Genomic DNA, 57,671 nt, shown 5'->3' on the forward strand with positions numbered 1-57,671 from the left:
AAAATATAGTTATTACAGGTGCATCTTCAGGAATCGGATTATCCCTCCTGAAGATGTTCCTTGATTATAAGGATGTGAAAATTATTGCGGTCGCACGTCATATTGAAACTATTCCTCTTGTTGAGGGGGTAGTTTATCCATTTTCGGCAGACCTAAGTAATGAAAAAGGTGTTGACAGTTTATTTGATTATGCCCGGTCTGTTTTCGGGAAAATCGATATATTTATTGCAAATGCAGGATATGCTTATTTAGAAAAGTTATCTACTCCCGATTGGAAACATATCGAAGATATCTTTGCTTTAAATGTATTCTCTCCGATCTATTCATTGGAGAAGTTTGTGAGAGAAAATACCTCAAACCCCAAAAGTTTTGTTTGTACAATTTCGGCTGTAGCTCAAGTATCTTTACCATATTATTCGTTATATTGTTCAACCAAAGCGGCTTTGCATCAGTTTATAGAAGGCTACAGGTATGAGTCTCCGGCTAATCTGCATATAACGGCAGTGTATCCTGTCGCTACACGGACTTCTTTCTTTGAGAAAGCAGCAAAAGAAAAACAACCTCCTGTTCCCTTTTTTAGTCAAAGTTCCGAAACAGTAGCAAAAGCCATTGTTAGAGGACTCGAAAAAGACAAAAAGCGGGTATACCCATCTTTTTTATTCCGTATATTTAATCTTTTAGGACAAAACTTCCCTTTTATCTTTTCTTTATATTCGGCTTCAGAAAAAAGAAAAGTTGATAACAATCTCCACTTCTGATATATTGACTAAATTTGTAGTCTGTTCATCATAAACTTATTAGAAATAAATAATTTGACAAAAGATAAGTCATATACACAGATTCTAAAATCGACAAGTATTTTTGGCGGATCACAGATTCTTACTATACTGATTGGAGTTATTCGTAATAAGATTCTTGCTATTTTATTAGGAACCGTTGGTGTTGGACTGATTAGTATATATCAATCGACATTGGATCTGATAAAATCAATATCCAGTTTGGGTATCGAAACTACAGGGGTGCGTGAGATAGCTGCTGCCAATGATGATTCAGGTGAAAAGGATCAACTACATTATGTTATTTCAATCATAGATCGATGGGCGTTGATCTTTGCTCTATTAGGTGCAGCAATCTGTTTACTCTTTTGCTACCCGATAAGTATGTGGGTGTTTGGAAATTCTTCGCATGCGCTTCAGTTTGCATTGCTTTCAATCTGTATGTTTTTTACCATACTGGCTGCAGGACAGGCTGTCGTTCTGCAGGGACTTAGGCGAATCTCTTATATAGTGAAATCCTCTATCATCTGGAATGTTTGTGGATTGATTATTTCATTGCCTTTATATTACTTCTATCGTTTGGACGGGATAGTTCCTGTCTTTATCGTTGTAAGCATAGCCATGTATCTTAGTGCATACTTTTATAGACGCAAAATTGAAATTCAACCGATGCCCGTATCATTCGAGCATCTTAAAAGAAGAGGTATTTCAGTTTTACGGGTAGGTGTATTTATTGTTTTGGCTTCTATTTTAACGACTCTAAGTTTCTTCTTTGTGAGAGCATTTCTTACTAAAAACACAGGATTAGAGTCTGTCGGACTATTTCAGGCTGCCTGGACTATAACGAATGTATATTTGATGTTGATATTAAAATCGATGGGGTCCGATTTCTATCCTCGTTTATGTACTATTATTCATGACAATAAGAAAGCCGGACTTCTAATAAATGAGCAGACCTATATTGTATTGGTGATTGCTGTTCCTATAATTATATTGTTGTTATTGTGTTCTAAAATAGCACTGTCATTGTTGTATTCATCAGATTTTGAAGGGGCGACAATTATACTCAATTGGCAAATTCTGGGAACATTCTTTAAGGTTTTATCGTGGCCACTTGGTTTTATTCTTCTTGCAAAAGGTAAAGGTCTGATTTATTTTTTTTCGGAATCAGCATTTCTCATAATCTATTTGGGTGCCATACATTGTTTATATCCGTTTTATGACTTTGAATCAGTCGGTATATCGTATCTTATTGCTTACTCGTTATATTTACCTATTGTATTTATTTTGGGGCGGAAATTAAGTAAGTTCGGATGGACAAATGAAAATCTTAGAATAGGATTTATTAGTTTAATTCTAGTATTATTAGCTTTTTGTATTGTTAAATATTTTTCAAATTATACTATCATTGCAGGAATACCGATTTTGGTAATGTCTTTATCATACTCATTATACAAGTTAAATAAAGTATTTCCTTTGAAATCATTGTTGGATTTTTTTAAGCGACAGTAGGTATTTTAGTAAAAGATCGTAAATGCTTATATCGATTTGATATGTAATCGATTATATTTCTCTTGCTGGCTGTTGTAATAAAAAGGTCTGAGACCTTCAATATTTTAGGATGGTTCCTGATAGTGATAACTTAAAACATTGTATTTTTGTCGAAAATAGATACACATAATATGCTAAAACATTCAATCGGGAGTGTGACAAAAAATATGATCCGTAATTTTATATTATTAGGATCAGGAATAATAGTCCTTTCATGTGCCAGTATGGGGTCGCCCTCCGGTGGTGATTATGACTTTGACCCTCCTAAAGTTCTTTCTTCAAGACCTACTCCTAATGAGACATTTGTAAAAAGTGGCAAAGTACAAATTGTATTTGATGAGCTTGTGCAGATTGAAAAACCTATGGAGAAAGTTATTGTAACACCTCCACAACGGAATTTCCCCATTATAAGAGCACAAAATAATAAGGTTATAGTAGAGTTGAAAGATACTCTGATTGCCAATACAACTTATACTATCGACTTTACAGATGCTATTGTTGACAATAATGAGAAAAATGCTTTGGAGGATTTTGCATTGTCTTTTTCTACAGGTGCAGTAGTTGATACTCTTTCTATTTCGGGGAAAGTATTAGCTGCAGATAATCTGGAGCCCGTATCAGGTATTTATGTTGGTATACATTCTAATTTATCAGATACAGCGTTTACAACACTACCGTTTAAACGTATATCGAGAACCAATGAATTGGGAAGATATTCGATAAAGGGGATTGCTCCGGGAGAATATAAAATCTATGCACTGGATGATGTCAATAGAGATTATAAATATGATAATCCGGGAGAGGCTATTGCTTTTCTAGATAAAATTATTGTTCCTTCGGTCGAAGCGGCAGTTCGTCAGGATAGTGTGTTTAATCTAAAAGATTTAAGTTTTGATACTATTAAGACCGTTCATTATACAAAATTTTTACCCGATGATATAGTACTGAGATCTTTTACCTCTGACTTTAAAAGGCAATATTTACAGAAGCATGAACGCTTGACGGAGGATGTTATATCTATTTATTTTGGAGCACCTACAGCAATGCCTAAGATTGAGGCTTTAGATATACCAAAGCCTATAACCGACTGGTCAGTCCTTGAGCGGACGGCAGGTAATGATACTCTAAAGTTCTGGATAACAGAGAAAGCTATTGCCGCTATGGATACGCTAAGTTTGAGGGTATCATACAATATGACTGACTCATTAAATAAGCTTCAACCTGTAACTGATACATTAAACTTTATAAGCCGTACCAAGAAAAAGGTGAAAGATGATAAGAAAAAAGATAAAGATGAGGAAGTAACCTTCTTAACCCTTACGACCGATATTGCTCAGCTTTTTGATGTTTATAAAGATATTAATATTGAATTTGACTATCCGGTTAAGGACTTTGAGAAGAATAAAATCTTTGTGCAGTATCAAGCTGATTCAACCTATTCGAATGTTGATTATGTTCTCGAAAAAGATTCCCTGAATCCCCGTAAATATCGAATACAGAATAAATGGATTCCGGGAGGTCAGTACCGGTTTGTTGTAGATTCTGCAACTCTCCATAGTTACACCGGTCTGTGGAACGATAAACAAGAGGTTCTGTTTAAGGTTAAAACCTTGGATCAGTACGGTTCGTTGGATATTAATATCTATAATTTACCGGATAGTATGCCGGCCTTTGTTGAACTTCTCGATAAATCGGATAAGCCCGTTTACCGTGCAACGGTGAAAGATGATATTGCATCTTTTGTATATCTGAATCCTGGTATATATTATGCACGAATCATATTGGATGCCAACGGGAATGGAAGATGGGATCCCGGAGATTACTCGGAAATGAGGGAGCCGGAGATGGTAAATTATTATCCAAAAACTTTCGAAATCAGGGCATTCTGGGATATTACCGAAGATTGGGATCTTGGAACACTTCCATTGGATAAACAAAAACCGTTGGATATAACCAAGAATAAGCCGAAAGATGATGAGAAACGTAAAAAAATGATGGAGCGTAGAGATGCTCAAAATGCAAAGAAGGATTCTCAACGTAACTCAAATACTACAAACGGTATGAACAATAATAATAACAATAACCAGTATCCTAATAATCAGAATACAGGAAATAGATATTGAGAATAGAAACCGAAATTTACAATAGGCATATGAATAAATTATTAAATAACCTGATAGCTTTTCTATCTATGTCCTTATTGACGATAGGAAGTGTATCCTCGCAATGCAGTGTTGATAATAAATATTTTCAGGCAGGCGAACAATTAAGTTACGATCTTTATATAAAATTTGCAGCTACGATTAAAGGTGGGTATGCAACCATGTCTACGAAAAGTGTAAAATATGAAGGAAAAGATGCATATAAAATGACTCTGATTTCCGAGTCGCAAGGATTTGCCCGTAAAGTATTTGAGTTAAGTGATACTTTGGCTTGTTATACAACAAAGGGAGTACTGCCATTGGCGTATTTCAAAGATGCCCATGAGGGTGGGGATTATACCAAAGAGCGATTGACTTACTCGTATCCCGGAGGCAATGATGTGAGAATCCGTGCAATCAGACATAAAAATGGAGATTTTAAATTTGATGAGACTTTAAACTTTTCAGGTTGTACATATGATTTAATGAGTGTACTCTTTTATGCCCGTACATTAAATTATCCTCAAATGGCGATTGGGAAAGAAACAAAAGTGAATTTTGTAACAGGAAGGTCAAAAGTCAGTATGCGAATTGTATATAATGGAAAAGAGTCGGTAAAGGCTAACGATAATAAAAAGTATAACTGTATGAAGTTGACTTTGTACATTCAAGATGATGCTTTTGACGGAGGTAAAGAGGCCATGAAAGTATATATTACAGATGATGATAATCGCATGCCCGTTAAGCTGGAAACTAAGCTAAAGGTCGGTTCGACTCGTGCAGTATTGAAAAGCTACAAAGGTGTTAAGCACCCTGTAAATATTGTAAAATAAGCTAATCTTGATTTTTAGAGCTTTATCCCTTTTCTATTTATAGAAAAAAGTCGTAAAAAAGTTCTATCTTTGCAAAGAATACATTAATAATAAGAACAATAACAATTTATGTCAAAAGAATTATTGCCCAATTTACCATATTTAGTAGCCGACATTAGTCTGGCTGATTTCGGTAGAAAAGAAATAGAGATAGGTGAACATGAGATGCCCGGTTTAATGGCTCTTCGTAAAAAATATGGAGATTCTAAACCTTTGAAAGGTGCTCGTATTATGGGATCTCTTCACATGACTATCCAAACGGCTGTTTTGATAGAAACATTGACAACATTGGGTGCCGATGTGCGCTGGTGTAGTTGTAATATATTTTCGACACAAGATCATGCTGCTGCTGCAATAGCTGCTGCCGGTGTTCCTGTTTTTGCTTGGAAAGGCGAAACATTAGAAGAATATTGGTGGTGTACCGAGCAGGCTCTTAACTTCCCCGGAGGTAAAGGACCAAACTTGATCGTTGATGATGGAGGTGATGCAACACTATTGATCCATTGGGGATACAAAGCCGAAAATGATGCTAAAACAATAGATCGTAAAGGAGGAAATCACGAAGAACAAGTTATTCTTGATACTCTTCACCGATTGCTGAAAGAAGACAATCAAAGATGGCATCGTACGGTTGCCGACTGGAAAGGTGTTTCGGAAGAAACGACTACAGGAGTACACCGTCTTTATCAAATGATGGAGCGTGGCGAATTGTTGATTCCGGCTATCAATGTAAATGACTCGGTTACAAAATCGAAATTCGATAACCTATACGGATGTCGTGAATCATTGGCTGATGGTATCAAACGTGCTACAGATGTAATGATTGCAGGAAAAGTTGCTGTTGTGGCCGGTTATGGTGATGTTGGTAAGGGTTGTGCACATTCATTGCGTTCATACGGAGCTCGTGTAATTGTTACAGAAATAGATCCGATTTGTGCTCTACAAGCAGCAATGGAAGGTTTTGAAGTGACAACTATGGAAGAAGCCGTAAAAGAAGGTAATATCTATGTAACTACTACAGGTAACAAAGATATTATAACAATAGATCACATGAAAGCTATGAAAGATCAGGCTATCGTTTGTAATATTGGTCACTTCGACAATGAGATACAAGTGGATAAACTGGTTACTTTCGCAGGTATCAAACATACAAATATCAAACCTCAGGTTGATAAATATACATTCCCTGCAGGTAATTCTATCTTCTTATTGGCCGAAGGTCGTTTGGTGAATTTAGGTTGTGCTACTGGTCATCCTTCATTTGTAATGAGTAATTCATTTACCAACCAAACATTGGCTCAAATAGAATTGTGGCAAAAAGATTATGAAGTAGGTGTATACCGCTTGCCTAAACATTTGGATGAAGAAGTTGCACGTTTACACTTGGATCAAATCGGAGTGAAACTTACTAAACTTACTCCTGATCAAGCTGCTTATCTGGATGTGCCTGTAGATGGTCCATTCAAAGCAGACCACTATAGATATTAATAATCTATTCTTTAAATATAGAAAGCCTTCGGATCCAATATAATCCGGAGGCTTTTATTTTGTAAATTAGTACATTTGTTGGAAGTCAATTAATTTATTTCGATTATGACATCAATTAAAATTAAACGGGTTTATGAAGATTTTGAGGAAAGCGATGGCTATAGAGTTTTAGTTGACCGTTTATGGCCAAGAGGCATGAAAAAAGAAAATCTTCACTACGATCTTTGGGCGAAAGATATAACCCCCTCTTCGACATTGCGTAAATGGTATCATCAGAATATGGATGAAAATTGGGAGGCTTTTGTTTCCGCTTATCAAAAGGAGTTAGATAATGTACCTGATATGGGTAGTTACATTGATGAGCTAAAAAAGCATCCCGTTGTTACCCTACTGTATGCATCTAAAGATTCAACACACAATCATGCTATAATCTTACAGAGTTATCTGGAGGCTCTTTTGGAGCATGCGAGGTAAGAAAAATAATAAAGGGTATATATTATAATGAGGAGGTTTCATAACTTCCTTTTTTTTGTTTTTAATGCATAAAATTCTCTTAGCTTCTTATTGTTTAATTTAACATAATTGAACGACGCTATGTATTGCTGTTCTAGTCCTTTATTTTCAAGTATTCTTACTGTATACTGTATGATATGTGTTACGTTCTTATTGTTTATTGTATGATATACAATAAATTGTCTTTCAAATATTTAACTTGATATTTTTTGATTAATGTATTTTGCGAATAAACTTCTTTTGTATATTTGTTCAATCCTAGTCGTATTGATCCAACTTAAGTTTAAGATATACCATGAAGCCAAATTTTATACATACCTATGTCTCTGTTGATTGCGTTGTTTTCGGTTTTGATGATGAGCAACTGAATATACTTTTGGTTCAGCGTAACAACATAGATGAGAACGATCCCAAAAGGTTAAAACTTCCCGGTAGTCTTATTTTTGATAACGAAGATGTGGATGACGCAGCTTCACGTGTTTTGTATGAACTTACAGGAATAAAGCGTATGACCTTAAAACAGTTCAGATGTTTTGCTGCACCTGATAGGGCGAGTAATCCCAAAGATATAAAATGGCTCGATCAAGCATATAAGCCCGATATCGACAGGCTTATAACAGTAGCTTATTTTTCGCTCTGCAGAATTGGGAGAAAGCTTAATGTTAGCAATATAACCAAATATAAAGCTGTAGAATGGTGCCCTTTGAGTGAACTTCCTAATATGCCATTCGATCACAATAAAATTGTCGAAGCATCTTTGGTTGATATTCGCCGTTGGATTGAGACTGATCCTGTTATCGTATTCGATTTACTGCCACAAAAATTTACAATCAGCCAATTGCATCGCCTTTACGAATCTATTTATAATAAGAAAATTGATATTCGTAATTTTCATAAAAAAGTGGCTACTATGACCTATGTATTGCCTTTGGCTGAAAAGCAATCAGGCGTATCACATCGTGCAGCACGCTACTATAAATTTGATAAAAAAGCATATAATAGATTGAAAACGAGTATTTAAAATCATTGATGAATTTTCCTTACTTAATACTGAATAAATAGGTCTTTGACCTTAATAACCATAAAACACATAAATCGTATGTATCTATTAGGATATGACATCGGTAGTTCTTCTGTAAAAGCCTGTTTGGTCGAAGCTGCATCCGGTAAGATAATAGCATCGGACTTTTACCCGAAAGAAGAGATGAAAATCACAGCAGTAAAACCGGGTTGGGCAGAGCAAGAGCCCGAAGAATGGTGGAGTAATTTGAAAAATGCCCATCAATCGATAATGACAAAATCGGGTGTCAAAAGTGAAGATATCAAGGCTATAGGTATTACATGGCAGATGCATGGACTGGTACTTGTGGATAAAGATCAAAAAGTACTTCGGCCTTCTATTATATGGTGTGATAGCCGTGCGGTTTCTTATGGAGAAAAAGCTTTTGATGCTATCGGACACGAAAAATGCCTTTCTCATTTACTTAATTCTCCCGGAAATTTTACTGCATCGAAATTGGCTTGGGTGAAAGAGCATGAACCCGAAATATTCCAAAAGATAGATAAATTGATGCTTCCGGGTGATTATATCTCCATGAAGCTATCGGGTGATGCTGTTATGACAATTGAGGGATTGTCAGAAGGTATGTTCTGGGATTTCAAGAGTAAATGTCTGTCCGAAGATGTCTTAAACTATTATGGAATACCTAAGAGTTTCTTTCCGGAGATTAAACCTATATTCGGATTACAAGGGGAAGTTTCAGCCGCAGCAGCAAAAGAACTGGGTTTGAAAGAAGGCACCCCTATTACATATCGTGCGGGCGATCAGCCGAATAATGCTCTGTCTCTGAATGTGTTTAATCCCGGAGAAATAGCCTCTACCGCCGGAACTTCAGGCGTAGTTTATGGCGTATTGGATCAATTGGATTACGATAAAAAATCGCGTGTAAATACATTTGCACACGTTAATTATACCGAAGAGTTAACTCGTTTGGGAGTGCTGCTTTGTATCAATGGTACAGGTATTCTAAATTCATGGTTGAAACGGAATCTGGCATTAGGTGGAATGTCTTACAATGATATGAATAATCTGGCAGGACAATCTACCATCGGTGCTAATGGAGTATCTATTATTCCATTTGGTAATGGTGCGGAGCGTGTTTTAGAAAATAAAGAAGTGAATTGTTCAATTCATGGAGTCAATTTCAATATACATAACAAAGCCGATCTGCTTCGTGCTGCTCAGGAAGGAATTGTATTTTCATATGAATATGGTATGGAGATCATGAAAGAAATGGGCATGAATATCCACCTGATAAGAGCCGGATATGCCAATATGTTTTTGAGCCCTCTTTTTGCACAGACTCTGGCTAGTGTAAGCGGTGCGACTATTGAGCTGTTCAATACCGATGGCGCAGCAGGTGCGGCAAAAGGTGCAGGTATGGGAGCCGGAATTTATGCTTCTAACGATGAAGCTTTTGGATCTCTTGAAAAGTTATCGGTTGTAGAACCCGAATCTGATAAAACGACTCAATATAGAGAAGCTTACGAACGTTGGAAAGAACTAATAAATAAAAACTAATGCTGCATTGCATTGTAGGGACTTGGCTCTGCCATGCCCGTTAAAATAATAAAACTTGATATGAGGGTAGGATAGAACCCTACCACTACAATATGATAACAATTTAAATTAATATACTTAAATATCTAAATCATGGAAATTTTAAAAGGAACTAAAGAGTTTTTCCCAAATATCGGAAAAATCAAATTTGAAGGAAAAGAAAGTAAAAATCCATTGGCATTTCGTTATTATGACGAAAAACAAGTAGTGATGGGCAAGTCTATGAAAGACTGGATGCGTTTCGCTATGGCTTGGTGGCATACATTGTGTGCTGATGGTGGTGATCCTTTTGGAGGAGCAACTATTCATCATCCTTGGAACAATGCTAATGATGCACTTAGCCGTGCTAAATATAAAATGGATGCAGGTTTTGAGTTCATGACTAAAATGGGATTTGGTTTTTATTGTTTCCATGATGTGGATTTAATTGAACCGGGTAACAATTGGGTGGAGTACGAAAAAAATCTACAATCTATTGTTGAGTACGCTAAAGAGAAACAAGCGGCTTCGGGCATCAAATTGTTATGGGGTACAGCCAACGTGTTCAGTAACGAGCGTTATATGAATGGTGCGGCTACAAATCCTAATTTTGATGTGGTTGCATGTGCAGGTACTCAAATCAAAAATGCAATTGATGCTACTATTGCTCTTGGTGGTGCAAATTATGTATTCTGGGGAGGTAGAGAAGGATATATGAGTCTTTTGAATACGGATATGAGACGCGAAAAAGATCACTTGGCACGTATGCTTATCATGGCTCGTGACTATGCCCGCAAACAAGGTTTCAAAGGTACATTCCTTATCGAACCTAAACCAATGGAGCCTACTAAACATCAATATGATTTTGATACCGAAACTGTAATCGGCTTTATCCGTTATTATGGCTTAGAAAATGATTTCAAAGTAAATATCGAAGTAAACCATGCTACACTGGCAGGTCATACATTCGAACACGAATTGCAAGCTGCTGTAGATGCAGGTCTATTAGGCAGTATTGATGCTAACCGTGGAGATAATCAAAATGGATGGGATACAGACCAGTTCCCTATCGACTTATATGAATTAGCTCAAGCTTGGTTAGTAATGCTTCCTGCAGGTGGTGTTGGTAACGGTGGTGTGAACTTTGATGCTAAAATCCGCCGTAACTCTACGGATGCAGAAGATTTGTTCATCGCCCATATTTCGGGTATGGATACATTTGCACGTGGATTATTGATTGCTGCCGATGTACTTCAAAACTCAGACTATACTAAAATGCGTGAAGCTCGTTATGCTTCATTTAACAGTGGTAATGGAAAGGCATTTGAAGATGGAAAGCTAACTCTGGAAGATTTACGTACTATAGCTCATAAATCGGGCGAGCCTGCACAAATCAGTGGTAAGCAAGAGCTTTACGAAGCTATTGTAAACATGCATATCTAATAATAGTTGACGAGTAGACAAGTTTATAAACTTTGTTTACTCGTTTACTTGTCAACCTGTTTACTATCAAACCTTAATATTCATTTTAATGAGAAACGAAGCTAGTAAATCATATACTATCGGGTTAACTGTTATAGCCACTCTCGGAGGATTGCTTTTCGGATACGATACGGCAGTAATTTCGGGTACGGTAGAATCGCTCCGACATTTTTTTATTGATCCTATGGGTTTGCCTACCAATGAGGCAAATGCGATGGAGGGATTTGTTATCAGTAGCGCTTTGATCGGATGTATATTCGGGGCAGCTATTGCAGGATGGGTGAGTCAGCAATTTGGTCGTAAGACGGCTCTGTTTGCGGCGGCTATCCTTTTTCTATTTGCAGCCATAGGTTCGGCATGGCCTGAGATCGGCTATCATATGCCCGATGTACAAGATCATACATTTGTGTACCATTTTGTTTTTTACCGTATTATCGGTGGAGTAGGGGTTGGTATCGCTTCTATGGTATCACCTATGTATATTGCCGAAATAGCTCCGCCTGAGAAACGTGGTAGTCTCGTTGCACTCAATCAATTTGCCATCATATTTGGTATGTTGGTTGTGTACTTTGTTAACTACTTTATCGCAAAACAAGGAGATACTGAGTGGTTACATTCTATGGGTTGGAGATGGATGTTTGCTTCATTGGCTATCCCCTCGGGCTTGTTCTTTGTGTTACTGTTCTTTGCTCCCGAAACTCCAAGATGGTTGATTATGAAAGGCCATAAAGAAAAAGGTCTGGATATACTGACTAAACTTGTTGGAGCTACTGCCGCTAAGAAAGAGATGGATGAGATTCAATATAGTTTTGATAAAGATGAAACGACCTCATTGAAACCCTATTACAAATTTATGATGACATGGTTAGTTTTGTTTGTTGTAGGTCTTTTGGCCCTATCTCTTGCAGGTGTACCAAGTGCTCTCGAAATATCAATGATCTGTAGTTTCATTATAGCTCTGTTTGTACCTATCCGTTCTTATGGATTTCTTATCATAATAACAGGAGTATTGCTTTCTGCTTTCCAACAGTTTGTAGGAATCAATGTGGTATTGTATTATGCTCCTGAGATATTTAAGAGTATGGGATCGGGTACTGACTCGGCTTTACTGCAAACAATTATTGTAGGTATAATCAACCTGTCATTTACGGTGTTGGCTATTATGACAGTAGATAAATTTGGTCGTAAACCACTGCTGATTATCGGTGCATTGATTATGGCTGTATCTATGTTAGGATTGGGAACCTCATTTTCTCAAAACCTGAATGGAACTTTGAAACTGATCTTTATGTTAACATACACCGCCGGATTTGCCATGTCATGGGGACCCGTTTGTTGGGTTATGTTGTCCGAGATGTTCCCCAATTCGGTACGGTCATCGGTAATGTCTATTGCAGTTGCTGCACAATGGGTGTCTAATTTCCTTATTTCGTGGACTTTCCCTATTATGGATAAGAACGAAACTTTAGTGAATACATTTAATCATGGATTTGCTTATTGGGTTTATGGTGCTCTGTCGGTATTGGCTGCCCTATTTGTTTGGAAGTTTCTACCTGAAACAAAAGGGAAGACTCTCGAAGATATGGAGCAACTCTGGAAAAAATAAGGTCACAGACCTTTTAATTCTTTGTGCGTAGGGGCGAACCTATGTGTTCGCCTCAGACATACAAAGAGGTCTACCCCTACAAATAAAAGGACGAAAAGTAATATTACTTTTCGTCCTTTTATTATATGATGTGTGACAAAATGTCTTGTTTCTTAGAGAATTAACATCGAGTCACCGTAAGTACCGAAACGATATTTTTCTTTTACTGCCTCTTCGTATAATTCCATAACTCTATCGTATCCTCCAAATGCAGCAGTCATCATAAGTAATGTCGACTGAGGAAGGTGCAGGTTAGTTACCATTGCATCAGCAATATTGAAATCATAAGGAGGGAATATAAACTTATTAGTCCATCCCTTGCTGGGTTTCAATTGGTGGTCGGTGCTGACAATTGTCTCTATGGCACGCATCGAAGATGTACCTACAGCACATATCTTAGCTCCGTTAGCTTTCGCTTTATTAACGATATCAGCTGCATGTTGCGTAACTTCCATTTGCTCCGAATCCATTTTGTGTTTGGTAAGGTCTTCTACGTCAATTTCTCTGTAGTTACCCAAGCCCGAATGGAGAGTGATGTATGCAAAGTCGATACCTTTTATTTCCATACGCTTCAATAATTCACGGCTGAAGTGTAGTCCTGCAGCAGGAGCTACCACAGCACCTTCATTTTTAGCAAATATAGTCTGGTATCGGTGCTTATCATCATCTTCTTCCTGACGACCCAAATACTTAGGGATTGGTGTCTCACCCAAAGCATATAGAGCTGTCTTAAATTCTTCTGCAGGACCATCGTATAAGAATCTTAATGTACGTCCACGCGAAGTAGTGTTGTCGATAACTTCGGCTACCATCGAATCATCGTCACCAAAGTATAACTTATTTCCTATTCTTATTTTACGTGCAGGGTCAACCAATACATCCCAAAGGTGGAATTCTTCGTTAAGTTCGCGTAATAAAAAGACCTCAATTTTTGCTCCTGTCTTTTCTTTATTACCATAAAGGCGTGCAGGAAATACCTTAGTATCATTGAAAACAAAAACATCTTTATCGTCAAAATACTCAAGGATATCCTTAAATTGCTTATGTTCGACTTGACCCGTTTTGCGGTCAAAAACTAACATACGTGACTCATCTCTGTTTTTGTTAGGATGGGTAGCAATTAGTTCCTCCGGAAAATCGAATCTAAATTGTGAAAGTTTCATATTTATATATCTGTTTATTTATTTCTTATTATTTATGCTAATCAGAACCTTAAAAGTTCTCTTATCAAACTTTACCTTAGTTACAACAAGTAAACAAAAGTGACTCGTAAATGACTAAAAAGTGTAACTTTTGCGAATTTTCTAAATCATTGTAATTCAAAAGGTAATGATTGAAAAGATTACAAAGGTTACAAAAGTGACACTTTTTTCTGACCTTTTTTTCTTCTTATTAATGTAACCTATTTAATCACTATCCCTATTATAGATAGATAAATAAATATTCGCATTAATATCTGTCAATCAATCTATGGATTGAGTAATATTGTCTATATCCTCGGCTTTCATACATTGGTCGAGGGTTACCTCTCCGATTCTTGTGCGAATAAGACCTGTAAGATGTCCGCCCGATTGAAGGGCTTCTCCGATATCTCGTGCTAAAGCTCTGATATAAGTGCCTTTGCTACACACAACACGTATCTTTATACTGTCTTTCTCAAAATCGAGTAACTCTATCTCATCTATAACAAGTACCTTAGGTTTAAGTTCTACTTCCTCACCGTTACGTGCCAGATTATAAGCTCTTTCTCCATTTACTTTACAAGCCGAATATGCGGGTGGTACTTGTTCGATCCGCCCCCAAAAAGACTTTAGAGTCTCTTCTACCAGTTCCTTTGTTATATGCTCGGTCGGAAAAGTTTTATCTACTTCTGTTTCCAGATCAAAAGAAGGAGTTGTTGCACCTAATTGAATTGTTGCAATATATTCCTTTTCCTGATATTGAAAAGTATCGATAAGCTTCGTCTTTCTGCCTGTGCAAACAATCATTACACCGGTTGCCAAAGGATCTAAAGTTCCTGCATGGCCGACTTTCAGTTTCTTGACTTTCAGATCCCTGCATAATCGATTACGCAATTTTCGTACCAAATCGAATGATGTCCAGTTTAAAGGCTTATCTATATATAAAATCTCTCCCGAAATGAAATCCATCTGTTTTTAATAAAAACAAGTACTTGCTACAACATTATTTTAATTATAACGATCAGTTGTACTTGTCAAAGTAATAAAATAGGTCTGTACCTTATAGAATATTCAGGTCATGACCTGTTAATAGGAAAATAAGTATTGCCAATCCTAAAGCAATTCTGTACCATCCGAATAACTTGAATCCGTATTTGGTTACATAACCAATAAAGAATTTAATTGCTAACATAGCTACAATAAATGCGACTAGATTTCCGATAATTAGTGTTGACATATTGTCCTGAAGAATTTGAACTCCGTCAGGTTCCATCACCAATTTGAGTAATTTGTATCCTGTAGCCGCCGCCATTGTTGGTACAGCAAGGAAAAACGAAAACTCAGCCGCTGCTTTGCGTGTCAGCTTTTGGCTCATACCTCCGACAATGGTTGACATAGATCGGGATACTCCGGGAATCATTGCAATACATTGGAAACAACCAATGATAAAAGCATTTTTGTATGTTATTTCTTTATCCTTGTCCGGAGAGTTAAACCATTTGTCAACAAATAGCATAACAATCCCTCCTAGTACCAGAGTTGTAGCCACTACATATACATTCTCGAGCATTTCGTCAATTACATCATTGAACAAAAGCCCTAATACTGCAGCAGGTATAAAACCGATTAATAATTTTATATAGAAATTCCATGATTGGAAAAAACGTTTCCAGTAAAGAACCAATACAGACAATATTGCACCGAATTGAATAATAACAGTGAATGCTTTTACAAAGCTTGTACTTTCAATGCCCAATAATTGCTGGGCTATGATCATATGACCTGTTGATGATATTGGTAGAAATTCAGTAAGCCCTTCTACAATGGCTATGATAATAGTCTGTAGTGTATCCATTCTTTAAATAGTATGTTTTATTTAATTGTTAATTAGAGTGTTATGCTTTTGGCGTGTCTTGCGATAAAGAATCTTCCTTTTGCTTGTTGGTTGGATATAATATTCCTACTATCATCAGTAGAAATCCAAAAAAAGAAACCATTGGTCCTACAACAATACGTCGTGTACTAAAGATATCAGGCTGAAAACCACCTTCGATACTGGTTGATGAACCTGTCATTAATAAAAAACCAATGATAATAAGAGCAAACGATGCTGCACAAATTATGTAATTAAGTTTACCTAATGCAAAATCTTTCTTTTCCATATTGTTTTTAAGTACAAGGATTTATTAAAATACCGCATTCTTCAAATAAAAAAGCTTTGGCTGCGGTGCTTACCAAAGAAATATAATTAGTCTGCGATCTTTAAGCGTGATACAGATTATTCGTATTCATTTTTAAATACCGGTTTACAGCAGATGTCGTTGCCAGAAGTGGAAGAAGTATACCTAGTATAATTACAATCACATAGAGTACAACGAGGTTTTCGATCTTGATTATCGAAATGATTTCGGGAAATTCTTTTGTTAGAGTATATATCAACGCTGTAATGCCTATATTGGCTATAATAGCTGCTATTACACCATAACCAATAGCTTTAATAACAAAAGGCTTGCGAATAAAACCATTTGTAGCTCCTACCAATTGCATCGTGTTTATTAAAAAACGTTTTGCGTAGATGTTAAGGCGGATCGTATTCCGTATGAGTGTAAAGGATATAAACATTAATATAGCTGCCAAAACCAATAGGCCTGTACCTAATTTTGACAGGTTTGAATTGATCATCTGTATGGTGTCCTCGCTATATAAAAAGCTTTTGACGATTTTTTGACCTTTGAGGCTTTTTTCGACAACTCTTATACTGTCGATATTGGCATATTCTGATTTTAATGTGATATCGAAATAATTAGATGCAGGAGTATAACCTAATATTTCTTCGGGATCGCCCCCTAATTCTTTTATCAGATCCTGCTTGATTTCATCTTTACTGATGAAGGTCACCGATTTTATATAAGGCTTGGCGTTTAATTGTTTTTGAAGCTTTGCTGCTGCGGCGTCGTTTGTATCTTCCGATAATTCGATTGTTATACTTAGGTTCTCTTTGATGAAAGATGAAATTTCGCGTCCCATAACTGCCACAAAAAAAGTCAATCCCAATAAAAATAAAACAAGGGTAATGCTTACTGTTGTAGTTACTCCGGTTCCAAATAGAGATGTAGTCTTTAGTTGACGATTTTTTGACATAAAATATTTACTCTGCTTTTATTTTTGTATCTTCGATATAAGTGGTTCAGATACTTCACGCCTTAATTTGGTGCAAAGGAACAAAATATAATGCTGTTTTGTAGCATTTTTTATGTTTTTTAATTATAAAAATACAGAATACTAGCGAATATGATTCTTAGAATACCTTAATTTTGTCGATTCATATCTAAATTATATTATTTCTAAAACAAAGCCTGCAGGCTTATTGTTTTCATATATGTGTAATCTTTTATATATTCGCACATATTATAGAAAAAGTTTATTAATAGAAATTACAATTTTACAATAAAGTATTATATAAAATGCAAGAAGATCAAGATACAATATTGGATGAGATAACATCCGGTGATTATAAATATGGCTTCGTAACCGATATCGAAAACGAATCCATTGGTAAGGGTTTGAATGAAGATGTTATCAGACTGATTTCATCTAAAAAAAATGAGCCTGAATGGTTGCTTGAATACCGTTTAACTGCTTACAGACATTGGCTTACAATGAAGATGCCTGAGTGGGCACAGTTAGATATTCCTGAAATAAATTATCAGGATGTAATTTATTATTCGGCACCTAAACAAAAAATAGCACCAGAAAGTCTGGATCAGGTAGATCCTGAGCTGTTGAAAACATTCGATAAGTTAGGCATCTCAATAAACGAACAGAAGAAGTTGGTTGGAATGGCTGTAGACGTTGTAATGGACAGTGTTTCGGTGAAAACAACCTTTAGAGATGTGCTTTCTGAAAAAGGAATTATCTTTTGTTCTTTCGGAGAAGCCGTTCAAGAGTATCCCGAATTGGTTAAGAAGTATTTAGGGACAGTTGTTTCCTCCAAAGATAATTACTTTGCAGCATTAAATTCGGCTGTATTCAGTGATGGTTCGTTTGCTTATATTCCAAAAGGAGTTCGTTGTCCGATGGAACTTTCGACCTACTTCCGTATCAATGCGGCTAACACAGGTCAGTTTGAGAGAACCTTACTGGTGGCAGATGACGATTCGTATGTAAGTTACTTGGAAGGCTGTACAGCTCCTATGAGAGATGAGAACCAGTTGCATGCTGCTATTGTTGAGATAATTGCGATGGATCGTGCAGAGGTGAAATATTCAACGGTTCAGAACTGGTATCCGGGAGATAAAGATGGTAAAGGAGGTATTTACAACTTTGTTACGAAGCGTGGAATTTGTAAAGGAGAGTCTTCTAAAATATCATGGACGCAGGTCGAAACAGGTTCTGCTATAACATGGAAGTATCCATCTTGTATATTGGCAGGGGATAACTCTACCGGCGAATTCTACTCGGTTGCAGTTACTAACCATCATCAGCAAGCTGATACCGGAACGAAGATGATTCACATCGGTAAAAATACCAGAAGCCGTATCGTTTCGAAAGGTATTTCTGCAGGACAAAGTCAGAACTCTTATAGAGGGCTGGTAAAAGTCTCTCCAAAGGCTGAGAATGCCCGTAATCACTCACAATGCGATAGTTTGTTGCTAGGAGATAAATGCGGAGCTCACACATTTCCATATTCTGAAATAGCAAACTCTACAGCTATTATAGAACACGAGGCTACTACTTCGAAAATTAGTGAAGATCAGGTTTTTTATTGCAATCAACGTGGTATAGCTACCGAAGATGCAGTAGGACTCATTGTGAACGGCTATGCAAAGGAGGTTATGCAAAAACTGCCTATGGAATTTGCAGTTGAAGCTCAAAAATTACTTCAGATTAGTCTGGAGGGAAGTGTCGGTTAATTAAGTATGGAATAGTTGTTGCTCATAAGAACTATTTTTTAGTTTTTGATAATTATCACTTTTAATAAAGTTTATATAGAAGTAAGGAAGAAGCAGAAATTGTATCAAACACAATTTCTGCTTCTGTTTTTATTTTAATTTGCAGTTAATCTGCAAAAATAGAATATGATATTACGCCCTTAAACAATAATTATCTATACATTTTATATTACCATTTGAAGTCTGTTTTATGTACAGTTAAGTATATGTAGTTGCTGTTTTTACAACCTTTATTAATATCTGCCCACTCTGAACTGCCTGAAAACTTCACCCATGACCAACTTGAATTAATAAGAATATTACTTGGAGGGTTACCGGTATCTGATGAGCCAATAAAGTCAATGGCTTTGGTGTCATTAGCATTCACTTTTCTGTATGCCAAATAAAGATATTCGCCTTTAGCTCCTTTGTTTAGATCATATCCAATTTTAATCCATCCAGCTGGTGCCGGAGCATTATTTCCACGAAGGACTACTATATCTGCAATAGCATCATGATTCGAATCTTTTAATTGAGAAAGATATCCGATTCGGATATAGTCTCCTTTAGCTTTGTGATTAGCATCTAATACGTCGCCATGGTTACCACTATACATATCGGTGCGAACTAATGCAGTATAACCACTAGGCGTATCTGTTCCTTTTTGGTTCCAGGCATTGATTGCTGTGATAAAGGTAGAGTAATTTCCTAATGTTTTTTCTTGATTCTTTACGCGATTATTAAATTCTTGAAGAATTGCATTTGCTTTGGCTGCATTCACTTCTGCAACTAATGTCCAAATAGGGATAAGACATTGGTTGAAGTCTCCGATACCGCAAAGGTCAGGATTGGCTTTTATACTGTTTACCCAATTTGAGTATCCAGCATTGAAGCTTGCTTGATCTATAAAACTAACATTGTTTCCTCCATGGGTATAACTGGAAAAATAGGAATTGTTTTGTAGTTCTGATATCTTTTCTTTGTATCCGAAATCACTTCCTCCGGAAAAAAGTTTGAAAGTAGCGTTAACTGTAGCTACAACTTCCATGTCTGTTTTTAAGGTTGATCCTGTATAAGAGTAGTTAAATTCGGCAGAACCTCCTTGATAACATCTAGCTAACATATGAGAACCGAAGTTATCTAAAATGTATGCGGCTGATGCAGTTTGGATTGTAGATAAAAAGTCATCAGTGAAATATTTTCTAAGAGTTGCAGGTGCAGTATTATTTAAAAATTCATCTTTGACATAATGTTTTCCATATCCTTTCGCATAACGATTGGTTTTGCTACCATCTTTGCTTGTTTTAAACTCAGTTTTTACATTTCCACTAAATAAGACAGCCTTATAGCCAACATTGATTGATGCATTGTAATTACTGAAAAAGGTTGTTACGCTTTCACCACTTTTAGCATCCCAAGTACTTTGAGTTGCATCTCCCTGAGTTATAGCTTCGGCTATATTTAGTTTACTAAGGTCTAAGATCGGACGAGTCATTTTTGCGTAATTCCTATTGATATAAGAACCTTTGATAACGTCGTAACCAAGACCAAGAAAAGTTTTATTCCGGGCTATTGATGTTGCTCTTGTTGTGTTACTTGTTGATTGAGATTCTTTATTTGGGCTTTGGTATATAGTTCGGGTTTTAGGGTTAGTCTCGTCTTCTACAATTGCTAAAACCTCTAGAGTACAGTTTTCTTCTCCTTTCTGAAATTGCAGTGTTATGATGTTTAGGGGATCACTACTTGTTGGTTGATTGTTTGATTTGTTAAGGGTTATGTGATTGTCTTTTTTACTGAAAACTCCACTATCTTCAATTTTTTGAATCTTTATACTAATTGTGGGGTCAGAGACTTGTCCGGGTTTAAGTGTTAAGAGCTGATGCGTGATATCTTCGCCGTCTGTACCAGAAATGAGAACCGCTGTTTCATACTTTGCTTTTTCCTCTTCAATGGATGTCTTATTTTGTATGGAAGCCTGCTCTCGGTTTGAATTTGTATCATGGTTATCTTCGCATGCCCATAAGAAAAGTGCCATTAAGCAAATTAATAATGACTTACTAGGTGTAGCTCTGTTTGTTGTTAAATTTGTAATTTTCATTTTTTTTCTTGTTAAAGTTAATTAATAATAAGGAGGTTTTAAGGGGTAATGTTTTGTTGATCAGTTTGCTTTTTTGTTTTATAAAAGAATTTATGCGTCAGATTTATTTGTGTAAATTTATATTATTTTTTTTATTTAAAAAAAAGAAGTCGGAAAATTTATTTCCGACTTCTTTTTTACTCTATTACTCTATATTTTTTCTCACTTTAGTTAAGAATTCTAACATCTCTGTGGAATCTTTCTTCTCGATGATTGAAAGCAATTGCCCCAGTTCTTCTCTTATTTGCTCCACTTGCTGAGGAGTGTACGGATTGAATAAAATCTCAGTCAAAAGAAAATCATCTTCCGATAGAAGTCCTTTGGCTATATCCATATGCCTTTTGAATGTTGTTCCCGGAGCTTCCTGATGTTTCATCACAGAAGCAAATACCAAAGTTGAAGCAAAAGGAATAGAAAGCGAATAAGCTATGGTTTGATCGTGCTCGTCAAAAGTATATTCGAATACTTGGAGATGTAGGCTTTTGTATAAATCTAAGAAAAACTCTTTGCCTTTTTCTGCTGATTCAGATATAACTATTGCACTTTGAGTACTCAGATTGCGTAAGTCTGCAAAAGTAGGTCCGAACATCGGGTGGGAGGATGCAAAAGGCTGTTTTACCGAAGCATAAAATTCCTGTAACCCGGTTTTAACCGATGCTATATCTGAAATAATACAAGTGTCGCTAATATATGGAAGAATAGTTTTGAATGCATCGATAGTATACTTAACGGTTGCAGCATTAATAACTAACTCCGGATTGAATTCCGAAATTTCTTTCGGATCGCTCATCCTTACCACATTGTAGGTGAATTTCAATCTGTCTGGATTGGTGTCAAACATAGCAACCTCATGATTGGAACTTAATACATCAGAAAAGAATGATCCCATCTTTCCTGCACCTAATATTAATATTTTCATTTTTATACCGTTTTAAGAATCTATTTCTGTGATGTTATTCTTTGTGAATTACTAGGTTAAAAAAACACTCAATTATTGGTTTGTATCCTATAATAATCGCTAATCAAAGGTAAGATATTGTTTTTATCTATTCAAAATAAGGAATGAAAAGTTTGATGAGTGTGTCCCTTTTCATAAAAAAAGCAAATAAATGTAAAACAATACGATTGATTTTAGTGTTTTATTTGAAACGCTAAAACGGACAAAATGAAGACAATAAGAATAGTAGCCATGATTACGTTTGCCATGATTGGTTTCATTAACTTGTCTGCACAAGAGACAGATTCTATACCAGAGGGTTCTTATAGCAAGGGGGTAAGCATTACACCGATTCCGGTAATAGCCGCTAACCCAACCTTAGGAATCGTGTTTGGTGTTACCTCTAGCTTTTCATGGACTATGGGTAATCCTAAAAATACAAGTCCTTCAGTTGCTGTTGGCTCGTTGACATATACTACCAACAATCAATTAATCTCATACCTTAGAGGAAATGCTTTTTTATCGGAGGATAGCTGGAATTTATTAACCGATCTCCGTTTTCAGATAACCTCTCAGCCCACTTATGGTTTGGGGACAGGTCCAAGAAGCAACACTCTGCTTGTTGATGGTAGTGAAGGGGATGTAAACATAAACAATCCTTATAAAAAAACGCCTTCACGGCAAATGATGGAGTACAATTTTTTTCGTTTGTATCAGACATTTTTGAAAAGATATCAGGATACACGTCTTTTCTTAGGTTTGGGCTATCATTTGGATATGTTTTCGAGTATCGATGATCATCTTTTAGATCTAGAGTCTGATCCTAACCGTATTACTCATCATTATGCTTATAATACATCTAAGGGAATTAGTACAAAATCTTACGCCCTCTCGGGAATCTCGCTTAATGCTTTATTTGATAGTCGAGATAATACTGCAAATCCTTATAAAGGACGATATGCTATGATAAATTGGAGGGTAAATCCCAAATTTATAGGGAGTACAACTACTAACACCATTTTGTGGACAGAGTATAGAGGTTATTTTAATTTATCGGAAGAGCGACCTCGTAACTTGATTGCGGTTTGGTTATATGGGAATTTTGTAACATCGGGTGATGTGCCTTATATGAATTTACCTGCTTTAGGTTGGGATACAGCAAGTCGATCGGGGAGAGCTTATACTTTCGGGCGTTTTCGTGGAGAAGACTTGGTTTATGTAGAATCTGAATATCGTTTTCCTTTACAGAAAGATAAAGATAAATGGGGTGGAGTTGTTTTTGTTAATGCAGTATCGGCTAGTAGTCGTACCGAAGACGTTAATTTGTTTAGCCATATAAATTTGGCTGGAGGTGTAGGATTACGCTATATGCTGAATGAGAAAGCACGAACAAACCTTACATTGGACTATGGATGGGGAACAAATGGATCTCAAGGATTCTTCTTAGGGTTAAATGAAGCTTTTTAGTGGTAGGGAAATGTATTGTCTATATTGGGTAAGAAAAGAACACTCTCAGTTATCTAATAACTGAGAGTGTTTTATGTTTATTTATTCATTATATCCAGCTGAACTCTTACTGATTCTTCATGTATTGCTTCAAGAATAACACGCATGAATTCAGGGTTCATATCCATTTCAGTAGCTTGAGCAATGCGTTTTGTTAGAATTTCATCATAACGATCGGTCTGTACGATTGTCATATTGTGCTCTTTTTTGAAAGTACCGATTTCTTTAGAAACGCGCATGCGTTTGGCGATAAGTTCAAGTAATTGATCGTCAGCCTCGTCAATCTGACGGCGAAGAGCCGATAAGTCTTCAGTTGTTTGTTTGCCTTCACGTATGATCAGAGAACCTAATATTTCTTTTAATCTCTCAGGAGTTACTTGTTGAGAAGCATCACTCCACGCACAGTCGGGGTTGCAATGAGTTTCGATGATTAAACCCTCGAAGTTCAAGTCCATAGCCTGTTGAGAAAGCGGTTGAATCAAATCACGTTTGCCTCCAATATGACTAGGGTCACAAATAATTGGAAGATCTGGGTAACGGCGTTTCAATTCGATTGGTATATGCCATTGTGGAAGGTTGCGATATATCTTCTTGTCAAAAGAACTGAATCCTCTGTGGATAGCTCCCAATTTGGTTAAACCAACATTACTTAAACGCTCCAATGCACCGATCCATAATTCTAAATCGGGATTTACAGGGTTTTTTACCAATACGGGTATGTCAACACCTTGCAACGCTTCTGCAATTTCTTGTACAGCAAAAGGATTAGCAGTTGTACGAGCACCTATCCAAAGTAAATCTACTCCATATTTCAAGGCTTCGTATACGTGCTTTTGAGTTGCAACTTCCGTAGAAACATACATTCCTGTTTCTTTTTTTACTCTCTTCAACCAAGATAGTCCTTCACTTCCGATACCTTCAAAGCCTCCGGGTTTTGTACGTGGTTTCCATATTCCCGCACGCATTACTTTGATGCCGTCGGCTGCTAATTGTTTAGCAGTTTCCATTACTTGGTCTTCAGTTTCGGCGCTACAAGGTCCTGCAATAACGAAAGGTCTTTTTGGGTCTACCCCGGGAAGTAAAATTGATTCTAATTTCATCTTGTTTTTATTTTAATTATTGATTTTAATATTTGCCGGTTCTTCTGTTACATCTCATTCTTTAACTGATGCCAGCTGCTATGCTTGCCAAAGTAACAGAAAGGTCTGAGATCTTATTTTATTTTCTGTATCATTATAATTTCGTCGATATATGTTTTATCGTCTACTTTAAAAATACCTTTACGTTTTCCCGATTCTTCGAAACCGTATTTTTTATATAATGCCAGTCCTGCCTTGTTATTAGCATAAACTTCAAGATATATAATCTCTAAAGGTGAATGGCTTTTAGCCCATTGTAGAGCATTATCTAGAAGTGCCGATCCAACTCCAACACCTTTCCACTCGGATAACATCCCCATACCTAAGCGTGCAGTATGGTACATTATCTTTTGTTGTAATCCGCCAAAGTTGATGTTCCCGATAATGTGTCCCTGATGTGTAGCCACTAATATAAGGCTATTTTCATTATCAAGAAACGATTGTATCCATTTCTCCTCTTCCTCCAAAGTCGGATTAAATTCTCCTTCTACATAGGGAATAAACTCACTTTCTTCAATATATTTTTTTACAACGGTTATCAGTTCGGCTGCATCTTCAATCTGTGCTTCACGAATGACTATAGTTTCTCCATTTTTTAGAGTTGTCTCTATTGCTGTAAATTTCATATCCGGAATATTAAGACAATTTTTTTACCCTCTCCAATGCTTCCTTCAACATTTGTTCATTACAACAAAGTGAAATGCGTATATAGCGTTTACCTTTATCTCCGAATATAAATCCGGGAGTGAGGAATACATTTGCTTCATAGAGAACTTTATCCGCCAGTTCGGCACTGTCTTTATAGGTGTCGGGTATTTTGCCCCATAAGAACAAACCTACCTGCTTGGGATCAAATGTACAGCCTAGGCTGCTCATTATTTCTTCGGCATATTTACGGCGAGCTGTATATAGGTTGATATTATTCTCAGTGTGCCATTCTTCCGAATTATTAAGTGCTGCAATAGTTGCCAGTTGAACCGGTTTGAACTGTCCGCTATCAATATTGCTTTTCACTTTTAATATCCATTGTACAAATTGAGCATTGGAAGCCAGCATAGCCATACGCCAGCCCGGCATATTATGTGATTTGCTAAGAGAGTTCATCTCGATGCAGATATCCTTAGCTCCTTCAATTTGCAGAATGCTTAATCTGTTTGTATTTAAAATGAAGCTGTATGGATTGTCATTTACTATTATGATACCGTGTTTTTTGCCGAAAGCAACCAAGCGCTCGTATAATTCAATAGTTGCATTTGCTCCTGTAGGCATATTAGGGTAATTTACCCACATGAGTTTTACATTCGACAAATCCATTTTTTCGAGAGCTTCGAAATCCGGTTGCCAATTGTTATTTTCATCCAGATCGTAAGTGTGTATTTTAGCTTGCACCAAATTACTTACTGATGTGTATGTCGGATAACCTGGATTGGGTACGAGTACTCCGTCACCGGGATTAAGGAAAGTCAAAGAAATATGCAAGATTCCTTCCTTAGAACCTATAAGTGGCTGAACTTCGCAAGACGGGTCTAAATCGACGCTGTACCATTTTTTATACCAATCAGCGAAAGCACGTCGTAGTTCAGGAATACCTACATAAGGTTGATATCCGTGAACATTGGGTTGTGCAGCCGATTCGCATAAGGCTTCTATCGTTTCTTTTGAAGGGGGAAGATCGGGGCTTCCTATTCCCAGGCTTATTACATTTTTACCTGCTGCGTTCATTTCGGCAACCTCTTTGAGTTTGGTCGAGAAATAATATTCGCTAATAGAATTGAGGCGTTCTGCCGGAATAATCTGTTTTGTGCTCATATTTCTAAGTAAAGTTACAATTTAATGTCGCATCTAAAAGTCATAACTGTCAGTAGATAGTATACTTTTCAAAGCAATTATAAAAGTCAGAGACCTTTATAATTCACTTTGTCTTCCTTCGGGATAGTCTCCTAATATTTTTAATTCGCTGATTAGTGGACGTATAGCGTTTAAAGCCTGTTGGTATCGCTCGTAATTATCAAATTTCACGTCAATATAAAATTGATATTCCCACTCACGGCCTATGATAGGGAGCGATTGTATCTTAGTCAGATTGATGTGATAAAATGAGAGTACCGACAAAACCTGAGATAAACTGCCCTCGTTATGTGGTAATGTAAATACAATAGACGATTTGTTTAATACCTCGTCTTTTTGTATCTCGTCCACAATCCAGCGATTGCCAAAAATAAGAAAGCGAGTAAAATTGTGCTTATTTGTCTCAATTCCCCTCGCTAGTATATCCAATCCGTATATTTCGGCTGCTCTCGTGCTGCATATGGCTGCAGTACCCAGCATATTTTTATCTTTAATATCTTTAGCTGCAAGTGCAGTGTCCTCGTGCTCTACCACTTTTACTTTAGGTAGGGTTTCTAAGAAATCTACACACTGCATCAATGCAATAGGATGCGAAATCACTTCCTTTACATCGTGTATAGTCTGCCCGGGCAATACAGCCAGACAATGCGAAACGCGTTGCTTGTATTCACCCGCAATAGGTAGCTTATTATTCTTTAGCAATTCGTAGTTTGGCAAAAGGCTGCCTGCTATTGTGTTTTCAATAGCCATAATCCCGATGATATTCGGATCTTTCTTGATAGAAGTAAAGATATCTTTAAATGTAATGCAGGGGACGATTTCAACCTCTTCACCAACAAAGAAATTTTCTGCTGCTATCCCGTGATATGCTCCGAGTCCTCCTTGAATTGCTACCTTTCTCATTTGAGTAATTTCCGTTATTTGTTTGTATATAACTTAAGGTCTTAGACCTTTTTTCATTGCTTTGAAAAGTATACTATCTATTGATAATTATGACTTTCAAATATGTTTTAATTTCTCTTGAATACTTAAAACAAAAAAATCCCGTCAAGCTTGACAGGATTTTATATATCTATTATGTTGTTTTTCTTTACTACATACAAAATCCTGTCTTACCTTTTAAAGTAAAAGTAAAAAAAGAAGTAGTATGCAAAAGAAAAATTTCTCATTGTTCTATTTTTGGTATAATGATTTGACAAAAGTAATATTTTTTTGATAAATGCAATTCTTTTTTCATATTTTTTTATTGATCACTTATATATGTTATAAAATTGCGATTGTTGAGGTTTGTAAATGAGCTTTTTTTTGTCGGTTTTCTGTCGTTTTTTTATTGATTATTATTGTATTATATAATTGAGGTTTAATACTTGGTTGTTTCTTTATCTGTTTCTATCTTGTTTTTCTATTCTGTTTGTATATAATAAGTCTCTAATTTGTTGTTTCTTAAATCTATTTATTCTTTTGTTATTTTAGATTTATATATTTGTATAATAATATATAAATATCTGTAAATCAATATGTCGAACTTTTTGTTTGATTGCTTGTATTTTTATAATTATAGTATTGTCGATTTCTATAAAAGTATATGTGTTCTTTTTATATTTTGCTTTTTTTTGACCGATTTATCCACTGTTTTTATCTTGTATACACCTTTATACTTGCTGAAAACTGCTCTGTTTTTTACTCGTTTCTATATGAAAATGATGACTTTTATCGCCTTGTATTCTTATAAGGTAGAATTAGTGGCCTTGGATTGTATTTTCAATATAAAATAGATGAGTTTTATAAAAAAATGGAGAATTAAAGAATTAGATATAACTTTGTCTTCGATTTTTAGATAATAAATAACAGTAAATATTTAATCCTCTATTATCTAATTATAGCTGTTAGCCATAATTATACTTATCGAGGTAATAAACAGGTCTTTGACCTTAGCCCACTTTAATAATGAAAATTAGCAATATAGATTTTTCGGATCAACCGGTTTTTTTGGCTCCAATGGAAGATGTAACCGACATGGATTTCAGGTTATTATGTAAACAGTTTGGAGCAGATATGGTTTACACGGAGTTTGTTTCGAGTGACGCCCTTATCAGACATGTGAATAAGACAAAAGAAAAGCTGACTATATGCGATGCTGAGCGTCCTGTGGCTATACAGATATACGGACGGGAAGTAGACGCCATGGTGGAGGCTGCCAGAATTTGTGAAGAAGCTCAGCCCGATATTATAGATATTAACTTTGGTTGTCCTGTAAAGAAAGTTGCAGGAAAAGGGGCAGGTTCCGGAATGATGAAAACACCTGATTTAATGGTTGAGATTACTCGTGAAGTGGTGAAAGCTGTTAAGCTGCCCGTAACTCTAAAAACCCGTTTAGGATGGGATCACGACTCCAAAATAATTGTTGAACTTGCGGAAGAGTTGCAAGATGTAGGCATTCAGGCTTTGACCATTCATGGCAGGACACGTAGCCAGATGTATCGTGATGATGCCGACTGGTCTTTAATTGCTGATGTGAAGAATAATCAACGGATGCATATTCCGATAATTGGTAATGGAGATGTTACAACTCCTGAGCAGTGTAAGCTTCGTTTTGATCAGACAGGTGTTGATGCTGTGATGATAGGACGTGGGGCCATTGGTAATCCGTGGATATTTAAAGAGACGAAGCATTATTTAAAGACAGGAGAATTGTTACCAAAAGAATCTTTTGTTTGGTACTTAAATATTTTGAAGGAATATATTCAAAAGAATGTAGCTCATTCGGGCGAAAGAGGAGGTATTATTCATAGCCGCAGGCATTTGGCATCAAGTAATTTATTTAAAGGTATTCCCGATTTTAAGCAGACACGTATTGCCATGTTGAGGGCTGCTACTGTTGAGGAGCTATTTTGTGTATTAGATTCTATTCCTGCCGAGTTTGGACTTGAATAATCTTTGATAAATAAGAAAATAAAAGTCGGATACTGGTTTCGCAACTGGTACCCGACACAAATTGAGTTAGTAGTAAAATCTTATTTTATGCTAAAGTCAGAAGCTAATGCTTCATAATCTTTATTTTCGATATTAAAATAATCAACAAGCAGAAGGTTGCCTTCAGAATTATATATATACATCGCATATTTTATTTCACCTTCCCATACATTTTTTGAGTCATTGAATGTTGTATACGAAAGCATCTGCAATTGTCCATCCGAAGTGTATTCGTATTGATACTTTTTGTTGGCATTCCATTGTGATTGTCGGGAATCCCATACAGATAATATCCTCTCATGTATCTTTCCGTTATTGTCGTACTTGTTCTCGAATTGCTTAACAGGTGTCAGGTTTTTTCCGTCTTCTCCTGTGCATACTGTTGTCTTGGTAATTTGTCCGGCTTTATTAATTTCTTCGTTTTTGTAGAAATTATCCTTGCTAAAGGCATTATTTATATTTCCTGCTAGAGCAAATATTGCTATACTTAGGGTTATTATTGCTGCTTTCATGATTTTTAGTTTTTGTGGTTAAGCTCTTTATATGTAAGACTTCTAAAAGGGGGTATTCGTTACACATATATCTACTTTTTTGACATTATTTTTTAATCCATATCCCAATTGTCGAAATAATGCTTCCCGTAGTTGATAGGTTCATCTATTATAACGGTTTTATTGATTGGACAATTGATTTCAATTTCGAATAATTCACGATTCCAAGGATTATTCTTGTTATATAAATGAGGATTGATCAGTACCAAAGAATCCTGGATATTATAATTAAGCTGAGCTTCTGTAGCCTTTGTTTTTGCCAATTGATAGTTCTTATCAAAAGCTGTTTTCTTAATTTTTATTTCAAAGTTCTTATAAATCGTATCTTGATTTACCTGTACTCCGGGGAAGATAAACCATGACTTTGGGTCTCCATCCAATGTATACAATTCATTATTTCCATTTTTCCATCTGTATGCATTTTGCACATCTTTGTGTAATTGTACATAGAGTGTGTCTGACGAAGTATTTATATCTACCTTTTCAACGAAATTTGCATGTTCTTTGTAGTTTTTAGCTTGTTTTGCCGAAATAACGCCAAGGTATGAGCATGCTCCAATCCAGATTAATAATGCTATGCCGAATATAACAAAGTCTTTAGGTGTGATCTTTGTGCATATTATTATTCCTAAATACAATAAGCAGGCAGCCGGTAAGAACCAGATTATTGCTAAGGTGATATTCATATTGGCAGAGTATAAACCAAATATGCTTAATACTTCAGAAATAGAAGGCATATCTAATGCTGCCGGGAAAAATATGGTAAAGCCTCCGGCTAATGCAATGGCTATACCGATCATGAATACGATAGTTCCGCTTGCAGCTTTGATGATAGATCCTAAGACACTTCCTATGCGGCTTTCTCTGCGTCTCGATATTTTAGCAGTTCGGTTTTCTATTGCTTCAATACTCGGATCTGCTCCCGACATAGCCAACTTTTGTGCGAATGTCTTAGCTTTGGGCATTGCTATCCATAGCAGGAAATAAGAGAGAAAAATATAACCACCCAGTTTGTCAGCAATAAATCCGGCTAAGGCAATACTGGCTGCATAGCCAATTCGTATTAATACGACATCTACATGAAAGTATTTTGCAAGTCCTGCACATACCCCTCCCAGAATTCCATTTTCGGGGTCCCTGTAGAGTTTCTTGCTGATTATTGTATTCTCAGGCTTTTGATATTTGTTTGAATTATCATCTATGTTTGTATTATCGGGAGCCTCCTCTTCGAAATCTACAGGATTTCCCATTATTTCAATAATACTTCTAGCATCTTCAATTGTGATTATGCTTTCATCTTTACTGGCTTTCATCTGTAGGAGTTCGCACATACGTGCTTCTATATCCGATATGATCTCATGTCCATCTTCTTTATTCTCGAAGTGGAATTTTAAATTGTCGAGATATGATTTTAATATTTCGTATGCATCTGCGTCTAATGTGAAGGCGTATCCTCCTATGCTGGCTTTTATTGTTTCTTTCATTGTGGTATTTTTTATATGTGTTCTGTTTGTAAGGTCTCAGACCTTTTATTGCTTTGGTAATTATGAATGCTATTGGTCGTTGTATTCGAATAGTGTTGCATTAAATAATTACCATTTCGTATATTACTCTTGAATATCTACGGATTTGTTTTTTCTGATTCGGGCGATTGTATTTACCAGATCTGCCCATACATTATCCAGCTCTGCTAATACGGCTCTGCCTCTGTCTGTGATAGAATAGTATTTGCGGGGAGGTCCTTGGGTCGATTCTTCCCAGCGGTATGAGAGTAACTCCTGATTTTTTTGTCTGGTGAGTAGAGGATATAGGGTTCCTTCAACTACAATCATTTCAGATTCTTTCAGTTCATTTATTATTGCAGAAGCATAAGCATCCCCTTCGGACAGTATGCTGAGAATACAATATTCGAGAATCCCTTTTCTCATTTGAGCTTTTATATTATCTACATTAATTGGTTCCATATTGCTAATTTTAAGTGTGTAAAACTTTGCTGGATTACACGGATTGTTTAAAATAATTCGGGTAATCTGATTTCTTATTTTGAGTAGTTTCTCAGATTCTCGGGAGTTATAGGATCTCCGTTCATTTCCATCTTTTGAATCACTGTTGTTGCTTTAGGCATAACAACCCAGAGTATGATGTAAGCAAAGAATGCAGAGCCTCCCAAAATGAATACTATAACAAAAATGACTCTGATTAGGGTGACATCTATATCAAAGTACGAGGCAAGTCCACTACAAACTCCTGCAAATACTTTGTCATCCATGTTGCGATATAATTTTTTTCCTGTTCTCATTTTATTTTCAGTTTTTGTTTGAGATTGATTACTCGTATTTGTGTTTGAATTTACTTCACCCAAGCACTCAATTACCTTTTTTACAGAATCGGATCCAATAACTTGGTTTGGATATCGAACTTCTTTTTGAAATATTTCAGCAACTCTGGCTTCTACATCTTCCATTATTTCTTTTGCATCTTCTAAAGGAAGTGAAGCCTCGAATCTTGTTAAGTAACTCTTTAATTGGATGTATGAATCATCCTCAATCGTAAAGTTGACTCCTCCTATATTTACTTCTACAACTTTTTTCATATCTGTATTTTTTATATGTTATCTTATGCAATGATTTATGCTATACAAATATATGTAATTAATTTAGTACTTTGCAATGCATAATACCATCCTGTATCTTGTACCGGGTAATAGGTTTTTTGTTTAATGTGTTGTTTTGTAGTTGGTTGAGGTTTGTTTCTGCTTTTGAGGTTTAACTTTAATTAACTATATAGGCGAAAAAAGAGGAGATATATTAATTTATATCTCCTCTTTTTTCGCCTATATACTATCTCCCTAATTAAAGGAAAATAGATATTCTTATACTTTACATTCTATCGGGAACTTCAATTCCTAATAATTGCATTGCGTTTTTTACGATTTTAGCAACATTTGCCGATAAAGTCAGCCTTAGATATTTTATATCCTTATCTTCCTCTTTCAAGATGGAATGGTCGTGATAGAACTGATTGTATTCTTTCACTAATTCATACACATAATTTGCAATAAGGGCAGGATTGTATTCGTCTCCGGCTTGTTTTAGAGTACTTGCATATTCTGCTGTAAGTTGAATAAGTGCTATTTCTTTATCAGTAAGAACTGTATTTGGTGCAAGTGTATCTGGAATCACAAGTCCTTGTTCTGCCGCTTTTCTTAGTACTGATTGGATACGTGCATAAGTATACTGAATGAATGGGCCGGTATTTCCGTTAAAATCTATAGATTCTGCCGGATTGAATACCATATTCTTTTTAGGATCAACTTTCAGAATGAAATATTTTAATGCACCTAAACCAACTATGCGGGCAATATTAGCAGCCTCTTCTTCTGTGCAATTGTCTAACTTGCCTAATTCGTCAGATGTTTCGCGTGCCGTATTTATCATTTCTTCAACCAGATCGTCAGCATCTACTACTGTCCCCTCTCTCGATTTCATGCGTCCCATACCTTTGGGAAGTTCAACCATTCCATACGAAAAGTGAACAAGGTCTTTTCCAAATTGGAATCCCAGTTTGTCCAAGATAATAGATAGTACCTGAAAATGGTAATTCTGTTCGTTTCCTACCACATAAACCATCTTGTCGATAGGTTGACCTTCTTTTATAGCATCTTCGTACCGTTGTTCTGCAGTACCTATGTCCTGAGTTATATATACCGATGTGCCATCGCCCCGAAGAAGTAGTTTTTGGTCAAGGCCTTCTGCCGAAAGATCAACCCATACTGAGCCATCTTCTTTTTTATAGAATATATTTTTTTCAAGACCTTCGAGAACTTTCTCTTTTCCGTCTATATATGTTTCAGATTCGTAATATATTTTGTCGAAATCAACTCCTAATACTTTGTAGGTCTCATCAAATCCGGCATATACCCAACTGTTCATCATTTTCCATAGCTCTACAGTTTCGGTATCTCCTGCCTCCCACATTCTTAGCATTTCACGAGCATTCTCCATTAATGGGCAGTTACGTTCGATAATATCCTTGATTCCTTGGGTTAGCTCTGCAATAAAATCGAGAGTTTCTTTCAATGGGCTAAAGAAATCCAGATACTTTTTTAGCTCATTGTCAATACTAACAACTGTTGGTAAACGTTTGAAGAAAATATCCCAATTTTGACTGTCACGAGTAGTTTCTGCTAGAATCTCTACTTCTTGAGCTATTGGAAATTTAAAATAAACTTCAAAATTCTGGTAATCTAATGAACGTTCTTTCTCTTTTAATCTTTCTTGATTAATTTTTATACTTTCTAAATTATGCTTAATTGCACTTTGAATTTTTTTATTGAAACAAATTATTTTATTATTAATGTCATTATAATAATTATCTACCTCTTTCTTTAATTCATTACTAAATAATACATAGTATTCACCAACTAGATGATCACCTTTCTTTCCCGAATTTTCAGGAGTTTCATAAACCATATCATCGCCAATTTTGACTCTCTTGCCCCATTTTTTCCATGCAAGCATCGATTTACATATATGTATCCCTCTGTCGTTAACAATATTGGTTTTCTTTACCTTGTTTCCGTTTGCTTTTAGTACTTCGGCAAGAGCAAATCCCAATAGGTTGTTGCGGATATGACCTAAATGGAGCGGTTTATTAGTATTGGGTGATGAGTATTCAATCATTACCAATGGCGAATTATCTGTCGGTTGTACTGTCCCGTAATTTGGGTCTGAATTTATTTCAGAAAGTAAATCAATCCAACTGGATGAATTTATCTCCAGATTTAAAAATCCTTTTACAACATTAAAGTCGGTAACTTCGGTACTGTTAGCCTTAAGCCACTCGCCAATCTCCTGAGCAGTTTGTTCAGGTCCTTTTTTTGATATTTTCAGAAAAGGGAATGCTACAAGAGTAAGGTGTCCTTTAAATTCTTTTCTCGTTTTTTGGAGTTGAACCAAAGAGCTGTCTACTTCTGTATTATATAAATTCTTGATTGCTGAAATAATACTTGCAAGTATTGTTTGTTCTACTTTCATTCTTGAAAATGTTTCGTCTTTTAAATTTAGGTTCTCAGACCGATTTGTTACTTTGTAGGTATTTACTGGCTTACCCTGATAATTTCGAAGGTGCAAATCTACAAAAAATGATTGAAAAGATAAGGTCTTGTCTCTTTTTATTGCTTTGCAAGTATAATAAACAAAGCAACTTATATTGGGGGAGGTGGATGTGATTTTCTTTGCGAGGTATACTATAATAAGTTACCAAGAATAATTATTGAAACATCTGACAGCTTATGCGTAGGGGCGTATTGCATATGCCCCTACATTGAAAATATTTTTATTAAATCAGGCTGGATAGGATATAAAAAAAGCGGAAAAAGATTACCTCCCTTTCCACTTTCTAAATCTTTTTGCAGCGATTTACAGGTCAGATAATTCAGCTCCCGCTTTAAATTTAACCACTTTTTTTGCAGGAATATCAATTGTAGCTTTAGTTCTAGGATTGATACCCTTTCTTGCAGCTTTTTCTGATACAGAGTATGTACCGAAGCCTACAAGTGCAATTTTTTCACCTTTTTTCAACTCAGCACCTACTGTTTCAATAAATGCATCTAGTGCTTTCTTAGAGTCCACTTTGCTTAGTCCAGCTTTTTCTGAAATAGCATTAATCAGTTCAGTTTTATTCATAATATTGCAATAAAAAAATAAATTAATTAATTAAACTGTATTTTAACGACTTACTTACATATTTAAACACCAAATATAGATTATAGTTTAGTAACTATCAAAAAAAAAACTAAAAAAACAGCCCCAGAAAGGCGTTTTAAGCTAAAAAAAAGCCAAACTGGATGACTTAGAGGTGTTCAAACGAAAAATATACGTAAATTTGTCTAAATTTAGAGTATACAAAATAATATGAATCAGAATAGAGGAGGAATGTTTGGGTCGGTACCACCGGTTACACTCAACTTGATAATTATAAATGTATTGTTCTGGCTGGCACAGATTGTATTTGCTAACAAGGGAATAGATATTACGACCTATTTAGGACTTCATTATTTTAAGTCTGACCTTTTTTATCCCCACCAGATTCTAACCTATATGTTCTTGCATGATTCTTCGGGAATTACACACTTGTTCTTTAATATGTTTGCCGTTTTTATGTTTGGACGAACATTAGAGATGGTTTGGGGTGGAAAAAAATTCCTGTTTTATTATATAATAACCGGTATAGGGGCAGCATTATTTAATATGCTGGTTGTTTATTTCCGTATCAATTCTGTGGAAAGTGGCTTGTCTCCCGAAATGCTTGCTGAGGTATATCGAAATGGTGCTGAGTTGATAAGTACAGGACGTAACTATGCTGATCCTCTATTAGGAGAATTTAATGGACTTTTAAATCAGACAATGATAGGTGCATCCGGTGCAGTATTTGGTATTCTGGTTGCATTCGGTATGATATTTCCGAATGTAGAGCTGATCCTTCTGTTTTTACCTATACCGATTAAGGCAAAATACTTTGTTATTATTTATGGTATTGCCGAATTATTTATGGGCGTTTGGGATAGAGCCGGAGATAATGTAGCCCATTTTGCTCACTTGGGAGGACTATTAACCGGGTTTCTATTGGTATTATTTTGGAAAAGAAATAATAAAAGAGACGGGAAATTTTATTAATGTCCCGGACTTTGTTTATTATTTAGATAAGTGTAACGAAAATAGGTAGTAGTTGTAATGAAGCATACTAATAAATATACTCAATTATTGAATAATCTAAAGTATCGCGATTCATTGTCACAATTGATAATCATTAATGTGGCAGTGTTTCTTGTGATTGCATTGTTGAGAGTTTTTGTAGTTCTTTTCGAAATACCTGCTCCCGATTTGCGACCCTATATCGAGATATCTTCGAGCATTAGTTATACGTTTAAGCATATTTGGGTATTATTTACCTATATGTTTGTACATTATGATGTTTTGCATATTCTATTCAATATGTTGATGCTTTATTGGTTTGGACGTATATTCCTTACTTATTTTACCCCTAAAAATTTAATTGCTCTGTATCTATTAGGGGGATTGGCCGGTGCTTTATTCTATATGCTGACATTTAATACAATTCCTTATTTTGTAAAGATGAATCCTTCTTCTATGATTGGAGCTTCCGCCTCAGTTATGGCTATTATATTTGGAGCGGCTTTTTATAATAGAGATCAGGAAGTGATGATGTTTCTTTTTGGGCGTATAAAGATTGTGTACATTGCTGTATTTATATTTGCTCTCGACTTTTTAGCTTTAGGGGGATCATCTAATCAAGGAGGACATATTGCCCATATTGGAGGTGCTATGTTAGGCTATTTTTATGCGACTCAATATAAAAAAGGAAAAGATATTACTCGTTGGATTAATCTTTTAATCGATAAGATTGTTAATCTATTTAAGGCTAAGCCGAATATGAGGGTTACGCGAAAGAATAATAAATCAGAGGATGATTTTAGTTACAATCAGCGTAAGCATAATGAATCATTGGAGGTAGACCGTATCTTGGATAAGATTAAACAGTCGGGCTACAATAGCTTGAATGATGACGAAAAAAAACGATTATTCGATGCAAGTAACAAGTAAACAGCTAATTGATTATATTAGACGTACTTTTCGATCTATTGTATTGGGTATAAACGTATTTACCTTATTGCTTCTCTTGAGTTCTTACTTAAGTTGGAGTGTTTCGCCTGATCGCTCTCTTTTATTCGCTTATCTGGGGTTAGCATTTCCTTTTACTCTTACGGCAAATTTATTGATCCTTACTTTTTGGATCGTAACATCTAAGTGGAAAATTGTATTATTTAATGTCATCGTATTAATAATCTGCTACAGCCCTATAACGACTTATTTTCCTATTAATGTTTTCTCTAAATCACCACCTGAAGATAGTATTAAGATATTATCATACAATGTTCGGGGCTTTAACTGGGAATTGGATCGAAAATGGAATAAAGATCAGCCCATGGTGCAGTATCTGAAATCTGTAGATGCCGATATTATCTGTATGCAAGAGTATGTTGTTTCGACAAATGATAAACATGCGAGTACACGTAATCTGCAAAGAGTGCTAAAGGTTTATCCTTACTATTCGGTGATACCTTTGCGTCCTAGCAATGGGCGGTATGAGTACGGTTTGGCGTGTTTTTCCAAATACCCGATTAAATCTATCAAGAGTATACCTATTGAGACTTCTGATAACGGGGCAGCCATGTATACAATAGATGTAAACGGAAAAATGATTACAGTGATAAATAATCATTTGGAATCTAATCGGTTGACATCTAAAGATAAAAAAATGTATAAGGATTTTCTAAGAGCCCGCGATTCTCGTAGATTAGATGAGGTAACTCAAAGTCTTGATAGTAAATTAGGTGTTGCTTTTCGAAAAAGAGCGCCACAAGCAGATATGGTAGCACAATATATTGCCGAACGAACAACTGATGCGATAATTGTATGTGGCGATTTTAATGATAGTCCCATATCTTATTCTTATAGAACTATAAAAAAAGATTTAAAAGATGCATATGCCGAAACAGGCTTTGGTCCCGGCATAACTTATCATGAAAACCATTTTTGGTTTAGAATTGATTTTATTATGTATTCAAAGAATCTAAAAGCATATAAATGTACCGTCGATAAAGTGAAACTCTCCGATCATTACCCGATTTGGACATATTTAAGTTTTAAGTAGGGTACAAACCGCAGACCTTGCTGTTTAGTACCTGTTGTTAAAGAAGATTGCTATGATTATTCAGTGTGTAGCAATAAATATTATAAAAAAATTATGTATAAAATTAGTAAACAATTTGCTTTTTCAGCATCCCATATATTAGAGGGGCTTCCCGAAGATCATCCCTGCTCAAGATTGCATGGTCATAATTATATTGTGACAGTTTATCTGAAGGCTGAATCTTTGAATGAGGTTGGCTTTGTAAAGGATTATAGAGAATTGAAAGTTGTAAAAGAGTATATAGATAATAATTTAGATCACAGACATCTGAATGATGTTTTCTCGGTAAATCCTACAGCCGAGAATATGGCTCGTGAATTATATACTATTTTCGTGAAAGAAATTCCTCAGATTTATGCTGTTGAGGTTTCGGAAACTCCTAAAACATCTGCTATCTATGAAGCTTAATGTAAATGAGATATTTTATTCATTGCAAGGTGAAGGAGGTAGAGTAGGAGAGCCCTCCATATTTATTCGATTAACTCAATGTAATCTTGCCTGTTCTTTCTGTGATACCGATTTTGCAGAAGGGGATGATATGTCTTTGGATGAAATAGCTAATGCTATTGCTATGTATCCATGTAAATGGATTATATGGACAGGCGGCGAGCCTACTATTCAATTAAAGGAGGCTCATGCGGCATTCTTTAGAGAGAAAGGATATAAGCAGGCTATAGAAACAAACGGCACGCGGAGAGTTCCTTCTCAGATTGATTATATAACTTGCAGTCCTAAATTGAAGTATGAGGATATCCGAAAGAAGATTCCTTTTGTCAATGAAATCCGTATACCTCTTGAAGTTGGTAACGTTCTACCCGATATATCACTATTTCCAAAGGCGGATAAATATTTTGTCAGTCCTATATTTGATGGTGATAAGATCAATTTGGAGAATGTTAATTACTGCGTTGATCTGGTGAAAGAAAATCCGGCTTGGAGTTTGAGTTTACAAGTGCATAAATTGATACATATCGAATGAATAAGTTTGAATTAAATATTCTCGGTTGTGGCTCAGCTTTGCCTACCATGCAGCATGTTCCAACATCTCAGGTTTTAAATGTTCGCGAGAAATTATTTATGATTGATTGCGGTGAGGGGACTCAATTGCAATTTAGACGGGCTCGTTTACGTTTTAATCGCTTAAATCAGATATTTATATCGCATTTGCATGGTGACCATTGTTTTGGTTTGATAGGACTAATCTCAACATTGGGATTACTGGGTCGAACCGGAGATTTAACTATTCATGCGGTTGCCGATTTAGAAAGAATCTTGCGTCCACAGCTGGATTTTTATTGTAGAGATCTATCATTTCAGGTTATTATAAAGGCTTTTGACCATACAAAGAATACTGTCATATATCAGGATAGATCTTTAACCGTAAGTACAATTCCTTTGGATCATAGGATGCCTTGTGCCGGCTTTTTGTTTGAAGAAGCTGAGAATGATCTGCATCTGGACGCAGAGGCTATTAAATTCTACAATGTTCCCATTAAAGAGCTGGCTAGAATCAAGCAAGGAGCTGATTATTTAACCGAAACAGGTCAAGTTATACTTAATAATCGCTTGACTAAGCCCGCCAATCCCTCTCGCAAATATGCTTTTTGTTCTGATACGGCCTATAAGGAGAGTATTATTCCGATAATAAAAGATGTGGATTTGTTATATCACGAATCTACTTTTCTGGAAGAGGATAAAGCCAGAGCAAAGGAGACTCGACATTCGACTGCCGGGCAAGCGGCCGAAATTGCCTTAAAAGCAAATGTAAAGAAATTAATGCTTGGTCATTACTCGTCAAGATATTCCAATGATACCTTGTTTTTAGAGGAAGCAGTGAAGATTTTTCCTAATACTATTCTTGCTAACGAATTATTATTAGAAAAATTATAATTGTCTGAAAAAAAAATCACATTTAATACTTGATTTAACTAAAAAGAGTTACATTTGTATGTATCTAATTTAACAGATGAAGAATATAACTAAAATATTAATTCTGGCAATTCTTTTTGCTCTACCGATATTGGGATTTTCTCAAGATAGGAAAGATGCGTTCGATTCTGATAAACAGGGAGTTGAGTTGACTATTAATGGAGAAAAGTTTGTTGTGGAAAACCTTCCTCAAGATGGTACCATAGAGGTGTTTAATATTTTAGGTACTAAAGTCATGACTTTCAATGTGAATAGTGGTACAAATTCTAATCGTGTAAATCTTCCCAAAGGATATTATATCCTCAAGTCCGATAATGTAACAAAGAAAGTTGTAGTTAAATAACTATTTAATTTCTATACATTCTACATTCTTATACCTTTTGTCTAAAGAATCCACATCTATAGTTATACTGATTTAAGTATTCTAAATTACTTAATATTTATCCCTCGATATTAATTCTTTTTACTTCTATTTCCTTATTTAGAAATATGGATGCAGATTCTTTGAATTTGGATGCAGATTCTGTTGTGTAGTATTGAGTATTACCATTCTTAGTACAAGAATCCTCTATTTCAGGATGACGGCTGAGGTAGTTTTCAAGGCTCTCTGCAACATATGTACCTTGTGATAGTATTTGTAGCCCTGATGGTGCGTATTGCTTGATTTTATTGATTAAAAGCGGGTAATGAGTACATCCTAATATAAGTGTATCAATCTCCTTATCCGAATTAAGAATACTATCCAGATCTTTCTTTATAAAATAATCAGCACCTTCCGTGTTGAATTCATTGTTTTCAACAATGGGTACCCACATAGGGCATGCATGGGAGTTTACTATAATATCTGGGTGTAATTTACTTATCTCAATTGAATATGATTCGGATTGTATTGTTCCCGGAGTTCCTACAATACCAATATGGCGTGTTTTGGTAATATTACCAATAATTTCGGCAGTAGGGCGTATTATTCCGAGTACTCTTTTGTTCGGGTTTATATAGGGTAGGTCATTCTGCTGTATCGTTCTGAGCGCTTTTGCTGATGCTGTATTGCATGCCAGTATAACAAGGTTACATCCTTGATCAAAGAGGGCTAAAACGGCTTGTTTGGTGAATTCGTAAACGACATCAAAGGATCTTGTTCCATAAGGAGCTCTGGAGTTATCTCCTAAATAAATATAATCGTATTGGGGAAGTAATTTCTGTATTTCAGAAAGTATAGTTAATCCTCCGTATCCTGAGTCGAATACTCCTATTGGTCCTGGAATAAGTTCTTTTTTCATAAATAGGCCTCTTTTCGAATAGAGACATTTAAGAAGTTTGGGTATTTATCTTCGTGTTTGCTGTAGTTTAGCTTTTACCATTGGGTTTGCATCTATCGCATTGGGGGTTATAAATGCAATTGTAGGATTTGCCATATCGTATATGCAAGTGAATCCTTGCTCAATACCTACTTGATTAACTGCTTCTTTAAGTCTTTCTTTAAGAGGGGCAATCAATTGTGCTTCTTGGCTTTCTACATCCTCCTGAGCTACTTTCATGAATCGGTTTATGTTTTGTTCCAATTCATATAGTTCTTGCATACGTCTAAGCTTAATGCTTTCAGCTAATTTATTTTGATTGGCTAAGAAATCGGTGTACTTATTATTGTAATCGTTTTGCATTACAGCTAATTCGTCCTTGTATTTCTGATTCAAATCACTAATAGAGCGAGATGCTGCAACTTTTCCCGGTATTACTTCCAATAATTCAATAGAGTTTATATAAGCAATTTTATCAGATGTTTGAGCTGATATATTATTGATGAAGACTATTGATATAATGAATAATGCAGAAAGAAATATTCTTTTGGCCATCATAATAGAATGTTAATATTATTGAATGGTTAATATAGACTTAGCGTAGATTTCTTGATTGTCACCGTCGTACCTGATTGATAGTTGTTGTGTTTTCGGTGGTATATTTTGTGGGATACCACCGATCAAGGCATGATTGCTTGGTTACAACTATCAATTGGTTCTTAGGTTATGGTTACAAATATAATAAAATCTTTTTTATTATAATGTTTTCTTTACTTCAATTTGTTCAAAGGCTTCAATTATATCTCCTACTTTCAGGTCATTATAATTGTGAATATTCAATCCACATTCATATCCGAATGCAACTTCTTTCACATCGTCTTTGAAACGTTTCAATGAGCCTAAATCTCCGGAGTAAATAACGATACCATCGCGGATGATACGTATCTTGTTTGAGCGTTTAATCTTACCTTCTTTCACCATACAACCGGCAACTGTACCGACTTTAGTGATTTTGAATACTTCGCGTACTTCAACGTTTGCAGTAATTTCTTCTTTGATATCCGGAGATAACATACCTTCCATTGCCGAAGTGATTTCTTCAATCGCATCGTAGATGATAGAATATAAGCGAATTTCTACTCCGTCTTTTTCTGCAATTCTTCTTGCTGCTACCGATGGACGTACCTGGAACCCGATTACAATAGCATCAGATGCTGCTGCAAGTGTAATATCCGACTCGGAGATAGCTCCTACTGCCTTGTGGATAACGTTCACTTGAATTTCTTCTGTAGACAGACGTATTAAAGAGTCTGAAAGTGCTTCAACCGAACCATCCACGTCACCTTTCACAATCACATTCAATTGTTGGAAGTTTCCGATAGCAATACGGCGACCTATATCGTCAAGGGTAAGTATTTTTTGAGTACGTAATCCTTGCTCACGTTGCAATTGCTCACGTTTGCTTGCAATATCTCTGGCTTCTTGTTCCGATTCTAAAACGTGGAACATATCACCCGCCTGAGGCGCTCCGTTTAATCCTAAGATTAATGCCGGTGCAGCCGGTGCGGCTTCATCGATTCTTTGGTTACGTTCGTTAAACATCGCTTTTACACGACCAAAATAAGTTCCTGCTAAAACGATATCACCTTGTTTTAAAGTTCCGTTATGAACAAGTACTGTGGAGATGTAACCACGTCCTTTGTCCAGAGAAGACTCAATAACAGAACCTGTTGCACGCTTATTAGGATTGGCTTTTAGTTCAAGAAGCTCGGCTTCCAATAATACTTTCTCTAAAAGCTCATCAATGCCTATACCTTGTTTGGCTGAAATTTCTTGCGATTGGTATTTTCCACCCCATGATTCTACAAGGTAGTTCATGTTTGCAAGAGTTTCTTTTATTTTTTCGGGATTTGCTCCTGGTTTATCTATTTTATTGATTGCAAAAACCATCGGTACACCTGCTGCTGCTGCGTGATTAATTGCTTCTATTGTTTGAGGCATAACGTTGTCGTCAGCTGCAACAATAATAATAGCAATATCCGTCACTTTAGCTCCACGTGCACGCATCGCTGTAAAGGCCTCGTGACCGGGAGTATCAAGGAATGTTATTGGTCTGCCATCTTTAAGCTTAACATTATATGCCCCGATGTGCTGAGTGATACCACCTGCTTCACCTGCAATAACGTTAGTTTGACGGATTCTATCCAATAATGAAGTTTTACCATGGTCAACGTGTCCCATTACGGTAACAATTGGTGCACGAGGTTCCAAATCCTCTTCATTATCTACCTCTTCAGAGATTGCTTCAACTACCTCGGCACTTACGTACTCGGTCTTAAAGTTAAACTCTTCGGCAACGATATTAATCGTTTCGGCATCCAAACGTTGGTTGATAGATACCATCATTCCGATACTCATACAAGTGGAGATAACTTTAATTACCGGAACATTCATCATATTAGCCAAATCATTAGCTGTTACGAATTCGGTAATCTTAAGAATTCTGCTCTCTTGTTCTTGTAATTCGAGTTCTTCCTGTTGTCTTTGAGAAACAGCGTCTCTTTTTTCTTTACGATATTTAGCACCTTTGGCTTTTCCTCCCTTACTGGTTAGTCGGGCTAAGGTTTCTTTGATCTGTTTTTGTACGTCTTCTTCGCTTACAGCTGCTTTAGGTGTAAGTATTGGTCTGCGTGGGCTTGCATGTTTAGCTTTGTTATCTTTTTGAAGATGTGGGCTTGTTGTTGCTCCTGGTGCAGCTATACCTTTTTCAATATCAACTTTTCCTTTTTTGATACGGGCTCTTTTCTTTCTAGCCGGATCGTCCGGATCGTCAAGTTTCAGTGTTTTCTTTTGTTCGTCAACACTTTCTTTTTTCAGAAGCTTTACTGTATTCTCTTTTACTTTCTTGCTATCGGATAATTCTTTATCGATGCGTTCTTTTCTCTTCTCAGCTTTTGTCTTTTTCGCAGGACGAGTTTTGTCATTGATAGCGCTCAGGTCAATAGTACCTTTTACTACGATGTTTGATTTTATCGCCGGATTATTCAAGCGGAATACATCATCATCTTCTCCTGCAGGGCTTTGATTTGCTTCTGCCGGACTTTCATTTTCAATAACTTTATTGTCTTCTTTAGCTTCAATAACAGGCTCAACAACTTTGGGTTCTTCAACCACCTTTTCAGCTGCTTTTACTGTATTTTCAATTTCTGTTTTTTCGGAAATTGTCTCTTCCTGCTTTTCTGACTCTACTTTTTGAGCTACAGGTTTGCTTTCTTCTTTTTCGATATGAAGAGGTTCAACTACCTCTACTTTCGCTTCTTCTTTTGTCAAAGTTGAACTTTTGCTTTTGTTTAGATTGTCCAAATCTATTTTGTCAACAATCTGAATATGTGGTTTTATATCTTCCGGGATAATTATCTTAATCTCTTCACCTTTCTTGCTTGGCTGAGGTACATCCTCCTCCTCTTCGTCTTCCGAAGACTCCGATTGAGATGTTTTTCTCTTTTCCTTTTGTAACTCTTTGTTTCTATCAGAGGCGAGTTTAATTTTCTTGTCTTTGCCAAATTCATTCACAAGAAGGTCATACTGTTCATCGTCAATCTTCGTATTAGGATTTGCTTCGACAGCAAAGCCTTTCTTCTGCAGGAATTCAACAAGACTATTGATCCCTACATTCAAATCCTTTGAAACTTTAATTAATCTTATAGACATACGTTTTTTTTAAATCATGAAAATTGAACAGGCTGAAAAGAATAAATTTTTGAGCTTCCCTCAAATACTTAAACTATACAAAAGTATTAAGAAATCATAGAATTACCAAATAAGAGTTATTCTTCATCTTCAAACTCTGCTCGTAAAATAGCAAAAAGCTCATCAACTGTGTCTTCTTCGAGGTCGGCTTCTTTAGCGATTGTCTCTTTAGTAGCAGCTAGAACGTTCTTTGCTGTAACATATCCGAGTTTCTTCAGTTGTTCGATTACCCACTCGTCGATTTCGTCTCCGAATTCATCCAAGTAGATATCTTCTTCATCAACCTCGTCTATGTCACGATATACATCAATAGTATAGCCTGTTAGCATACTTGCCAATTTGATGTTTAATCCACCTTTACCAATTGCCAGAGATACTTCTTCCGGACGCAAGAATACTTCCGCTTTTTTATCCTCCTCATTTAATTTGATGGTGGTGATTTTAGCCGGGCTTAACGCTCTCTGTATGTACAGGTTCATGTTGGATGTGTAGTTGATAATGTCGATATTCTCGTTTCTCAACTCACGAACTATACCATGTATACGTGATCCTTTCATACCTACACAAGCTCCTACCGGGTCGATACGGTCATCGTACGATTCTACAGCAACTTTAGCTCTTTCGCCTGGTATGCGTGCTATTTTTTTTATTGTTATTAATCCGTCATTTATTTCGGGAACTTCCAGTTCGAATAATCTTTCCAAGAATACAGGAGAAGTTCTCGAAAGAATAATCTTTGGATTGTTGTTTTTATTGTCAACTCGTTCAACAACAGCTCTTACGTGTTCTCCTTTGCGGAAGAAGTCACTTGGGATTTGTTCTGTTTTAGGTAACAAAAGTTCTTCTTTCTCGTCATCTAAAAGAAGGATTTCTTTTTTCCAGATTTGGTAAACCTCTCCGGAAACAATCTCTCCGATCTTTTCTTTATATTTATTATAAAGGCTATCTTTTTGAAGTTCAAGAATTTTTGAAGCTAGGGTTTGGCGTAAGTTTAAGATTGCTCTACGTCCAAAATCTTCGAAGAAAACCTCGTCGGTAACATCTTCGCCTACAGTAAAATCTTCATCTATTTTTTTAGCATCCGAAAGAGATATTTCGATATTTGGATCTTCCAGTTCATCATCTTCTACTATCGTACGATTGCGCCAGATTTCCAAGTCTCCTTTGTCAGGATTGATAATGACATCGTAATTCTCGTCTGTCCCAAACATTTTTGCAATAACATTGCGGAATGAGTCTTCAAGAACGCTTATCATTGTCATACGGTCGATATTTTTCAGGTCCTTAAATTCTGAAAAGGTATCAATCATGCTTATAACTTCTTTCTTAGCCATAGTTATTTAAATCTGATTAGATATTTTGTATATTTTACTTCATCGTATTTGAAAGACAAATCTTCTTCGACAGCTATTTTGCGTTTAGCTCCTTCGGGTTTTTCCATTTTTGTGATAGTTACCGTAAATTGGGTATCATCACAACTTTTGAGCTCTCCGCTTATTTTTTGTCCTCCTTTAGTTAAAACCTCAACCTCATTGCCTATGTTTACTTCGTATTGTCGAATTATTTTGAAGGGGGATGTTACTCCGGCTGAACCTACTTCGAGTTCAAAATCTTCCGCTTCACGATCAAGTTTCGACTCTATATGTTTGCTTAGTGCAATGCAATTCTCAATACTGACTCCCTCTTTGCTGTCAATCTCTACTACGATAATATTCCCGGGTCTTATAATTACCTCAACTAAAAATATATCAGAGTTAAGCAAAAAGTCTTCAGCTATATCTCGTATTTGTGACTTATCAATCATTTGTATTTGTATCAACGAATGAAAAAGGAGAAAGCTTTAGCCTCCTCCTCCCTTTAATATGAATGCAAATATAGTGCAAAATATTTATTATTGCAAATTTTGGTGTTTTTTTATCTTAGAATCAATTTGTTTCGAGTTTAAGTCGTCTTATTCACAGAAAATATTTAATGATTTACTTTAAGGGTATAGCTGTTTATTGCTGTATTACTTATCAAATCAACGAATAGTTCTGTGAGCTTAAAATGCTTACGAATAAATCAAAAGGTCTAAAATCTTATTTGAACTGCTCCTCGTAAAGAGAATAGTACTTTCCTTTCAGTTCGAGTAGTTCTTTGTGACTGCCTTGTTCGATAATCTGCCCTTGTTCAAGCACCAGAATCCTGTCTACATTGCGAACGGTAGAAAGACGATGAGCTATTATAAAGCTGGTTCTTCCTTCCATTAATTTGTCGAGTCCTCTTTGGATAAGTAATTCACTTCGAGTATCTATGTTGCTGGTTGCTTCATCTAAAAGCAGAATAGCAGGATTGGCAACTGCCGCCCTTGCGATATTCAGTAATTGACGTTGTCCTTGACTCAGGTTCGCACCGTCATTTTCCAGCATAGTATCATATCCATGCGGAAGGCGTTTGATGAAGGAATGAGCAGCGGTTAATTTAGCTGCCTCTTCTACCTCTTCATCTGTAGCCTCTAATCGACCGAAGCGGATATTTTCACGAACCGTTCCCGTAAACAAATGGGTATCCTGTAAAACAATAGCCATTGAATGTCTCAGGTTTTCACGTTTCATATCCTTTGTCGAAATGCCATCGATAGTAATTTCACCCGATTTGATGTCGAAAAAACGGGGAAGCATATTTAATATAGTAGTCTTGCCTGCTCCTGTAGTTCCTACCAATGCAATTTTTTCTCCTGACTTTGCTTCTATGGAAACTCCTTTTAGAATTAATTTGTCGGGCTTGTATCCGAAGTAAACATCTCGCATAGTAACATTACCCTTTATGTTTGTAAGGGTGATGGCATCTGGATTGTCTTCCGGTTCGGAAGCTTCATCTATTACTTCGAAAATGCGTTCGGCTCCGGCTATTGCAGCCTGTATGTTGTTGTATAAGCTGGCAAGTTCGTTGATTGGGCGTCCGAATTGTCTCGAATATTGAAGGAAAGCAGCCAGTCCACCAACATCAAATCCTCTGAATATGGCAAGCAGTGCTCCAACAATTGTGATGATTACATAATTGAGAGTATTCAAGTTTTGCATAATGGGCATCATCATTCCCGAATATAATTGTGCCTTTTCTGCTTTTCCTCTTAAACTTTGATTTAATGTGTCAAAGTCTGCCTCCACTTTCTTTTCGTGTCCGAATACTTTTATCACTTTCTGACCACTGATCATTTCTTCGATGTATCCGTTTACTGCACCCAGATCTTCTTGTTGAGCTTTGAAGTATTTCTTACTTTGTGTTACAATCAGTTTAGCACTCAGAAACATAAGTGGAACTGTAATCATCGTTACCAATGTCAGTATCGGACTGATATAAATCATAAGAATAAATATCCCGATAAGAGTTAATGCACTCGATAAAAGGTCAGATAAACTATCGGTCAAAACATCACTGATCTTGTCAATATCATTGGTATATCGACTCATTAGGTTGCCATGTTGATGTGTATCGAAATACTTAATAGGTAATATTTCCATCTTCTTGAATAAATCCATCCGAAGACGGGTGACAGTCCGTTGTCCTATTTTATTAAGTAAACGATATTCGATATAGGTAGCCACCACTCCCACTAAATAAATAACACCAAGTAGTAGCAGTATTTTGGATAATCCGGGTATATCTCCCGGTATGATATAGTCATTAATAATCGGGCGAAGCATATACGAACCTAGCAAGCTTGATATAATACTTACTACGATCAAGAAGGCTATGATATATAAGAGGCTGCGGTCGCACGACAGATACGACATAAGCCGAAGAAAAGTCTTTTTTCCTTCTTTTGCTTTCTCTATAGGTTTTGAATGATCTCCGTGTGCCATCAGAATGCTAATTGTTGTGAATTGTATATTTCTTGATATACTTTCGATTTTTCCATCAGTTCAGATGGTTTGCCTACTGCATCTATTTCCCCGTCTTCGAGAACGATTACCCTGTCTGCCGATTGCATAGTGTTGATTCGTTGTGTAATAATAAGTACCGTAGTGTCTCGTAGAGTGGTATTCAGATTAGTCCTTATTTTCTGTTCAGTATCTGAGTCCACAGCACTTGTACTATCATCAAGGATCAATATTTTAGGCTTTCGGAGTAATGCACGGGCAATACAGATACGTTGTTTCTGCCCACCCGATAAATTGATGCCTCCACGTCCTAACTTCGTATTGTATCCATCCGAAAAAGACATGATAAAATCATGGGCTTCGGCTGCTTTGGCTGCCTGTACAATTTCGTCATCTGTGGCATCGGGTTTTCCCCATCTTAGGTTCTCAATAATTGTTCCGGAGAATAATTCGTTTTTTTGCAGAACCATCCCTATTTTTGAGTGCAACTCATCTAAATTGTAATCTTTGACATTTATCCCGTCAATTAAAATTTTGCCCGATGTGGCATCGTATAATCGGGGAATAAGCTGTATCATGGAACTTTTAGCTGACCCTGTAGCTCCTACAATGGCAATTGTTTCTCCTTGTCTGACATGAAAATTGATATTTCGCAGGACATCGTTTTCTCCGGCATAATGACGGAAAGAGACGTTCTGAAAAACTACCTCGCCTTTTTCTATCTTATGCTTGTTTTGCAAACCTTCGGGAGTATTAGTCAATGATGGCTCGGTGTCCATAACCTCGAGGATACGTTTTGATGAAGCCGAAGCCCGTGCAAATGCCATAATAGTCATCGAAAGAAGCATTAACGACATAAGTATTTGGGACAGATAATTAACAAAGGATATCAATTCACCTACTTTTAGATTTCCCGATACTATTTTTTGTCCTCCAATCCATAGAATAAGGATAATAGATATATTCATTACCAGTTGCATAAGGGGAAATACCGAAACTACAATATTGGAAGCCCGTATAACCATATCCCGTAAGTCTTCGCTGCTGTTGGCGAATTTCTTGGTTTCGAAATCTTCTCTGACAAACGATTTTACAACTCTTATATTGATCAGATTCTCGCGGATGATGCTGTTCAGGTGGTCTACCTTCTGTTGTACTTTTATAAATAAAGGAAACCCTTTTCTCAATATAAGATAGATGCTGATACTTAATACGGGGATCATGCCGATAAGCACCAATGCTAAGTCGGCATTTATCTTTACGACAAAAAAGATTGCCAGAAAAAGAATGAGCGGCGAGCGTAACAAAATTCGCATAGAGATAAGTATCACTTGCTGAATTTTGGAAATGTCATTTGTTAGGCGTGTGATCAAAGACGCAGAATTGAAGCGGTCTATATCTGAAAATGACAGTTGTTGTATCTTGTTAAACAATTCGGTTCTGAGATCTGTCCCAAATCCAATGGATGTACGTGATGAAACATAGATGTTAAAAATGCTGGCGATTAATCCTGCCACTGAGGTCAGTATCATATAGCCTCCGATACGAGTAATAACCGAAAGGTCGCGTGGCATAACACCATTGTCGATAATCTTAGCCATAAGCAAAGGCTGCACTGTCTCACATAGTACAAAAATGAGAACAAGAAATGGGCTGATTGCCAGACTAAGTTTGTATTTCTTTAAAATTTGCCAGTACTTCTTCATTTCAGTGCTTGTAAGTTTTTTCATCGTAGGGGCTTATTGTACACACCCGTTTGTGAAATCATTTTTATTGGTCGGACGTATGCAATACACCCCTTGCCTTGTTTTATTACAACCAACCGTTTTCTTTATACCAATTTACCGATTCTGTTAAACCACGTTCGAGGTTGTATTGTGGAGTAAAATGCAAATCTTGTGCCAAAGGTTCAATGTCACATTCCCAATTGCGCTGTTTCATTATTTTATATTTGTCACGATTGAGTGTCGATGGCTTTTTAGTTATCTTAGAGATACCCTCTGCTATGACAGATATCAGCTTTAAAATGAAAAGTGGCACTTTGATACTTAAGACATGTTTCTTTCCCAGTACTTTTTTTACCAGAGCCGTATATTCTTTGTCAGTGTGCACATCTCCATCTGTTACGAAATAGCTTTTGTTTTTGAGAGGACTTTCCAATGCTAAAAAGGCGGCATCGACCAAATCTTTTACATATATAAATGTCAGATGTTGTGGTTTGAATCCTGCACCTACATCCAGTCCTGATTTTACGGTTTTCAGCATCAAAAAATAGTCTTTCTCACGAGGTCCGTACACTCCTGTTGGGAGAAGTATCATATACGGAAAGTCGGTAGTACTCTGTAGATACTGTTCCGCTTTTAGTTTACTGATTCCATAAGCCGTATTTGGATGCGGGGTATCGGTTATTTTGATAGGAGTGTAATTTATTTCATCCCCTAAACCAAAAGCACTGAGGCTACTCATCAGGAGGAATTTGTCGGGGACGCAATCAGCTTCCTTTAATGCCTCTATAAAGTTTACTGTATTTTGATAATTGATGATGTCAAAATCTTTCGGATCGAGGCACTTGGTTATTCCTGCATTGTGGATAACATAGTCAATCTTTCCGAATTTACTTTTGAATTCTTTTAGCTGCTCGATCAGCTTTTCTTTATTACCGAAGTTAAGTTCTATGAATAAGATATTGCTGTCTTGCAGATATTCTCTGCTGCTGCTTTTGCGGACGCCAGCCCATGTTTGAAAACCAAGACTTAGGGCTTTTTCCACTAAGAAACTTCCAATAAAACCGCTGGCTCCTGTAATTATTATTTTTTTCATTTAATTTAGTAATGCTAAATTAGAAAGGTCTGCGACCTTTATTTTTGTCCCAACCAAGTCAATTTGTGCCATAATCCTTCAAGAGGTCCTTGTTTATGAGATTTCTGCCACCATTTGCAGAATTGTAACTGCAAGGCAATAATAATACATCCTACAATCAAACTGTTTGTATAACCGCAATAAGGAGAAAGATTTAATCCGATGGGGAAAAATATAAATGCCCCTATAAGCGATTGAGATATATAATTGGTAAGGCTCATTTTTCCGTACACTCTGAACCACGAAATTTTTCGCTGAAATGCCTCTTTCTGATAAACAATCACAAATGAACTTATGAGTACAAAGGTAAACAATAGTTTTTGCCACATATCAAACATTACTCCAATTGTATTTATTATAAATGGAGTATTAGCCGGATCAGATAATTCGACTTTTAGTTGATATACGGGGGCAAAAAGAACTGCACATACGATAAGAGTTTTTGTCCAGAATTTTATGTTATCAGGTGTTGAGAGAAATAATTGTCGGCGCGAAATTAGTAAGCCTAAAAGAAACAAGCCTCCTGTTTGTAAAAAACGTCCACCTTCTACAGCCCATAAGAAACTCGCTAATTGGCCTGTAGTAATATTTGCCCAAATGAAGGGCAGAAATTCACCACTTTTATTGATTTCTATAATCTGAGAATAAAGATCGCTATTCATCTGTTCGGGTAAGACGAAAGCCGGATTGACAAGCCCCGATATATAATAAAACCATTGCATAGGTTGCAATAAAAGTATAATCATAAAAATAAAGATTGCCTTATCGTTCCATTTTCTGACAATAAAGAGAATAACTCCTACTATTGCATATAAAAGTAAGACATCTCCTCCCGGAAAAAACATGGCGTTGAGTGTGGCAAACCCCGCAAGAAGAAGTAGTCGCCATAAAAAACGAATACCAAAATCGTTGCCTTTGCTTTGCTGATTCTTAAACTGTATGGCAAAGGTGAATCCGAACAGGATGGAGAAAATAGCATAACCTTTCCCGGCAATCAAAGAAAAAACGACACTGTAAACTCCTTTGTCTAAAATGTTCAGCCATTCGGGCTGTGTCGATGGATCGGGGTAAACAGGATAGATGAAATGTTCCACACTATGGATTAATACTATGGCAATTACGGCAAATCCACGTAAAGCATCAACCAATTCTATTCGAGGTGTTTTTCCGAGTATTTCTTGCTGCATGAAAAATGGTCTTTTAAGATTATGAAAAATAAAGCATTGAACTTTGAACTTTGGTTTGAAAAGGATGGATAAATATATTAAATTAAAATCTATCTAGCTAATTCTGCAAAATTACATAGACTTTGTATACGATTGTAAGTCAGAATAAATCGGAATGATTATATTTGTATTTATAAGTAAGGGAAATAAGCTGTTTAATAAACGTTTTTGTATATAAATAGCTTATCCGAATAATTAAAATAGGTCTTAAGACCTTAATAGAATACACATTGTATGAGTAAAGATAAAATACCTCAAAAGACCACACCCAGAAGGAAAAAAAGCGATATAATTGCTGCAACTGTCAGCTTTTTCAATAATAACACCAGTAATTCTTATAACTACAAGCAGATAGGAGCCGAAATCGGTATCAAGAAACAACCCGAGCGTTTAATGTTAATGACGGTGCTTGAAGATCTGGTTGAGGATGCTTTTATTATAGAAACAAGTAAAGGGAAATACAAATCGAACACCAGAGGAGTACTTCTTGACGGAAAATTCGAAAGAAGAAGTAATGGGAAAAACTTCTTTGTACCCGAGGATGGCAGCGAAAATGTATTTGTAGCCGAACGCAATTCGGCACATGCCATGAATGGCGATAAAGTACGTATTCAGATGCTGGCAAAGCGTAAAGGCAAAAGTTCGGAAGGAGAAATTATAGAAATACTTGAAAGAAAGCAAACCCGTTTTGTGGGAACGTTGAATGTTCAAAAGCATTTTGCATTCCTTGAAATGGATAGTAAAATTCTGGCAAATGATATTTTTATCCCCAGAGAAAAACTGATGGGCGGTAAAACAGGAGATAAAGCACTGGTGGAAATTGTAGAATGGCCCGAACGTGCTAAAAATCCCGTAGGAGAAGTATTAGATATACTTGGAGAAGCAGGAACTAATAATGCTGAGATGCATGCTATTTTGGCGGAGTTTGGTTTACCCTACAAGTATCCTGAGAATGTAACAGCTGAGGCTGAAAAAATATCGGATGTAATTACAGCAGAAGAAATTGCTAAACGTGAAGACTTCCGCTCGGTTACTACATTTACTATTGACCCTCGTGATGCGAAAGACTTTGATGATGCTCTTTCGATCCGTCAATTGGAGAATGGAAACTGGGAAATCGGCGTGCATATTGCCGATGTTACGCATTATGTAACTCCCGGGGGCATTATTGATAAAGAAGGCGAGGAGCGTGCAACTTCAGTTTATCTGGTTGACCGTACAATTCCCATGTTACCCGAAAGATTGAGTAACGGATTGTGTTCGCTTCGACCCAATGAAGAAAAACTTTGTTATTCAGCCATTTTTGAGTTGAATGATAATGCTGAAATAAAGAAATATAGAATTGGACGTACCGTTATAAATTCGGACAGACGTTTTACTTACGAAGAAGCTCAGGAGATTATCGAAACCGGCGAAGGAGACTTCAAAGCCGAAGTTTTGAAATTGGATGAGTTAGCCAAGAAATTACGGGCAAAACGCTTCGAAAATGGAGCTATTGGTTTTGAACGTGAAGAAGTTCGTTTCGAGATCGATCCTGACGGAAAACCTTTAAGTGTATATTTTAAAGAGCAAAAAGATTCTAATAAACTGATTGAAGAATTTATGTTGCTGGCAAATAAAACAGTAGCAGAATTTATCGGTAAAGTTCCTAAAGGAAAGAAAGCAAAGACATTTGTATATCGTATACATGATGTGCCTAATCCTGAGAAGATGGAAAGTCTGTCTCAATTTATACGTCGCTTTGGCTATAAAGTAAAAATAGACGGAAGTAATTCGGCGGTTGCAAAATCAATCAATCAATTGTTGGATGATGTGCATGACAAACCCGAAGAAAACCTGATATCAACGATTGCTATCCGTGCTATGGCTAAAGCTGTATATTCTACATCGAATATAGGTCATTACGGACTTGCGTTCGATTATTATACGCACTTTACATCGCCCATACGTCGTTATCCAGATATGATGGTGCATCGTTTGTTGACTCTTTATATGGAGGGTGGACGCAGTGTGAGTGAACAACAAACCGAAAACGAATGTAAGCATTGTTCGGATATGGAGCAATTGGCTGCAAATGCCGAACGTGCTTCTATCAAATATAAACAAGTGGAATATATGTCGGATAAAATCGGGCGTGTATTTAAGGCTGTAATTTCGGGTGTTGCCGAATGGGGCGTATATGCCGAAATTGAAGAAAACAAATGCGAAGGATTGGTACCTATGCGTGAGCTGGATGACGATTTCTACGAATTTGATGAAAAGAATTATTGTTTGAGAGGTCGCCGCAGTAAAAAAGAGTATCGTCTGGGAGACGAAATCAATGTGAAAGTTATTAGAACCAATCTTGAAAGAAAGCAATTGGACTTCACTATTGTAGACTGAAATGATTTTTCTAATTTTGTAGGCTAAATTGTAGATAGTGAGGTCTGAGATAAGACCTCCTTTGATAACTTTAGCTGATATACTAGTGATAGTTATAGTTTATATATTAGGAGTGTTAGTGTTTACTTAATAAGATAATTAGGTGTTATTTAACTCGGCAGGCTTCGCTGTATTTTTTATTTTTGTGTTCTCCCTTTATTGGTTTGTTTTTAATAAATCATTAAAATGGCAGAACATATTCTTGGCTGTTTGTAGTTATTTCTTCTATGGCTGCTGGGATTGGCGTTTCATGTTCTTGTTAGGCTTTTCTACCTTTCTGGATTATTTTTCCGGATTGAAGATTTTTGAGTCAAACACCGCTTCGAAGAAGAAATTCTGGCTAATACTCAGTGTGGGGCTGAATCTTGGGTTTCTCGGATTCTTCAAATACTATAACTTCTTTATCGAATCGTTTGCCGAATTGTTGTCGTCTGTAGGTTTCACACCTCATATGACAACTCTAAATATTATCTTGCCTGTAGGTATTTCATTCTATACATTTCATGGATTGTCCTATGTTTTCGATATCTATTTCGGAAAGATAAAACCAACCCGCAATTGGATTGACTACTCGCTTTTCGTGAGTTTCTTTCCTCTCCTGGTTGCAGGTCCTATCGAAAGAGCAACGCATTTACTTCCGCAAGTAGAAAAGCCAAGAGTATTTAACTATTCGAAAGCTGTAGATGGCTTAAGGCAGATTCTTTGGGGATTATTCAAAAAAGTTGTAGTAGCCGATAATTGTGCCGAATTGGCGAATACCATATTCAATAACCATCAACACTATTCGGGTAGTACTTTGGTATTGGGAGCTATGTTATTTGCTATACAGATATACGGCGACTTCTCAGGATATTCCGATATTGCTTTAGGTACGGCTCGCTTACTTGGATTCGAACTGTTGCAAAATTTCAGGTTTCCTTATTTCTCGAGAGATATTGCCGAATTTTGGAGACGCTGGCATATCTCGCTGTCTTCTTGGTTTAGAGACTATCTTTATTTCCCATTAGGCGGAAGCAGGGGAGGGATGGCTAAAACTATTCGTAATACATTCATTATATTTCTGGTCAGTGGATTCTGGCATGGAGCTAACTGGACATTCCTTGCATGGGGTGGACTGAATGCTCTGTTTATAATGCCATCCATTATATTCAAAACGAACAGGCGAAATCTGGATACGGTTGCTCAAGGACGGATGCTGCCCTCTATACGTGAATTTTGTCAATTGATTCTGACTTTCTGTTTGGCAAGTTTTGCCTGGATATTTTTTAGAGCAGAATCCA

The 57,671-nt window shown here is 36.3% G+C and carries 48 protein-coding genes (2 of these 48 running past the window's edge); 22 read left to right on the forward strand and 26 right to left on the reverse strand.

Annotation, left to right across the window (positions count from 1 at the left end):
- The 10 genes from G7050_RS09035 to xylE all read left to right on the forward strand — a co-directional run.
- Positions 1 to 758: the 3' portion of an SDR family oxidoreductase gene (locus G7050_RS09035; RefSeq protein ID WP_166114214.1), read on the forward strand. It extends 16 nt beyond the left edge of the window; only the last 758 of its 774 coding nucleotides appear in the window; its start codon lies beyond the left edge, outside the window; its stop codon occupies positions 756 to 758.
- 54 nt (positions 759 to 812) lie between these two features.
- Positions 813 to 2,288: an O-antigen translocase gene (locus G7050_RS09040; protein WP_166114217.1), complete on the forward strand. Its 1,476-nt coding sequence runs from the start codon at positions 813 to 815 to the stop codon at positions 2,286 to 2,288.
- 206 nt (positions 2,289 to 2,494) lie between these two features.
- Positions 2,495 to 4,450: an Ig-like domain-containing protein gene (locus G7050_RS09045; RefSeq protein WP_166114220.1), complete on the forward strand. Its 1,956-nt coding sequence runs from the start codon at positions 2,495 to 2,497 to the stop codon at positions 4,448 to 4,450.
- A 29-nt stretch (positions 4,451 to 4,479) separates the two neighbouring features.
- A complete protein-coding gene (locus G7050_RS09050; RefSeq protein ID WP_166114223.1) occupies positions 4,480 to 5,301 on the forward strand; it encodes a DUF3108 domain-containing protein in 822 nt (273 codons plus the stop codon).
- A gap of 108 nt (positions 5,302 to 5,409) precedes the next feature.
- Positions 5,410 to 6,828, forward strand: coding sequence for an adenosylhomocysteinase (gene ahcY, locus G7050_RS09055; protein ID WP_166114226.1), 1,419 nt, complete (start codon positions 5,410 to 5,412; stop codon positions 6,826 to 6,828).
- A 105-nt stretch (positions 6,829 to 6,933) separates the two neighbouring features.
- Positions 6,934 to 7,302 carry a DUF488 domain-containing protein gene (locus G7050_RS09060; protein WP_166114229.1) on the forward strand — a complete coding sequence of 123 codons (369 nt, stop codon included), beginning with the start codon at positions 6,934 to 6,936 and terminating at the stop codon, positions 7,300 to 7,302.
- 334 nt (positions 7,303 to 7,636) lie between these two features.
- Positions 7,637 to 8,362 carry an NUDIX domain-containing protein gene (locus G7050_RS09065; protein WP_166114232.1) on the forward strand — a complete coding sequence of 242 codons (726 nt, stop codon included), beginning with the start codon at positions 7,637 to 7,639 and terminating at the stop codon, positions 8,360 to 8,362.
- Between the two features lie 78 nt (positions 8,363 to 8,440).
- Positions 8,441 to 9,922: a xylulokinase gene (locus G7050_RS09070; RefSeq protein WP_166114235.1), complete on the forward strand. Its 1,482-nt coding sequence runs from the start codon at positions 8,441 to 8,443 to the stop codon at positions 9,920 to 9,922.
- Between the two features lie 132 nt (positions 9,923 to 10,054).
- Positions 10,055 to 11,383, forward strand: coding sequence for a xylose isomerase (gene xylA / locus G7050_RS09075; protein ID WP_166114237.1), 1,329 nt, complete (start codon positions 10,055 to 10,057; stop codon positions 11,381 to 11,383).
- An 88-nt stretch (positions 11,384 to 11,471) separates the two neighbouring features.
- On the forward strand, positions 11,472 to 13,028 hold the full coding sequence (xylE, locus tag G7050_RS09080; RefSeq protein WP_166114240.1) for a D-xylose transporter XylE: 1,557 nt from the start codon (positions 11,472 to 11,474) through the stop codon (positions 13,026 to 13,028).
- A gap of 152 nt (positions 13,029 to 13,180) precedes the next feature.
- On the opposite strand, the gene queA is transcribed toward xylE, so the two are convergent.
- The 5 genes from queA to G7050_RS09105 form a co-directional block, all read right to left on the reverse strand.
- Entirely contained in the window at positions 13,181 to 14,230 is a 1,050-nt protein-coding gene (queA, locus tag G7050_RS09085) for a tRNA preQ1(34) S-adenosylmethionine ribosyltransferase-isomerase QueA (protein WP_166114243.1), read from the reverse strand.
- 300 nt (positions 14,231 to 14,530) lie between these two features.
- The gene (truB, locus tag G7050_RS09090) at positions 14,531 to 15,217 is read right to left on the reverse strand and encodes a tRNA pseudouridine(55) synthase TruB (protein ID WP_166114246.1); all 687 of its coding nucleotides are present in this window, start codon (positions 15,215 to 15,217) and stop codon (positions 14,531 to 14,533) included.
- Between the two features lie 91 nt (positions 15,218 to 15,308).
- The gene (locus G7050_RS09095) at positions 15,309 to 16,103 is read right to left on the reverse strand and encodes an undecaprenyl-diphosphate phosphatase (protein WP_166114249.1); all 795 of its coding nucleotides are present in this window, start codon (positions 16,101 to 16,103) and stop codon (positions 15,309 to 15,311) included.
- A 40-nt stretch (positions 16,104 to 16,143) separates the two neighbouring features.
- Positions 16,144 to 16,410 (reverse strand): DUF3098 domain-containing protein, encoded by a 267-nt coding sequence (locus G7050_RS09100; RefSeq protein ID WP_166114252.1) that lies wholly within the window; start codon positions 16,408 to 16,410, stop codon positions 16,144 to 16,146.
- A 100-nt stretch (positions 16,411 to 16,510) separates the two neighbouring features.
- Complete coding sequence (locus tag G7050_RS09105; protein ID WP_166114255.1) at positions 16,511 to 17,389, reverse strand: ABC transporter permease; 879 nt, start codon at positions 17,387 to 17,389, stop codon at positions 16,511 to 16,513.
- Between the two features lie 323 nt (positions 17,390 to 17,712).
- On the opposite strand from G7050_RS09105, the gene sufB reads away from it, so the two are divergent.
- Positions 17,713 to 19,161, forward strand: a complete 1,449-nt coding sequence (gene sufB, locus G7050_RS09110) for a Fe-S cluster assembly protein SufB (protein WP_166114258.1) — start codon at positions 17,713 to 17,715, stop codon at positions 19,159 to 19,161.
- Between the two features lie 208 nt (positions 19,162 to 19,369).
- On the opposite strand, the gene G7050_RS09115 is transcribed toward sufB, so the two are convergent.
- Together G7050_RS09115 and G7050_RS09120 are read right to left on the reverse strand one after the other, a co-directional pair.
- The gene (locus tag G7050_RS09115; protein WP_166114261.1) at positions 19,370 to 21,277 is read right to left on the reverse strand and encodes a hypothetical protein; all 1,908 of its coding nucleotides are present in this window, start codon (positions 21,275 to 21,277) and stop codon (positions 19,370 to 19,372) included.
- Between the two features lie 184 nt (positions 21,278 to 21,461).
- Entirely contained in the window at positions 21,462 to 22,235 is a 774-nt protein-coding gene (locus G7050_RS09120; RefSeq protein WP_166114264.1) for a prephenate dehydrogenase/arogenate dehydrogenase family protein, read from the reverse strand.
- Between the two features lie 246 nt (positions 22,236 to 22,481).
- On the opposite strand from G7050_RS09120, the gene G7050_RS09125 reads away from it, so the two are divergent.
- On the forward strand, positions 22,482 to 23,720 hold the full coding sequence (locus G7050_RS09125; protein ID WP_221412793.1) for a BamA/TamA family outer membrane protein: 1,239 nt from the start codon (positions 22,482 to 22,484) through the stop codon (positions 23,718 to 23,720).
- A gap of 77 nt (positions 23,721 to 23,797) precedes the next feature.
- On the opposite strand, the gene G7050_RS09130 is transcribed toward G7050_RS09125, so the two are convergent.
- The 4 genes from G7050_RS09130 to G7050_RS09145 all read right to left on the reverse strand — a co-directional run bounded on the left by G7050_RS09130 (position 23,798) and on the right by G7050_RS09145 (position 27,649).
- On the reverse strand, positions 23,798 to 24,859 hold the full coding sequence (locus tag G7050_RS09130) for a bifunctional 3-deoxy-7-phosphoheptulonate synthase/chorismate mutase type II (RefSeq protein WP_166114267.1): 1,062 nt from the start codon (positions 24,857 to 24,859) through the stop codon (positions 23,798 to 23,800).
- 113 nt (positions 24,860 to 24,972) lie between these two features.
- Positions 24,973 to 25,524 carry a GNAT family N-acetyltransferase gene (locus G7050_RS09135; protein ID WP_166114270.1) on the reverse strand — a complete coding sequence of 184 codons (552 nt, stop codon included), beginning with the start codon at positions 25,522 to 25,524 and terminating at the stop codon, positions 24,973 to 24,975.
- Between the two features lie 10 nt (positions 25,525 to 25,534).
- Positions 25,535 to 26,707 (reverse strand): pyridoxal phosphate-dependent aminotransferase, encoded by a 1,173-nt coding sequence (locus G7050_RS09140; protein WP_166114273.1) that lies wholly within the window; start codon positions 26,705 to 26,707, stop codon positions 25,535 to 25,537.
- A gap of 96 nt (positions 26,708 to 26,803) precedes the next feature.
- The gene (locus G7050_RS09145; RefSeq protein WP_166114276.1) at positions 26,804 to 27,649 is read right to left on the reverse strand and encodes a prephenate dehydratase; all 846 of its coding nucleotides are present in this window, start codon (positions 27,647 to 27,649) and stop codon (positions 26,804 to 26,806) included.
- Positions 27,650 to 28,693: 1,044 nt separating this feature from the next.
- Between G7050_RS09145 and dusB the strand changes: the two genes are divergently transcribed.
- Complete coding sequence (gene dusB / locus G7050_RS09150) at positions 28,694 to 29,680, forward strand: tRNA dihydrouridine synthase DusB (RefSeq protein WP_166114279.1); 987 nt, start codon at positions 28,694 to 28,696, stop codon at positions 29,678 to 29,680.
- 80 nt (positions 29,681 to 29,760) lie between these two features.
- Here dusB and G7050_RS09155 read toward each other — a convergent pair whose 3' ends face one another.
- The 6 genes from G7050_RS09155 to G7050_RS09180 form a co-directional block, all read right to left on the reverse strand.
- A complete protein-coding gene (locus G7050_RS09155) occupies positions 29,761 to 30,231 on the reverse strand; it encodes a DUF3836 domain-containing protein (RefSeq protein ID WP_166114282.1) in 471 nt (156 codons plus the stop codon).
- 92 nt (positions 30,232 to 30,323) lie between these two features.
- Positions 30,324 to 31,754, reverse strand: coding sequence for a PspC domain-containing protein (locus G7050_RS09160; protein ID WP_166114285.1), 1,431 nt, complete (start codon positions 31,752 to 31,754; stop codon positions 30,324 to 30,326).
- A 123-nt stretch (positions 31,755 to 31,877) separates the two neighbouring features.
- Positions 31,878 to 32,234 carry a PadR family transcriptional regulator gene (locus G7050_RS09165; protein WP_166114288.1) on the reverse strand — a complete coding sequence of 119 codons (357 nt, stop codon included), beginning with the start codon at positions 32,232 to 32,234 and terminating at the stop codon, positions 31,878 to 31,880.
- 74 nt (positions 32,235 to 32,308) lie between these two features.
- The gene (locus G7050_RS09170; RefSeq protein WP_166114291.1) at positions 32,309 to 32,863 is read right to left on the reverse strand and encodes a PspC domain-containing protein; all 555 of its coding nucleotides are present in this window, start codon (positions 32,861 to 32,863) and stop codon (positions 32,309 to 32,311) included.
- 286 nt (positions 32,864 to 33,149) lie between these two features.
- The gene (gene argS, locus G7050_RS09175; RefSeq protein WP_166114294.1) at positions 33,150 to 35,306 is read right to left on the reverse strand and encodes an arginine--tRNA ligase; all 2,157 of its coding nucleotides are present in this window, start codon (positions 35,304 to 35,306) and stop codon (positions 33,150 to 33,152) included.
- Between the two features lie 384 nt (positions 35,307 to 35,690).
- Positions 35,691 to 35,957: an HU family DNA-binding protein gene (locus G7050_RS09180; protein ID WP_166114297.1), complete on the reverse strand. Its 267-nt coding sequence runs from the start codon at positions 35,955 to 35,957 to the stop codon at positions 35,691 to 35,693.
- Positions 35,958 to 36,185: 228 nt separating this feature from the next.
- On the opposite strand from G7050_RS09180, the gene G7050_RS09185 reads away from it, so the two are divergent.
- From G7050_RS09185 to G7050_RS09215, 7 genes are all read left to right on the forward strand, one after another.
- Complete coding sequence (locus tag G7050_RS09185; protein WP_166114300.1) at positions 36,186 to 36,947, forward strand: rhomboid family intramembrane serine protease; 762 nt, start codon at positions 36,186 to 36,188, stop codon at positions 36,945 to 36,947.
- A 57-nt stretch (positions 36,948 to 37,004) separates the two neighbouring features.
- A complete protein-coding gene (locus G7050_RS09190; RefSeq protein WP_166114303.1) occupies positions 37,005 to 37,895 on the forward strand; it encodes a rhomboid family intramembrane serine protease in 891 nt (296 codons plus the stop codon).
- The gene (locus G7050_RS09195; protein WP_166114306.1) at positions 37,852 to 39,006 is read left to right on the forward strand and encodes an endonuclease/exonuclease/phosphatase family protein; all 1,155 of its coding nucleotides are present in this window, start codon (positions 37,852 to 37,854) and stop codon (positions 39,004 to 39,006) included. Before G7050_RS09190 ends, G7050_RS09195 begins: the two co-directional genes overlap by 44 nt.
- A gap of 93 nt (positions 39,007 to 39,099) precedes the next feature.
- Positions 39,100 to 39,453, forward strand: a complete 354-nt coding sequence (gene queD / locus G7050_RS09200) for a 6-carboxytetrahydropterin synthase QueD (RefSeq protein WP_166114309.1) — start codon at positions 39,100 to 39,102, stop codon at positions 39,451 to 39,453.
- Positions 39,443 to 40,024: a 7-carboxy-7-deazaguanine synthase QueE gene (locus G7050_RS09205; RefSeq protein WP_166114312.1), complete on the forward strand. Its 582-nt coding sequence runs from the start codon at positions 39,443 to 39,445 to the stop codon at positions 40,022 to 40,024. The genes queD and G7050_RS09205 overlap by 11 nt, the downstream gene beginning before the upstream one ends.
- Complete coding sequence (locus G7050_RS09210; protein ID WP_166114315.1) at positions 40,021 to 40,935, forward strand: ribonuclease Z; 915 nt, start codon at positions 40,021 to 40,023, stop codon at positions 40,933 to 40,935. The genes G7050_RS09205 and G7050_RS09210 overlap by 4 nt, the downstream gene beginning before the upstream one ends.
- Before the next feature lie 76 nt (positions 40,936 to 41,011).
- Entirely contained in the window at positions 41,012 to 41,317 is a 306-nt protein-coding gene (locus G7050_RS09215; RefSeq protein ID WP_166114318.1) for a T9SS type A sorting domain-containing protein, read from the forward strand.
- 97 nt (positions 41,318 to 41,414) lie between these two features.
- On the opposite strand, the gene murI is transcribed toward G7050_RS09215, so the two are convergent.
- The 9 genes from murI to G7050_RS09260 form a co-directional block, all read right to left on the reverse strand.
- The gene (gene murI / locus G7050_RS09220) at positions 41,415 to 42,254 is read right to left on the reverse strand and encodes a glutamate racemase (protein WP_166114321.1); all 840 of its coding nucleotides are present in this window, start codon (positions 42,252 to 42,254) and stop codon (positions 41,415 to 41,417) included.
- A gap of 45 nt (positions 42,255 to 42,299) precedes the next feature.
- Positions 42,300 to 42,830 (reverse strand): OmpH family outer membrane protein, encoded by a 531-nt coding sequence (locus tag G7050_RS09225; RefSeq protein WP_166114324.1) that lies wholly within the window; start codon positions 42,828 to 42,830, stop codon positions 42,300 to 42,302.
- A gap of 198 nt (positions 42,831 to 43,028) precedes the next feature.
- Entirely contained in the window at positions 43,029 to 45,983 is a 2,955-nt protein-coding gene (gene infB, locus G7050_RS09230; RefSeq protein WP_166114327.1) for a translation initiation factor IF-2, read from the reverse strand.
- 116 nt (positions 45,984 to 46,099) lie between these two features.
- The gene (nusA, locus tag G7050_RS09235) at positions 46,100 to 47,356 is read right to left on the reverse strand and encodes a transcription termination factor NusA (protein ID WP_166114330.1); all 1,257 of its coding nucleotides are present in this window, start codon (positions 47,354 to 47,356) and stop codon (positions 46,100 to 46,102) included.
- A gap of 2 nt (positions 47,357 to 47,358) precedes the next feature.
- Positions 47,359 to 47,826 (reverse strand): ribosome assembly cofactor RimP, encoded by a 468-nt coding sequence (rimP, locus tag G7050_RS09240; RefSeq protein ID WP_166114333.1) that lies wholly within the window; start codon positions 47,824 to 47,826, stop codon positions 47,359 to 47,361.
- Between the two features lie 274 nt (positions 47,827 to 48,100).
- The gene (locus G7050_RS09245; protein WP_166114336.1) at positions 48,101 to 49,867 is read right to left on the reverse strand and encodes an ABC transporter ATP-binding protein; all 1,767 of its coding nucleotides are present in this window, start codon (positions 49,865 to 49,867) and stop codon (positions 48,101 to 48,103) included.
- Positions 49,867 to 51,591 (reverse strand): ABC transporter ATP-binding protein, encoded by a 1,725-nt coding sequence (locus G7050_RS09250; protein WP_166117685.1) that lies wholly within the window; start codon positions 51,589 to 51,591, stop codon positions 49,867 to 49,869. The genes G7050_RS09245 and G7050_RS09250 overlap by 1 nt, the downstream gene beginning before the upstream one ends.
- Before the next feature lie 106 nt (positions 51,592 to 51,697).
- On the reverse strand, positions 51,698 to 52,705 hold the full coding sequence (locus G7050_RS09255; RefSeq protein WP_166114339.1) for an NAD(P)-dependent oxidoreductase: 1,008 nt from the start codon (positions 52,703 to 52,705) through the stop codon (positions 51,698 to 51,700).
- A gap of 38 nt (positions 52,706 to 52,743) precedes the next feature.
- The gene (locus G7050_RS09260; RefSeq protein WP_166114342.1) at positions 52,744 to 53,931 is read right to left on the reverse strand and encodes a DUF418 domain-containing protein; all 1,188 of its coding nucleotides are present in this window, start codon (positions 53,929 to 53,931) and stop codon (positions 52,744 to 52,746) included.
- A gap of 273 nt (positions 53,932 to 54,204) precedes the next feature.
- On the opposite strand from G7050_RS09260, the gene rnr reads away from it, so the two are divergent.
- Both rnr and G7050_RS09270 read left to right on the forward strand, forming a co-directional pair.
- Positions 54,205 to 56,352 (forward strand): ribonuclease R, encoded by a 2,148-nt coding sequence (rnr, locus tag G7050_RS09265; protein ID WP_166114345.1) that lies wholly within the window; start codon positions 54,205 to 54,207, stop codon positions 56,350 to 56,352.
- A 142-nt stretch (positions 56,353 to 56,494) separates the two neighbouring features.
- Positions 56,495 to 57,671: the 5' portion of an MBOAT family protein gene (locus tag G7050_RS09270; protein ID WP_166114348.1), read on the forward strand. Its footprint extends 260 nt past the window's final position; only the first 1,177 of its 1,437 coding nucleotides appear in the window; its start codon is at positions 56,495 to 56,497; its stop codon lies beyond the right edge, outside the window.

It is taken from the genome of Dysgonomonas sp. HDW5A (assembly GCF_011299555.1).
Taxonomy (GTDB): Bacteria; Bacteroidota; Bacteroidia; order Bacteroidales; family Dysgonomonadaceae; genus Dysgonomonas_A.

Excerpts from the sequence above, each read along its gene's own strand:
- G7050_RS09045 (WP_166114220.1), top strand. The coding sequence starts at position 2,495 with ATGATCCGTAATTTTATATTATTAGGATCAGGAATAATAGTCCTTTCA.
- G7050_RS09050 (WP_166114223.1), top strand. The coding sequence starts at position 4,480 with ATGAATAAATTATTAAATAACCTGATAGCTTTTCTATCTATGTCCTTA.
- ahcY (WP_166114226.1), top strand. The coding sequence starts at position 5,410 with ATGTCAAAAGAATTATTGCCCAATTTACCATATTTAGTAGCCGACATT.
- G7050_RS09060 (WP_166114229.1), top strand. The coding sequence starts at position 6,934 with ATGACATCAATTAAAATTAAACGGGTTTATGAAGATTTTGAGGAAAGC.
- G7050_RS09065 (WP_166114232.1), top strand. The coding sequence starts at position 7,637 with ATGAAGCCAAATTTTATACATACCTATGTCTCTGTTGATTGCGTTGTT.
- G7050_RS09070 (WP_166114235.1), top strand. The coding sequence starts at position 8,441 with ATGTATCTATTAGGATATGACATCGGTAGTTCTTCTGTAAAAGCCTGT.
- xylA (WP_166114237.1), top strand. The coding sequence starts at position 10,055 with ATGGAAATTTTAAAAGGAACTAAAGAGTTTTTCCCAAATATCGGAAAA.
- xylE (WP_166114240.1), top strand. The coding sequence starts at position 11,472 with ATGAGAAACGAAGCTAGTAAATCATATACTATCGGGTTAACTGTTATA.
- queA (WP_166114243.1), bottom strand. The coding sequence starts at position 14,230 with ATGAAACTTTCACAATTTAGATTCGATTTTCCGGAGGAACTAATTGCT.
- truB (WP_166114246.1), bottom strand. The coding sequence starts at position 15,217 with ATGGATTTCATTTCGGGAGAGATTTTATATATAGATAAGCCTTTAAAC.
- G7050_RS09095 (WP_166114249.1), bottom strand. The coding sequence starts at position 16,103 with ATGGATACACTACAGACTATTATCATAGCCATTGTAGAAGGGCTTACT.
- G7050_RS09100 (WP_166114252.1), bottom strand. The coding sequence starts at position 16,410 with ATGGAAAAGAAAGATTTTGCATTAGGTAAACTTAATTACATAATTTGT.
- G7050_RS09105 (WP_166114255.1), bottom strand. The coding sequence starts at position 17,389 with ATGTCAAAAAATCGTCAACTAAAGACTACATCTCTATTTGGAACCGGA.
- sufB (WP_166114258.1), top strand. The coding sequence starts at position 17,713 with ATGCAAGAAGATCAAGATACAATATTGGATGAGATAACATCCGGTGAT.
- G7050_RS09115 (WP_166114261.1), bottom strand. The coding sequence starts at position 21,277 with ATGAAAATTACAAATTTAACAACAAACAGAGCTACACCTAGTAAGTCA.
- G7050_RS09120 (WP_166114264.1), bottom strand. The coding sequence starts at position 22,235 with ATGAAAATATTAATATTAGGTGCAGGAAAGATGGGATCATTCTTTTCT.
- G7050_RS09125 (WP_221412793.1), top strand. The coding sequence starts at position 22,482 with ATGAAGACAATAAGAATAGTAGCCATGATTACGTTTGCCATGATTGGT.
- G7050_RS09130 (WP_166114267.1), bottom strand. The coding sequence starts at position 24,859 with ATGAAATTAGAATCAATTTTACTTCCCGGGGTAGACCCAAAAAGACCT.
- G7050_RS09135 (WP_166114270.1), bottom strand. The coding sequence starts at position 25,524 with ATGAAATTTACAGCAATAGAGACAACTCTAAAAAATGGAGAAACTATA.
- G7050_RS09140 (WP_166114273.1), bottom strand. The coding sequence starts at position 26,707 with ATGAGCACAAAACAGATTATTCCGGCAGAACGCCTCAATTCTATTAGC.
- G7050_RS09145 (WP_166114276.1), bottom strand. The coding sequence starts at position 27,649 with ATGAGAAAGGTAGCAATTCAAGGAGGACTCGGAGCATATCACGGGATA.
- dusB (WP_166114279.1), top strand. The coding sequence starts at position 28,694 with ATGAAAATTAGCAATATAGATTTTTCGGATCAACCGGTTTTTTTGGCT.
- G7050_RS09155 (WP_166114282.1), bottom strand. The coding sequence starts at position 30,231 with ATGAAAGCAGCAATAATAACCCTAAGTATAGCAATATTTGCTCTAGCA.
- G7050_RS09160 (WP_166114285.1), bottom strand. The coding sequence starts at position 31,754 with ATGAAAGAAACAATAAAAGCCAGCATAGGAGGATACGCCTTCACATTA.
- G7050_RS09165 (WP_166114288.1), bottom strand. The coding sequence starts at position 32,234 with ATGGAACCAATTAATGTAGATAATATAAAAGCTCAAATGAGAAAAGGG.
- G7050_RS09170 (WP_166114291.1), bottom strand. The coding sequence starts at position 32,863 with ATGAAAAAAGTTGTAGAAGTAAATATAGGAGGAGTCAACTTTACGATT.
- argS (WP_166114294.1), bottom strand. The coding sequence starts at position 35,306 with ATGAAAGTAGAACAAACAATACTTGCAAGTATTATTTCAGCAATCAAG.
- G7050_RS09180 (WP_166114297.1), bottom strand. The coding sequence starts at position 35,957 with ATGAATAAAACTGAACTGATTAATGCTATTTCAGAAAAAGCTGGACTA.
- G7050_RS09185 (WP_166114300.1), top strand. The coding sequence starts at position 36,186 with ATGAATCAGAATAGAGGAGGAATGTTTGGGTCGGTACCACCGGTTACA.
- G7050_RS09190 (WP_166114303.1), top strand. The coding sequence starts at position 37,005 with ATGAAGCATACTAATAAATATACTCAATTATTGAATAATCTAAAGTAT.
- G7050_RS09195 (WP_166114306.1), top strand. The coding sequence starts at position 37,852 with ATGATGACGAAAAAAAACGATTATTCGATGCAAGTAACAAGTAAACAG.
- queD (WP_166114309.1), top strand. The coding sequence starts at position 39,100 with ATGTATAAAATTAGTAAACAATTTGCTTTTTCAGCATCCCATATATTA.
- G7050_RS09205 (WP_166114312.1), top strand. The coding sequence starts at position 39,443 with ATGAAGCTTAATGTAAATGAGATATTTTATTCATTGCAAGGTGAAGGA.
- G7050_RS09210 (WP_166114315.1), top strand. The coding sequence starts at position 40,021 with ATGAATAAGTTTGAATTAAATATTCTCGGTTGTGGCTCAGCTTTGCCT.
- G7050_RS09215 (WP_166114318.1), top strand. The coding sequence starts at position 41,012 with ATGAAGAATATAACTAAAATATTAATTCTGGCAATTCTTTTTGCTCTA.
- murI (WP_166114321.1), bottom strand. The coding sequence starts at position 42,254 with ATGAAAAAAGAACTTATTCCAGGACCAATAGGAGTATTCGACTCAGGA.
- G7050_RS09225 (WP_166114324.1), bottom strand. The coding sequence starts at position 42,830 with ATGATGGCCAAAAGAATATTTCTTTCTGCATTATTCATTATATCAATA.
- infB (WP_166114327.1), bottom strand. The coding sequence starts at position 45,983 with ATGTCTATAAGATTAATTAAAGTTTCAAAGGATTTGAATGTAGGGATC.
- nusA (WP_166114330.1), bottom strand. The coding sequence starts at position 47,356 with ATGGCTAAGAAAGAAGTTATAAGCATGATTGATACCTTTTCAGAATTT.
- rimP (WP_166114333.1), bottom strand. The coding sequence starts at position 47,826 with ATGATTGATAAGTCACAAATACGAGATATAGCTGAAGACTTTTTGCTT.
- G7050_RS09245 (WP_166114336.1), bottom strand. The coding sequence starts at position 49,867 with ATGGCACACGGAGATCATTCAAAACCTATAGAGAAAGCAAAAGAAGGA.
- G7050_RS09250 (WP_166117685.1), bottom strand. The coding sequence starts at position 51,591 with ATGAAGAAGTACTGGCAAATTTTAAAGAAATACAAACTTAGTCTGGCA.
- G7050_RS09255 (WP_166114339.1), bottom strand. The coding sequence starts at position 52,705 with ATGAAAAAAATAATAATTACAGGAGCCAGCGGTTTTATTGGAAGTTTC.
- G7050_RS09260 (WP_166114342.1), bottom strand. The coding sequence starts at position 53,931 with ATGCAGCAAGAAATACTCGGAAAAACACCTCGAATAGAATTGGTTGAT.
- rnr (WP_166114345.1), top strand. The coding sequence starts at position 54,205 with ATGAGTAAAGATAAAATACCTCAAAAGACCACACCCAGAAGGAAAAAA.